This is a genomic window from Klebsiella sp. X13, assembly GCF_003323835.1.
Classification (GTDB): Bacteria; Pseudomonadota; Gammaproteobacteria; order Enterobacterales; family Enterobacteriaceae; genus Klebsiella; species Klebsiella ornithinolytica.
In genome coordinates, this window is the sequence record NZ_CP030874.1 from 797,658 (window position 1) to 853,252 (window position 55,595).

A 55,595-nucleotide genomic window follows, 5' to 3' on the forward strand; every position below is an offset into this window, starting at 1 on the left:
GATCCTCTGCGTGGGTATGAACTATGCCGAAAAGCGCAAAGAGTTCGATCAGCACAATCCGGCGCCGACTCTGTTTGTCCGCTTTGCCGATTCTCAGACGGCGCACAACGCGCCGGTGTTGAAACCGCGCCATTCCCGCGAATTTGACTACGAAGGCGAACTGGCGGTGATTATCGGCAAAGGCGGCGAAAACATCCGTCGCGAGGAGGCGCTGCGCCACGTTGCTGGCTACAGCTGCTACATGGATGGATCCGCACGCGACTGGCAGCACAGCTGGTTTACCGCGGGGAAAAACTGGCGGCAGACCGGCGCATTCGGCCCGTGGATGGCGACCGCGGATGAGATCCCGGATCCGCATCAGCTGACGATCCGCACCTGGCTGAACGGCCGGATGGTTCAGGATGACAACACCAGCAGCATGATCCACAAGGTAGCGGAGCTGATCGAGTACATCAGCACCTTCACCCGCTTAAGCCCGGGCGATGTGATCATCACCGGATCGCCGGGTGGAGTGGGGAAAAAGCGGAACCCGCCGCTGTTTATGCAGGAGGGCGATCGCATTGAGGTTGAGATTGAGCATATTGGCCATCTCAGCAATGTGATCATGGAAGCGCCAGCCAGCACGCTGACGACGGCACATTGAGTAAGGCGTGATGATGGACTCGCAACCCGCTATCGACTTTCGCTTCACGGAAGTGGCCCAACACCCGGAACGTCTGAGCCGGATTCGTTACCTGCTGACGGACAGCGGTCTGGGGATGGACAACGATATCACGCTGTTCGTTGAGGCCTGGTCCGGAGAGCAGCTGGTGGGCTGCGCGGGGCTGGCCGCCAACGTTATCAAATGCGTGGCGGTCGATGAGCAGCTGCGCGGTGTGAATCTCAGCGCGCGGCTGCTGGCGGAAGTGGAAAACGTCGCCCTCGCGCGCGGCCATTTTCATCTCTTCCTCTGCACCCGGCCCTGTAACGAGGAGCGCTTTTCCCGCAGCGGCTTCTGGCCTGTCGCCCGCAGTGGCAATAACGCGGTATTGATGGAGAACACGCCGCAGGGCATTACGCGCTACTGCCGTTCGCTGCGCGGTGAGCGCCGGCCCGGCAAGGATATCGGGGCGATTGTCATGAATGCGAATCCGTTCACGCTTGGCCACCGCCATCTGGTGGAACACGCGGCGGCACGCTGCGACTGGCTGCATCTGTTTGTGGTACGTGAAGACGCCTCATTCTTTCCGTTCGCCGCGCGTCTGGAGATGGTACGGGCCGGAGTGGCGCATCTGGCGAATGTCTCCGTGCACGAGGGCTCGCAGTACATCATCTCGCGCGCCACTTTTCCGGCCTACTTCCTGAAAGAGAGCGGAAAAGTGCAGCAGGCGTGGAGTGAAATCGACGTGCTGATCTTTCGCGACTACATCGCGCCGTCTCTCGGCATTACCCATCGTTTTATCGGCTCCGAGCCGTTTTGCGATATCACCCGTCAGTACAACCAGACGCTGCATGAACTGCTGGCGGGTCGTATCAACGTTGAGGAGATGACCCGTATTAAGGTTGGGGGAAGCGCCATTTCGGCCTCGGAAGTCCGTCGTTTACTTAAGACAGAACAGTATTCTCGTATTCGGGACATTGTCCCGGAATCCACTTTCGCGCATCTCGAAGCGCACTACAGCGCGGAAGTCGCTTAATTATCAGGAAACGATCATGAAAATTGTAAGGGAGGCGCTGGCCGGTACGCAGGAGTCCAGCGACCTGATGGTGAAAATCGCCCCCGCCGACGGCGAGCTGGAGATTGTCATCCACAGTGAAGTGATAAAGCAGTTTGGCGAGCAGATTCATCAGGTGGTTGAGGAAACGCTGCACGCGATGGCGGTGCGGCAGGGGTTGATTATCATCGAAGACAAAGGCGCGCTGGATTGCGTCATTCGCGCGCGCCTGCAAAGCGCGGTGCTGCGCGCTGCCGATGAACCGCATATCGACTGGAGGACGCTGTGATGAACAGGCTCCGTCGTAGCATGTTATTCCTGCCGGGCGCTAACGCAGCGATGCTCTCTACCGCCTTTATCTACCGTCCCGATTCGATCATGTTCGATCTTGAGGACGCGGTGGCGCTGCGCGAGAAAGACAGCGCGCGCCTGCTGGTCTGGCATGCGCTCCAGCACCCGATGTATCAGGATATCGAAACCGTGGTGCGCATTAACCCGCTGAGCACGCCGTTTGGCTTGCTGGATCTGGAAGCCGCCGTGCGAGCTGGCGTGGACGTGATCCGATTGCCGAAAACCGATACTCCGGAAGATATCGACGAACTGGAAAGCCACCTGGTGCGCATCGAGCGCGACTGCGGGCGTGAAGTGGGGTCCACCCGCATCATGGCGGCGATTGAGTCGGCCGTTGGCGTCATTAACGCCGTGGCTATTGCTCGCCGTTCCCCGCGGCTGATTGGTATTGCGCTGGCGGCCTTTGATTATGTGATGGATATGCAGACCGAGCGCAGCGATGGTACCGAACTGTTCTACGCCCGCTGTGCGGTACTGCATGCCGCGCGGGCAGCCGGCATCGATGCCTTCGACGTGGTGTGGTCAGACGTGAACGACGAAGCCGGATTCCTGCGCGAAGTCGAGTTGATTCGCAAAATGGGCTTTAACGGCAAATCGTTGATTAACCCGCGTCAGATTGACCTGCTGCACAATGCGTATGCGCCAACCCGGCAGGAGGTTGAACACGCGCAGTTAGTGATTGAGGCCGCGCAGGAGGGGGAACGCAATGGCCTGGGCGTGGTCTCGCTCAACGGCAAAATGGTCGACGCCCCGATTATTAACCACGCACAGAGAGTGCTGGAACGCGCGGCCGCCTCCGGCGTCCGCCGTTAAGGATAAAACAATGAACCAGACAGAACTTCTCCATGCGACCTTCCCCCATCTGCGGGATTTAAAACCGTTTGATTCTGCCCTCAGCGCGACGCCCTGGCTGGCCGACGTAGAGGAAAAGCATCGCCGTAAGCTGTGTGAATCCCTCGAGGAGGCGGTGGTGCGCAGCGGCCTGCAGGACGGAATGACTATCTCCTTTCACCATGCCTTCCGTGAAGGCGATCGGGTGATTAACAGCGTGGTGGCGAAGCTGGCGCAAATGGGTTTTAAAGGCCTGACGTTGGCTTCCAGCTCCTTGATGACCTGCAACGATGCTCTTATCGAACATATCCAGAGCGGGGTGATTCGTCGCATTTATACCTCAGGGATGCGCGGGAAACTGGCGGAGGCTATCTCCCACGGAGTGATGGATGAGCCGGTGCAGATCCATTCCCACGGCGGGCGAGTGAAATTATTACAGGATGGCGAGCTGAACATTGACGTCGCGTTTCTCGGTGTGCCGTGCAGCGATGAGTTCGGCAATGCCAACGGCACCCACGGGCGCTCCTGCTGCGGTTCGCTCGGCTATGCGATGGTCGATGCGCACTTTGCCCGACGGGTGGTGCTGCTGACTGAAGAACTGGTGCCTTTCCCCAATATGCCCGCGAGCCTGATGCAGGATCAGGTGGATTACATCGTGCAGGTGGATAGCGTGGGCGACCCGGCGAAGATCAGCGTCGGCGCGGCGCGCGTCACCAGTAACCCGCGTGAACTGATGATCGCCCGCTATGCGGCAGATGTGATTGAGCACTCCGGGTACTTCAGGGACGGTTTTTCGATGCAGACCGGCTCCGGTGCGGCGGCCACCGCCTGCACCCGCTTTATGGAAGAGAAGATGGAGCGTAGCGGCGTGAAAGCCCGTTTTGCGCTGGGGGGGATTACCGGCAGTCTGGTGGATCTGCATGAGAAAGGACTGATTGAAAAGCTGCTCGATACGCAGTGCTTCGACGGTCAGGCGGCCGCTTCGCTGGCGCGCAACCCTCATCATGTGGAGATCTCCACCAACGTCTATGCCAACCCGGGCAGCAAGGCGGCGAGCTGTGACCAGCTCGACGTGGCTATTCTCAGCGCGCTGGAAATCGACGTCGATTTCAACGTTAACGTGATTACCGGTTCCGACGGCGTCATGCGCGGGGCGTCCGGCGGTCACTGTGATGTGGCGGCAGCGGCAAACCTGACTATTGTCGTCGCCCCGCTGCTGCGTAGCCGCATTCCCACGGTAGTGAAGCGGGTGACGACGCGACTAACGCCGGGAGAAAGCATCGATGTCCTGGTCACTGACCACGGCATTGCGGTGAATCCGGCACGACCGGAGATCCGCGCGCGCCTGATTGCCGCCGGGATGAACATCGTCGATATCGACGCGCTGTACGCGCGGGCTATCTCGCTCTGCGGGGTCCCCAGACCCATTGAATTCACGGACAAAATCGTCGGCGTCATTCGCTACCGCGACGGGCGGGTGATTGATACCGTGCGCCAGGTTAAGGAGTAACAACATGACCACTGCGACACCCGTGGAGGCGGGTGTCAGCCTGGAGGCGTGGCTGGCGGCGAAAGAGTGCCGAGCGGCGCGCCAGGCTGACTGGCTAAGACGTTATCAACAGCCGATTATTTCGCTGACCCTGGTGACGCCGGGGACGGTAAAAAATAGTCTCCGCTACCGCAATACGATGGGCGTGGCGCTCCAGATGTGCGACCAGCTGCTGTGGGAGAACCGCTGGCCGGTGCGGGATCGCCAGGTGCTGTGGCTCCCGACGGGGCCTGAGGCGATGTGGTCCGTGGCGCATAATGCGCCGGAGATCAAGGCCCACTGCGTGGCGCTGGAGCAGAGTCATCCGCTCGGTAGGCTGTGGGATCTGGATGTGATCTGCCCGCAGGATGGCCACGTTGGCCGTCTGTCGCTGGGGCTGCACATGCGCCGCTGCCTGGTGTGCGATGAGCCGGCGCATGTCTGCTCTCGCTCGCGCAAGCATCCGGTCGGACAGGTGGTGGGAGGCGTGGAGAAGATTATCAATGACTGGTTTGCCCGCGACTAAATTTTGCGCCATTGAGGTCCCTCGTCTGGCGGAAGAGGCCCTGTGGCAGGAGCTGGAGCTGACCCCCAAGCCGGGGCTGGTGGACCGACTCAACAACGGGGCTCATCACGATATGGACCACGCTCTGTTTGTCCGCAGTATTACTGCGATTACGCCGTGGCTCTCCCGCTTTACCGAGCTGGGGAGTGACTACGCAGACCAACCGGCAGGCGAGCAGCTGCGCCTGCTACGCCCGATGGGCATTGCCTGCGAGCAGGCAATGTATGCCGCAACCGGCGGCGTGAATACTCATAAAGGGGGAATATTTTCTCTCGGGCTGCTCTGTTTTGCCGCCGGAAGAGTGCGGGAGGTGACCGCATCAAGCCTCTGTAGCGAAGTGAGGATTCTGTGCCGGGGGCTGGTGGCGCGTGAGCTGGCTGGCCGCAGTGCGGCAGTAACCGCAGGCGAACGTCAGTTTCAGCAGCTGGGTTTAACCGGCGCACGCGGTGAGGCGGAAAGTGGTTTTGCGACGGTACGTCGCGTCTTGCCCCTGTGGAACGGCCGCCAGCTGCATGATTTGCTCCTGCGCCTGATGGCGGTGAATCCGGACAGTAATCTGGTCTCGCGCGGCGGTATTCACGGGCTGCGATATGTACAGAGCTATGCGCGGGAATTACTAGCTAATGGCTGGGATCGCGAGACGTTGCTTAAGATGGATAAGGCATTGATTGAACGCAATCTGAGCCCGGGCGGCAGTGCGGATTTGCTGTCGGTGGGGTGGGTGCTCTCTGCAATAAAATAGCCGGGTGGCGCTAACGCTTACCCGGCCTACGGTTTGCGGTTTGTAGGCCCGGTAAGGCGTAGCCGCCACCGGGCACAACACATCAAGGATCAATGCGCAATCGGCTGCGCACCGTTCGGCACGCGAACGTGCTTGTACTTGAACAGCGCGATGAAGGCGATGGCCAGAACCAGCGAGTAGGCGGCAAAGATCAGCCAGACAGGCTGCCAGTCGGTGATGCCGTTGGTGGTATACATCTCCACCACTTTCCCGCTCACCACGCCGCCGAGGATACAGCCGAAGCCGTTGGTCATCATCAGGAACATCCCCTGGGCGCTGGCGCGGATTTCAGGTCTCACCTCTTTCTCAACAAACACCGAGCCGGAGATGTTGAAGAAGTCGAAGGCGCAGCCGTAAACAATCATCGACAGAACCAGCAGCACGGTGCCGAACGGGGTCGGATCGCCATAGGCGAAGAGACCGAAGCGCAGCATCCAGGCGAAGATACTGATAATCATCACGTTCTTGATGCCATAGCGGCTCAGGAAGAACGGAATGGTCAGAATGAACAGGGTTTCGGAGATCTGGGAAATCGACATCATCACCGACGCGTGCTCAACGATAAAGCTCCCGGAGAACAGCGGGTTATTATCGAAGCTGTGCAGGAAGGTATTCCCGAACATGTTGGTGATTTGCAGTTCTGCGCCTAACAGCATGGAGAAAATAAAGAAAATCGCCATCCGCTTGTTTTTAAACAGGGCAAAGGCGTCGAGGCCAAGCATGCTGCTCCAGCTCTGGTTTTTCTGCTGATTGGAGACCGGAACGTGCGGCAGCGTCAGGGTGAACAGCGCGAGGACAACGGAAAGCACCGCACCGATGTAGAGCTGCATGTGGCTCAGTTCGAAGCCCGCGAAGCTGACGCCCCACATTGCCATGATAAAGCCGATGGTGCCCCAGATACGAATCGGTGGGAAATCCGTCACAATATCCAGACCGGCGGATTTCAGTCGGTAGTAGGAAATCGTGTTGATTAAGCCCAACGTTGGCATATAGGCCAGCGAGTTAAGCAGAATCACAAAGAACATCTCCCCAGGCGTGGTGACCTGGGCCGCCATAAACAGCGTACCCGCCCCCACCAGATGGCACAGCGCGTAAACCCACTTCGCGCTGATCCACTTATCCGCCACGATACCCAGCAGCGTTGGCATCAGAACCGCCGCAATGCCGAGCGAGCTGTAAACGGCGCCGATAGACGCACCGTCGAACTTGAGCGTCACAAACATATAGGAGCCAAGTGTAGTCAGCCAACTACCCCACAGGCAGAACTGCAGAAACGACAATATTTTAAGCTGCAGCTTAAGGTTCATGTTATTTTCCTCACGAGTAAGCGGGGGATGTGTTGTGATAATTACATTCAGGGTTTCAATTTGATGAAATTCTATCAGTTAACGCCGCGATGTTTTGTTACCTTCCGCAAAAAAATGCAATCCCCATTAATTTGCAGATTAGATTGTGATGCAAATAACATTTTCCTATGGGAAAGGCGAGGTGAAGCGGGAAAAACCGCCCCTCTCACGTCAGGGAAGGGGCGGGTGAGGAGATAACCTTATTTCCGGCGGTAGGACTTCTGCGCCGTATTCACCTTATAAAGATAGCGGCGCGATTCCGCCGACGGGTGACGGTTGGTGAGGGTGGAATAGACATCCCCCGGCGTCATGCTGTTGATAATATTGGCCGCCTGGACCTTATCGCTGGAGAAGACGCGCAATACGCTGCCGGCACCGCCGTTATATGCGGTGATCACGGCATAGCGGCGCGAGGTCGGGTTATCGATACCTGACAGGTACACATTATTCAGCATCGCCAGATAGGCGGTGCCGGTATCAATGTTATTCGCCGGATCGAACAGATAGCTGCGGCTTGGCAGTCCCGATTTCCCCTGCGCCCGGAAGACATCTTTCCCGGCGCTGTGCTGCACAACCTGCATCAGACCCAGCGCATCAGCATGGCTCACGGCGTACGGGTTGAAAGAGGATTCGGTCTGCATAATCGCCAGAATCAGCGACTCATCGACGCCATACTTCCGCGCCGACTGGCGAACGTACCCGATGTACTTATGCGCACGTTTGTCGAGGTGGTTCGGCACCAGATTAATGGTGATGCTGTAGATCATCCGCAGGCCGTTGCTGCGGCTTTTCAGCCGCGATTGCAGCAGATAATCGGCATAGCGCGAGGCTCGCCACTCCCAGCGAATCGGATCGCCGTGGTTATCCACCACCTGGCCGTACAGGAACGGCTCTTTCGAGATCTGGATATCATCGGCATCGGAATAGAGGTCGATTGACCCCGGATCGTCGCCCATCAGTAGCGTCTTAATGATGGTCTGACGTAAACGGCCGGTCGGATCGGTACCGGCGATGGTCTCGACGGTGATGGTGCCCTCATCAAAGTTGATGTGGCTACGGGTCTGATACTGATCGGTGTACTTAACGTAGTCTTTCGGCCCGGCGAGCAGAACTTCGTTATAACCCCAAATATTTTCGATGTTATGGGCGAACTGACCCATCAGAATATCGAAGCCGTTGGTGTCCTTAACCCAGGCTTCGTTATACCCATCGCCCTTTTTATTTGAGCTGGAACACGAAACGAGCAAAGGCGCAATGAGCGCTAGCGCTAAATATTTTTTCATCATTCCGGGAGTGTGCGTTGTGTTTGTTGTGCTTAAGAGTCAGAGGACTCTTACTTTTTTTCAGGCGGCGTGTAGCCTTCAATGTGCACATCTTTCCCTTCAAACAGGAACTGGATCATCTCCTGTTCCAGCAGCTTGCGATGCTCCACGTTCATCATGTTGAGCTTTTGCTCGTTGATTAACATGGTTTGCTTATGCTGCCACTGGGCCCACGCCTCTTTCGAAATCTCGTTATAGATGCGTTTGCCTAACTCACCCGGATACAGCTGGAAATCTTGGCCATCCGCTTCACGCTGCAGGAAAGTACAAAAAATCGTTCTGCTCATTAGTCATCCTCTTTATTCGCCAGAAAGCTATGCAAGAGCCCCGGCCTTCAACTGTTGCAACAAGCGCTCCACGGGAGCCGCCAGTCCAACCGACGGCGGCTGCGCTAAGTTATACCAGAGTGTGCTGCCTTCATCCATGCATGCGCCAGATGAATCTATGCTAAGCCACATCGGCACAATATCCAGATGGAAATGGCTGAAAGTGTGGCGGAACGCGGTCAGCTGCGTCAGATTATCATCCTTTATCCCACGCTCAGCCAGCCATTCGCGGAGCGCGGCCTCCTCTTCAAACTGCGGAAAACAGAATAATCCGCCCCATAAGCCGACCGGCGGACGCTGGGAAAGTAACACCTCGTTGCCGTGCTGCATCAGCAGGAAATAGCCCGTCCGCTCCGGAATGGTCTGCTTCGGTTTTTTGCCAGGATATTGTGCCCATGAATGGTTTGCGTAAGCGATGCAGCCGTTACTTAACGGACAGATCTCGCATTTGGGTTTTGTACGGGTGCAGACTATCGCCCCGAGATCCATCATCGCCTGGTTAAAGCGCTCGACCCCTTTTGCCGGGGTGACCTCTTCGCTGATCTGCCATAATCGTTTCTCAACCTCTTTTTTCCCCGGCCAGCCGTTGACCGCATAGCAGCGGGCCAGCACGCGCTTCACGTTGCCATCGAGAATGGGGTAATGCTTGCCAAGGGAGAGGGATAAAATCGCGCCGGCCGTGGAGCGTCCGACGCCGGGTAGCGCCGCCACTTCGTCAAAGGTTTGCGGGAATTCGCCGCGGTGCAGGCTCGCCACCTGCTGCGCCGCCTTATGTAAATTACGCGCGCGGGCGTAATAGCCCAGGCCGGTCCACAGATGCAGCACTTCATCCAGCGGCGCCTCGGCCAGATCGATAACCGTCGGGAAGCGCGCCATAAAGCGTTCAAAATAGGGAATAACCGTGGCGACCTGCGTTTGTTGCAACATCACCTCGGAGAGCCATACTTTGTAAGGCGTTTTACCCATTTGCCATGGCAGGGTTTTACGCCCGTATTTGTCGTACCAGTCCAGCACCTGGGCTGAAAATTGCGCGGCGAGAAAAGTCAAAGCTACAGCTCCGGAATCGCGATATCAGGGTGGCAGATTGCAGCATAAGGGCGACAGGCTGTAAACCCTTGCATCCGTCGGGTAACTTTGGATAATGCCCGTTTTCCGCACACTCTCACAAGCAGACCTAACTTTTATGAAAAACGACGTCATATCTCCGGAATTCGATGAAAACGGCCGCCCGCTGCGCCGTATTCGTAGCTTCGTCCGCCGCCAGGGCCGCCTGACCAAAGGGCAGCAGCATGCGCTGGATAACATTTGGCCGGTGATGGGCGTTGAGTTCAACGATGCGCCGCTCGATTTTGCCGCGCTGTTTGGCCGCAACGCGCCGACGACGCTGGAGATCGGATTCGGCATGGGCGCTTCGCTGGTGGCGATGGCGAAAGCGAAGCCTGAGCAGAATTTCCTCGGTATCGAAGTTCACTCACCGGGCGTCGGTGCCTGCCTGGCCTCCGCCGAAGAAGAGGGTGTACACAACCTGCGCGTGATGTGTCACGATGCGGTCGAGGTGCTCCACACCATGATTCCGGATAATTCCCTCAATATGGTGCAGCTGTTTTTCCCTGACCCGTGGCATAAAGCGCGTCATAATAAACGCCGTATCGTACAGGCGCCTTTTGCTGAGCTGGTGAAAAGCAAGCTTAAACTGGGCGGCGTCTTCCACATGGCGACCGACTGGGAGCCGTATGCCGAGCATATGCTGGAAGTGATGTCATCGCTGGAAGGGTATCGTAACCTGTCAGAAAGCAACGATTATGTACCGCGCCCGGAATCGCGTCCGGTAACCAAATTTGAACAGCGTGGCCATCGTCTTGGCCACGGCGTATGGGACTTAATGTTCGAGAGGGTGAAATAATGGCAAAGAATCGTAGCCGTCGTCTGCGTAAAAAAATGCATATCGACGAGTTTCAGGAAATCGGTTTTTCCGTCGCATGGCGTTTTCCGGAAGGGAGCACCGAAGAGCATATCGATCGCACCGTGAATGACCTGATTGAGGAAGTGATCGAGCCGAACAAACTGGCGTTTGACGGCAGCGGTTACCTCTCCTGGGAAGGGCTGATCTGTCTGCAGGAAATCGGGAAATGTACCGAAGAGCATCAGGCCATTGTCCGCAAGTGGCTGGAAGAACGCGGGCTTGCCGATGTGCGCACCAGCGAACTTTTTGACGTCTGGTGGGACTAAGTTTGACAAGGGTCGGCAATTGCCGACCCGTTTTGTCTTAAGGGAGTTTTATGATGCGCAAAACGCTGCTGGCGGTGGCGCTGTCCGTTACCGCTCTGTCCGCGCACGCGGACTACCAATGTAGCGTCACGCCGCGTGACGACGTGATCCTCAGCCCGCATCAGGTGCAGGTAACAGGGGAGAACGGCGATCTGGTGATTAAACCGGACGGCAATCTGACCTATAACGGAAAACAGTATTCTCTGACTGCGGCCCAGCGTGAGCAGGCCCAGGATTATCAGGCCGGCTTGCGCAGCAGCCTGCCATGGATTGATGACGGCGCGCGTACGCGAGTCGAAAAAGGGCGTCAGGCGCTGGATAAAATCATTACCGAGCAGGTTGGCGCCAGCAGCAGTATGCATGGTCGTCTGACCAAACTTGACGCGCAGCTGAAAACCCAGATGAACCGCATTATTGAACGTCGCAGCGACGGCCTGACTTTCCATTACAAAGCGATCGATCAGGTGCGCGCCGACGGCCAGCAGCTGGTTAATCAGGCGATGGGCGGCATTCTGCAGGACAGTATCAACGAGATGGGCGCGAAGGCGGTCCTGAAAGGCGGTGGCAATCCGCTGCAGGGGATCCTCGGCAGCCTCGGCGGCCTGCAAACCGCGATTCAGGAAGAGTGGAAAAACCAGGAAGCGGATTTCCAGAAATTTGGTAAAGACGTTTGTAGCCGGGTCGTCTCCCTTGAAGACAGCCGCAAAGCGCTGGTGAGTTCCCTGAAATAACGCTCTCTGCGGTGTGCCGCGGCCTTCACCGGGGCACACCGCGTTCAACCTTCTCAGGCACGTCCGTGCGAAACGCGGGAACGGCGGGCCAGCGAGTCAATAATCACCGCAATCGCCAGCACGCAGCCGGTAATGATGTAGCGTAGCGATGACGGCAAATTCAACAGCGTCAAACCATTCGAAATCGACTGAATCACGATGATCCCCAGCAGAGCGGACCAGGCGCTTCCGCGCCCGCCGAACAGACTGGTACCGCCGATGACCGCCGCCGCAATGGCGTTCAGGTTCACGTCACCGGTCCCGGCCTGCTGGCTCGCCGAGGCCAGTCGGGAAGCGGCCAGAATGCCGCCAAAGGTGGCGAGCGTGCTGCAGAGTACAAAAGCGCTGACGTATATAGCCCGCACGTTGATCCCTGAACGACGTGCGGCTTCGCGGTTGCCGCCGACGGCAAACATAGATCGCCCCCATTGAGTCCGCTTGAGCGCATAGTTGAGCATCATCACGAAGGCGACGAACAGGCCGAAAATCCACGGTACGCCGCGCCCGAGATTAAGATAGAACACGGCGGCTTCAAAGATGACCGTAAGCAGAATCGCGCGCAACAACAGTGAGCTGACGGCTTCCGCCGACAGGTTCGCTGCCAGGCGGCGCGTACGCGTTTTGAGGCCAAATATCAGAATCGCCAGCCCGGGCAGCAGCGCCATAAGATGAGAGAACCAGCCCGGCATCACCAGCAGCTGGCCAAAGCGCACCAGCGGAGAGGCGTAGGGCAGGTTAATGCTGCCGCTGGGCCCGAGGATATACAGCTGCAGCCCGAGCAGGGCCAGCAGGCCGGCGAGCGTCGCGACGAAGCTTGGCATGCCGACGCGGTTATACAGCAGAGCGTAAAGCAGCCCGACGGCGATACCGCACAGCAGCGCAACGGCAATCGCTGCGGCAACCGGCCAGCCGGCATTAACCCACAGCACGCCAACAATCGCCGAAGAGAGTCCGCTCATTGAGCCCACCGAAAGATCGATTTCGCCGAGCATCAGTACGCAGACGATCCCCAGTGAGATAAACCCAACGGTAGCACAGTCAAAAAGCAGGTTAACCAGGTTATTGGGTGCGATATAGACCGGGTTGAGCCAGGTGAAAACCAGGGAGATCACGATCAGCCCGGCGATGACCGGCGCGGTCCCCAGATCGCCGGTTTTGATACGAGTGAACTGCGCACGTACCACGCCGAACAGGCCGTCGTTGTGCTGGACGCGCTCATCGCTGCGATCCAGAGCGGGGCGGGATGCTGTCTTGCTGTTCATAAAATTAAATCACTCCGGAAGCGCTAGACTGTGATTTTCGTTCGACGCGACGTGAAACGGCGTTCTCTGTTGCGCCGGTAATGGCCGCCACCAGATCCTGATTTGAGGCGTCGGGGGTAAAGATGCCTTTATTGCGCCCGAGCCGCAGCACCACGATGCGATCGGCCACCGCACGGACGTCTTCCATGTTGTGGCTGATGATAATGACGCCGAGGCCGCGCTCGCGAACGCGCTCAATCAAATTGAGCACTTCCGCCGTCTGGGCCACGCCGAGCGCGGCGGTGGGCTCATCAAGCATGATGATTTTGGGGTTCATCAGCAGCGAACGCGCGATCGCCACCGTCTGGCGCTGGCCGCCGGAAAGCGAGGCAATCGGCTCGCGCACCGACGGGATTCTGGCCGCCAGCTCCTGCAATAGCGTCCAGGCCCGCACCTCCATCGCCACTTCGTCCAGCTGCAGCGGCGAAATTTCGTGGCCTAAAAACAGGTTCGCGACGACGTCGAGATTTTCGCACAGCGCTAAATCCTGAAAGACCGTGGCGATACCGTACTCCAGCGCCTTGCCCGGACTGTCGAGAGTGATGGCTTTACCGTCAAACTCAATAGTGCCGGTCGTGGGCTGGTGTACGCCGGCGAGAATTTTCACCAGCGTGGATTTTCCCGCGCCGTTATCGCCCACCAGGGCGACCACTTCGCCGGCATGAACCTCCAGCTCGATATCCGTCAGAGCGGAGACCGCGCCGAAGTGTTTGGAGACATGACTCAGTTTTAAAATAGGTTGCCTGGTGTTGGCGACGATGTCTTGTTGTTGCGACATAAAAAAGACCTCAATGATGGCGAAACTACGCCCGTCGGCGACGACGGACGCAGGGGCAGCATTACTTCTCAATACCTAATTTCTGGCAGGCTGCGGTGTAATCACCGGTACACACCTGAGCGTAGGTCTGGATCTTTTTATCGAAAATTTCCGCTTTGATATTTTTGGCGGTGATGACTGCCGGGGTAAACAGCTGAGAAGGCGTGTTGTACAGCGTGGTGCTCGCCTGCGGTTTCTTACCCTGAATGAGTTCTACGGCCACTTTCGCCGCGGCCGCGGCAACGATTTCTGACGGTTTGGAGATGGTGTTGTACTGGTCGCCAGCGATGATGAGCTGCAGCGCGGCAATCGTCGCGTCGTTCCCGGTGACCGGCGGAACCGGCTGTACGCCGGCGGCTTTAAAAGCGGCAATGGCGCCGCCGCCGGTGCCGTCATTGGCCGCGACGACGCCTTTAATTTTGTCCCCGAAGCGGGTGATCTGCCCGGCGGCCCACTCCTGCGCTTTTGGCGGCGCCCATTCCGGAGTATCAAACTCCGCGAGGGTGGTGTAACCCGACGCTTTCAGCCCACGATGAATACCATCGCGGATAAGCCCTGCGGCGGCATCGGTCGGCGAGCCATTAATCTGCAGGACGCCGGCCCCTTTTGGCACGCCGCTCTCTTGCAGATGATTAACCAACGATTGTGAAATCGCATAGCCGATACCTTCGTTATCAAACGAGACGTAAAAATCGGCAGGCTTGTCGGGGATCGGGCGATCGTAAGCGATCACTTTAACATCCTGAGCCTGGGCATTTTCGACCAGGGCGGCGGCCGCGGAGGAGTCAACCGGATCGAGAACGATAATCTTCGCTCCCTGGGCAATGACCGAATTGAACTGCTGCTGTTGCAGCGTCGCGCTGGCGTTAGCGTTTTGATAAATGACCTTACACTCTGCGCACAGTTTGCTCATTTCCGCTTTGAAACCGGGGAAATCATGCTGCTCATAACGCGTGGAGGCCTGGTCGGGCATGAGAAATGCCACGGTGGCGGATTCGGCCGCTTGTGCCGACGCGGAAATACCGCCGGATATTGTTGCGAGTGCGATAAAAATATTACGGTAATTCATTATATTACCCTCTTTTTTATGTGCTTGAGCCCGCCAGCCTGAGCCGACGTCATAAAGACTTTTTTAATAAGAGTTACCAATAATTCACATGTAGGATACTTCGGTTTTACATTTGCTCAACCGATGAAGCAGGATTACCACCGCACTAAAACGGAGTCAAGAAATGGAAAAAAGTCGATGCGGATTTGTGATTGGCTGCAAAGAATTGCATAAAAAGTGATCGGGTAATTTGACCGACTCGGGAACAAAAAACGGACGGAGAAGTGAGGGAGAAAAGAACAACAACGGGCGGTCAAGGACCGCCCGGGGGGATTACTCTTCGCTGAGGAACAGCTCCAGCAGCGAGTTTAAAAACAGCTTACCGTGCTCGGTTATCTGCCAGCAGTGCTCATCTTCAGCCAGGTAGCCCTGGGCGATGGCAGCATCAATTTGCGGCCGGATCACGCGTTCTTCCAGACCGGTATAGCGGCAGAATTCACTGCGCGGTGCCGCCTCCAGCAGACGGAAGCGGTTCATAAAGAACTCGAAGGGTTTGTCGGCGGCTGCCACGTCATGCTGGCGTTCGAGGTAGCGGCCTTCCATGTAGCCCCGCGGATGGCGCGTTTTTGCCGTACGCAGAATGCGCCCGTCCGGGAAGGTGATTTTCCCGTGCGCGCCGCAGCCGATGCCAAGGTAGTCGCCAAAGCGCCAGTAGTTCAGGTTGTGCTGACACTGATAACCCGGTTTGGCATAGGCCGAGGTCTCATACTGCTGATAACCTGCCGCCGTGAGCAGACGATGTCCCTGCTCAAAGATATCCCACAGGGCGTCGTCATCCGGCAGCACCGGCGGACGGGAGCCAAACAGGGTATTTGGCTCAATGGTCAGTTGATACCAGGAGAGATGCGGCGGATTAAGGTCGATGGCCTGACGCAGATCGTCCAGCGCCTCTTCCAGCGACTGATCCGGCAGGCCGTGCATCAGGTCAAGATTGAAGCTGCGTAGCCCGAGACCGCTGGCCAGGTGCGCCGCCCGTTTCGCCTCTGCGGGGCCGTGAATACGGCCCAGGCGCTGCAGTTTAGGTTCGCTAAAGCTTTGCACGCCGATGGAGATGCGGTTCACGCCTGCACGCTGGTACTCCACGAAGCGATCGGCTTCCACGGTGCCTGGGTTGGCTTCCATGGTGATCTCCGCACCCGCGGCCAGCGGCAGGCAGTCGCGCACGCCGTCGAGCAGAGTTTGCATGGCCGGCCCGGAGAGCAGGCTCGGCGTCCCCCCGCCAATGAAAATCGTGCCGATTTCACGTCCCTGGGCATAGGCTGCATCGGCCCGCAGGTCGGTCAGCAGATGCTGCACATAATCATCGTGCGGCACCTCGCCCTTTAGCGCATGCGAGTTGAAGTCGCAGTACGGACATTTCTGCACACACCATGGGATATGAATATACAGGCTCAGAGGCGGCAAATTAGCCATTACGTAACGCTTCCAGTAACAGTTTCAACGCGCGCCCGCGATGGGAAATCGCGCTTTTTTCTTCACGGCTGAGTTCCGCCGCGGTCTTGCCCTCGGTCGGAACAAAGAAGATCGGGTCATAGCCGAAGCCACCGCTGCCCGCCGCCTGCCGGGTAATGACCCCAGGCCAGCTGCCGTGACAAACAACCGGCGTCGGGTCGGCCGCATGTCGCAGATAGACCAGCACGCAGTGGAATTGTGCCTGACGCTGGTCGTCCGGGACGTCCTTCAGGGCAGCGAGCAGTTTTTCCAGGTTCTGCTGGTCGGTAGCGTCTTCTCCGGAGTAACGCGCTGAATAGATTCCCGGCGCGCCGCCCAGCGCGTCTACCGCAATACCGGAATCGTCGGCAATCGCCGGTAAGCCGGTTATCTGTGCGGCATGGCGGGCTTTCAGAATCGCATTTTCGATAAAGGTCAGTCCGGTTTCCTCGGCGGAATCTACGCCCAGCTCGGTTTGAGCAACGATATCCAGTCCAAAATCTTCCAGCAGCGAGGCCAGCTCGCGAACCTTCCCGGCGTTACCGGTGGCGAGAACAACTTTTTGCATCATTAATCCTGTCTATTTTGTCAGTGCCGCGACCGCAGTCGGGATCTGTTGCGGGTTGATGATTTTTATCTGTTTGTGGCGACCAAGCTCCCCTTTTTCAAGCAGAACCTGGCTTTTCGCGACACGAAACTGTTTGGCGAGGAATTTAACCAGATGGGCGTTAGCCTGGCCATCTACGGGAGGAGCGGTAATGGCGACTTTCAGTTCGTCGCCATGTAAACCAACGATGCTATCACGGCTGGCCTTGGGCTGAATATACAGCCGCAACACCAGCCCGTCAGCGCAGGCTTCGACGGCACTCATAGCGCCATCCACAGCCCCGGAAGCAGAACGTTACCCGTCGCCTGCAGCAGTTCGGCGATGCCCATATTGACCACGTACAGCAGCAGCACCAGCACCATCGGCGAAAAGTCGATACCGCCCATTGACGGCAGCATTTTGCGGATAGGGCGCAGCAGCGGGTCGGCCAGCTGCATCAGAACGAACTCCACCGGACTACGGCCCTGGCTTACCCAGCTCATGATCGCCATCAGCAGCAGTACCCAGAATATCAGCAGGCCGACGGTCTTAATCAGAATCAGCAGCGCGGAGATCCAGATAATTGGCTGGAAGGTGACCACCATAAACAGCACGATGGCTTTCACAACGCAGAGAATAAAGGCGATCAGCAGCGAGGAGCTGTCGATGGGGCCCATGGCCGGGATAATGCGTCGCAGCGGCCCGACGACAGGCTGGGTGACCTTAACGACAAACTGCGAAAACGGGTTGTAAAAATCGCAGCGTGCCCACTGCATCCAGACGCGTAGCAACATGATCATGGTGTAGAGTTCAATGACCGTTGCCAGCAGGAAAGTCAACGTCTTCATGGCGTTCCTCAGATTCCTTAATTTTTGCTGTAGTCGCGCGCACCGAAAATTGCGGTACCGATGCGCACCATCGTGCTTCCCGCCGCGATTGCGGCTTCCATATCATCCGACATGCCCAAAGACAACGTATCGACCGTAGGGTATTGCGTTTTCAATCGCGCAAATGCTACCGCCATTTGTTGGGCCACGGCAAACTGCCTTACATATTCTGACTCAGGTGCCGGAATTGCCATTAACCCGCGTAGACGCAGGTTGGGCAGGGCGGCAATCTCCGCTGCCAGTCCATCCAGCGCATCAAGCAGAATGCCCGACTTGCTCTGTTCGTCACTAATGTTTATTTGAATCAAGACATTAAGCGGCGGAAGGTGCGAAGGGCGCTGCTCGCTAAGCCGCGTGGCGATTTTCAGACGATCGACGGTGTGGCACCAGTCAAAGTGTTCCGCCACCAGACGACTTTTGTTGGACTGCAGCGGCCCGATAAAGTGCCACTGCAGCGAAGAGGCGCCTGCTTCCTGGAAGTAGCGGATTTTTTCCACCCCTTCCTGGACGTAGTTTTCGCCAAAGGCCACCTGGCCTGCGGCTATCGCTTCTTCAATGGCACTCGCAGGTTTAGTTTTACTCACTGCAAGCAATGTAATTTCTTCTGGAGCGCGGCCGCAGCGTGCGGCAGCGTCTGAGATTTTGTCCCGGACCTGTGCCAGGTTATGCGCAATATCGTTCATATTCCGAGGATGTGTTATGGAGCTGGAAGAAATCGTGGCCCTTAGTGTAAAGCATAACGTCTCCGATCTACACCTGTGCAATACCTCGGCAGCGCGCTGGCGTCGGCAGGGAAAGCTTGAGCCGGCGCCATTTCACACGCCGGATATCGTGAAATGGCTTGACAGGTGGCTCGATGAGAAACAGCGTGCGCACTGGCGGGCCAACGGACAGGTGGATTTTGCTTTAGCCCCCGTCGGCGTCCCGCGCCTTCGCGCCAGCGCATTTTCTCACGCCCGGGGTATTTCATTAGCGCTACGCCTGTTGCCGGAAAGCTGCCCCCGGATTGAGGCGCTGCGTGTACCGGCGGCGCTGACGGAACTGCTGAATGAAGAAAGCGGTTTGATTCTGGTGACCGGCGCCACCGGCAGCGGTAAGTCGACCACCCTCGCGGCGATGGTCAACCATCTCAACCAGCAGCGTGAAGGGCATATTCTGACGCTGGAAGATCCGGTGGAGTTTGTCCATCACAGTGAGCGATGCCTGATTCAACAACGTGAAATCGGACGTGACTGCCCCTCTTTTTCCTCGGCGCTGAAGGGGGCGCTGCGCCAGGATCCCGATGTGATTCTGTTGGGTGAGCTGCGCGATAACGAAACGATCCGCCTGGCGCTGACCGCCGCGGAGACCGGACATCTGGTGATGGCCACGCTGCATACCCGAGGTGCGGCACAGGCGATTGAGCGTCTGGTGGATGTCTTCCCCGCGCAGGAAAAAGAACAAATACGCAGCCAGCTAGCGGGAAGTTTATGTGCGGTGCTGGCACAAAAATTATTGCCGACAGCGTCAGAGGGAAGAGTTGCGCTATATGAGCTTTTGGTGAATACCCCAGCGGTAGCGAATTTGATCCGCGAGGGGAAAACTCATCAATTGCCGGGGATTATGCAAACCGGTCAACAAGCCGGAATGCTGACTTTTACGCAAAGTTTTCAACAACGTGTGGCAGCGGGCCTGTTATAAGCGCTGTTTTAATATTCAGTTGTCATGCCAGTGTGTTGTTATCGTAATGTTTTATTAATGTTTGTGGTTATTATGGCTGAATATAATTCAGTCATAAATGACTACGTCAAATTAACGACCTCAGTGAAATAGCGAATGGCATTTTACTCGCAGAACAAAGAAAAAAATAAGATTATCTTTTGACACTTTTCGCATGTTCGACTTATGCTGTTCATGGAAATAGGATGTTTCCTGTGAAATAGTGTTTTAAAATGTAAATTTATTAATTTTTTGTAATTTTAGGTTTAATTCATTTAACCACCATGATGGTGGGTGTTTGCTAAGGAGAGTTTTAAGTGATTAATTTTTCAGATAATTTATCTTTTTCTCGTCAGGTTGTTTTTATTACTCACCCGTCAATTCAGAGTAAGGCGTTTGCCACTTACCTGACCGATACATTGTCGGTTATGGTGACACTTCATAATATTAACAAACCGCTAACTCAGCATCTGCCGAAAGAATCGGTAATATTATTCGATATCGCCGTATCGAATAAAAAGCTCAACGGGGTATGGCGAGATGTTATTCAATCTTATGCGGAAAATCCGCGGCTGCTGATTATCAACAGCGCCCAAAAATATGAGCTTTATGAAATGGCGCAGTGGCCTGCGCTGTATGGCGTTTTCCGCCATGACGATGATGAATCGCGCTTAATTGAGGGCGTTAAGGCCGTACTTAATGGCGAACAGACGGCTGAATTGAGCGTGATGCACCCGGCGATGTATGCCGCGGATCATACATCGATCCCGGCGGAGAGTTCGCCGCTCACCGAGCGTGAATGTGAAATTCTCAATGAATTACGCTGCGGCGCAACCAACATGGATATTGCTCGCGCGCTGTTTATCAGTGAAAACACGGTACGTACACATCTGTACAATGTTTTCCGTAAGCTGAGCGTAAAAAACCGCACCCAGGCAGTCAGCTGGGCGAATGAACATTTACGCCACTAGGCATTAAGACAGGCGAAAGAGCAATGGCGCCACTTTGCAGAAGAGGGCGCCATCATTATGGCTTCGGGATCAGAAGCCCTGCTCGAAGTAGCTTTCCAGAATAATCACCGCGGAGGCAGAATCAATGCTGCCTTTGTTCAGGGCGCGGAATCCACCGTGCTCAAATAGCCCGGCACGAGCTTCTACCGTGCTCAAACGCTCGTCGTGCAGAGTGATTTTCACCCCAAAGCGGCCGTGAATTTTATTGGCGAAGTTACGTGCGCGCGCGGTGAGCGGTTGCTCAGTTCCGTCCATATTCAGCGGCAGGCCGACGATGACCGCCTCTGGTTGCCACTCTTTAAGCAGTTTTTCGATAACGTTCCAGTCCGGTTTACCATCCTGTGCCTTCAGCGCAGGAAGCGGGCGTGCGGTACCGGTGATGCGTTGACCGACCGCAACGCCGATACTTTTGGTACCGAAATCAAAACCCAGCAGCGTTCCGCTCATTATGCATGCCCCGCTATGCCGGGCATCGTCACAATGTCGATACCGATCAGTTTCGCCGCCTCGCGCCAACGATCGGCAATAGGCGTTTTAAACAAAATATTCTGATCCGCCGGGGCCGTCAGCCAGGCGTTATCAAGGATTTCCTGCTCCAGCTGACCCTTTTCCCAGGAGGAATAGCCCAGCGCGACCAGGACGTTAGCCGGCTGCTTGTCCGTGCCGAGCGTTTCGAGTACGTCGCGGGAAGTGGTGATCACCGTGTTATCGGAGATGCGAATGCTGGAGGAAAAATCAGAAGGCGGTGAGTGCAGAATAAAACCGCGATCTTCCGCCAGCGGCCCGCCGAGCATCACCGGCTTATCCAGACGAATCTCCGGATTGCGCGGTTCAGCGACAATGTTTAACTTTTCCAGAATTCCGTCAATCTGCAAGTTTTCCAGCGGCTTATTGATGATAATGCCCATGGCGCCATCGTCGTTGTATTCGCAGATATAGACCACGGAGCGGCGGAATATCGGATCCTGAAGAGCAGGCATGGCAATCAGAAAGTGATGCTGTAAATTCATTGTCAGAGGTTCTGTTCCTGGTTCAAAAAGCAGCACCCAGTATGCGGGTAAAGCAAGGACCTGTCGATTCAACTTTATCTTTCAGGCGACAGGGGCGTTGATTTCCTCGCTCAACCCGGTCACATAGTGGACTATGCTCCCGGGTACTCGCTGCGTCATCGCCTGCCTGTAGCCCGAAATCTTTCGTTGAATCTCGCGGCGTATCTTTCAGGTGACAGGGGCGTTGATTTCCTCGCTCAACCCGGTCACATAGTGGATTATGCTCCCGGGTACTCGCTGCGTCATCGCCTGCCTGTAGCCCGAAATCTTTCGTTGAATCTCGCGGCGTATCTTTCAGGCGACAGGGGCGTTGATTTCCTCGCTCAACCCGGTCACAGAGTGGACTATGCTCCCGGGCACTCGCTGCGTCATCGCCTGCCTGTAGCCCGAAACCTTTCGTTGAATCTCGCGGCGTATCTTTCAGGTGACAGGGGCGTTGATTTCCTCGCTCAACCCGGTCACAGAGTGGACTATGCTCCCGGGCACTCGCTGCGTCATCGCCTGCCTGTAGCCCGAAATATTTCGTTGCATCAGTAGATCTTGCAGACTAACAATACGGGGCTGTTAGCCTGAGAGATCCTATTTTCCGAGGCGCTTCTCGATAGCATCCATCAGCATACCGGTGATGGAGATCGGGAACGCGGCTTCAATTTCACGCACGCAAGTTGGGCTGGTGACGTTAATTTCCGTCAGACGATCGCCGATGATATCCAGACCGACAAAGATCAGCCCTTTGGCTTTCAGCGTTGGCCCGACGCGGCGCGCAATGGCCCAGTCGCTATCGCTCAGCGGACGGGCTTCGCCGCGGCCACCGGCAGCAAGATTACCGCGGGTTTCGCCACCCTGTGGGATACGCGCCAGGCAATAAGGCACCGGCTCACCGTCGACAACCAGCACGCGCTTATCGCCATCTTTAATGGCCGGCAGGTAGTTCTGCGCCATGCAGTAACGGCTGCCCAGCTCGGTCAGGGTTTCCGCAATTACCGGCAGGTTCGGATCGCCCTCTTTCACGCGAAAAATAGAGGTACCGCCCATGCCGTCCAGCGGTTTCAGAATAATGTCGCCGTGTTTTTCCCAGAAGGCTTTCAGCTGGGCCTTATTGCGGGTCACCAGCGTTTCCGGAGTCAGGTCGGCAAACCAGGCGGTAAACAGCTTCTCGTTACAGTCGCGCAGGCTCTGCGGCTTATTGACGATCAGCGTGCCTTTATCTTCAGCACGTTCAAGAATATAGGTCGCGTAAATAAACTCGGTATCGAACGGCGGATCTTTACGCATCAGAATGACGTCGAGATCCGCCAGCGGCAGATCCTGCTCAGCGGTAAACTCATACCACTTATCGTAATTCTGCTCCACGCTGAGCTTGCGCGTGCGGGCGCGGGCTTCCCCGTTGATTAAGTACAGGTCGTTCATCTCCATATAATGGAGTTCATAGCCGCGACGCTGCGCTTCCAGCAACATAGCGAAGCTGGTGTCTTTCTTGATGTTGATGGTTGCGATGGGGTCCATCACGATGCCGAGCTTGATCATTGTTATTCTCCGTTAACGCTTCAACCTAAGTCGCCAAAACGCACCTGCAGCGCGGTAATGGCAGTGAGCGCAGTTGTCTCTGTACGCAGAACGCGCGGTCCCAACAGAATATCAGTAAACTGGTAGCGAGCGGTCATCGCTATCTCTTCCGCTGACAGGCCGCCTTCCGGGCCAATCAGCAAACGAACGCGTTCAACCGGCAACGGCAGCGTGTTGATACTGGCGCTGGCGCGCGGGTGCAGATTGAGCTTCAGGCCATTATCCTGCTCAGCGCACCAGGCCTCCAGCTGCATCGCCGGGCGAATCTCCGGCACCACGTTGCGGCCGCTCTGCTCGCAGGCAGCGATGGCGATTTTTTGCCACTGCTGGATCTTTTTCTGCAAACGTTCGGCATCCAGTTTAACGCCGCAGCGCTCGGAAAACAGTGGCGTTATGAGGCTTACACCAAGTTCAATCGATTTCTGGATGGTGAATTCCATCTTTTCGCCGCGCGACATCACCTGGCCCAGGTGAATATGCAGAGGGGATTCGCGATCGTCTGTTTCGCTGCCAATCACGTCAACTAACACGTTTTTCTTTCCGGCTTCGGCGATCACCGCCTCGAAAACCTGATTACTGCCGTCAAAAAGCTGGATTGCCTGGCCTTTGCCCATACGTAATACGCGGCCAACGTGATTGGCGGCATCGTCAGAGAGGGCGATTTGACTGCCCACGGTAACAGGTTCCGGGTGGTGGATGCGAGGGATGCGCATGCTGGGTATTCCGTTCTTCGCGCAGGTGCCGTTTTTCCCTGGCGGGGAAGCGGCGCCTGCAAATTAACAATTGCCGCTAGTGTAGGTTAGCTCTTTTGCGCCTGGCAAGCTTGCTGGACGTACGGATTGTGGTTGCCCTGTACTTTAGCGATGCGCTCGTCGCGTTCGCACTCCCAGGAGGTGACCGGATACATCTTATCCCAGGCAGTAAAAAGCTGGGTTTGCTGGCGAGAGAGGGTCAGCTGATAAGTATCGCGCATATAGAAGTAGGTACGGGCGATAGAACCGCGGGCGCGGGCGGGCGGCTCGGCAACCTTATCCTTAAAATCGACCTTCATGGCGCATTGGCCGTACTGGCCTTCGCCGCCGTTCCACTGGCTATACATAAAGTTGGCGCGGTCGCCGTTAACTTCGCCCACGGCCGGCTGCAGGTTGTGCATATCGCTTTCCATCTTGCGATAGACCGGATCTTTGGCGCAGTTTTTCCGCCCGCCGTCCTGCCAGCACTGGCGCTGGTGGCCAAACTGCCAGGCAGGAACGACGTGCTCCCACTCGACCCGACTGGCGCGGTTTTCATTTTTACGCACTTTATAACCGCAGGACTCCAGATCGATAACCCCTTTTTTCCCCTGCCAGTCAATTTTACAGCCGCAGTAGAAATCGCCGGGGACATCGGCATTGACCTTAACCCCGGCGGCTTTCGCCTGGGAGAAACTGTTGATTCCTTCGGCCGCGACCTGGCCGCTACAGGCGGCAGTCAGAAACGCCGCGGCAAAAACATAAATACGGGACATCGTGAACTCCGTGTCAAAACGAGCCCGCAACGTAGCGAATGCGATTGTCAGATGCAATCAGTCAGATCAGAAAATTTCCAGTTGTAGCCGATATTTACTCTTCAGCGACCAGCAGATCGCCGCAGCGAATGCAGCGGTAGGTGGCTTCTCCCCGAACCACGCGGTTGTGGCGACGGACGGTAAGCTGATGTTGCTGGCACTGGCAGCGGTAGGGGAAGGTGTTCTGGCGAACGGAGTCGAGTTCAAAACGATGGGTGCGGCGGGCGGCGACACCGAGCACGCTTTCCATCATCCATTTCCACTCTTTGCCGTGCGGCGCCACGCGGCCGAAGTGTTTCCAGACCAGCAGATGCGCCAGTTCATGCGGGACGACCTCATCGATAAAGGCCTGCTGGTTTTCCAGCAGCAGTACCGGGTTGAGGCGAATTTCGTTTTTTTCCAGCCAGGCGGTACCGGCAGAGGTGCCGCGCTGCTGATAGACCAGACTTGGTTCCGGGTACTGACGGCCAAGCTTGAGGTTTGCCTGGGCGAGCTTTTCCCGCAGGCTGCGCATAACGGCCTGCTGAATGGCGATGGGAATTCGGGGCGTTTTCATAGCGCCAGAGGATAGTGCGCCGTGAAGGGGAGAGCAAGAGGCAGACGCTTCCTCCCGCCGGGGGAGGAAGCGTTAACGGTCAGTCGCGAGCGCCGATTTCGCGCAGCGGGCGGCCTTTCATCAGGTTACGTTCGATGTGTTCCAGAGAAACGTTTTTGGTTTCCGGGATAAGCCACAGCGTCAGCAGAATGAACAGGACGTTCAGACCGCCGTAGACCCAGAAGGTGTTCGCGCTGCCCAGCGAGTTAAGCATGGTCAGGAAGGTGGCGCCGACGATCATATTGGCAATCCAGTTGGTTGCCGTAGAGCAGGTGATGCCGAAATCGCGGCCTTTGAGCGGCTGAATTTCGGAGCACAGGACCCAGATCAGCGGGCCGGCGCTCATGGCGAAGCCAACGATAAACATCAGCAGCATCAGCACAGCGAAGTACTGGGCGGCGGCTGAGTGAATACCCATGTGCATCATGGCGCCCAGCACGCCCATACCGGCGGCCATGACGATAAAGCCGAGGATTAGCGTCGGTTTACGGCCCCAACGGTCAACCAGGCCGATAGCGATGAAGGTCGCCAGCACGTTGGTCAGACCGACGATGACGGTCCCCCACATCTGTTCGGTGGTGTTGGTATAACCCGCCAGTTCAAAAATCTTCGGCGCGTAATACATGATGACGTTCATCCCGGTGAACTGTTGCATCACCTGCAGCAGGATGCCGAGGAATACGGCACGGCGGAAGTTGCTGTTCTCTTTAAACAGTTCCCAGCCAGACTGCTTGATCTTCAGGCTTTCACGGATTTCATCCAGCTCGCGTTTGGCTTCGGCGCTGGTATCACGCAGGCGCATCAGCACGCGTTCCGCATCAACAAAGCGGCGTTTGGCTGCAAACCAGCGCGGGCTGTCCGGCAGAAAGATAACGCCAATCAACAGCAGAATCGCCGGGATGATAATCACGCCCAGCATCCAGCGCCATGCGCCGCTGTAGCTGAAGGCGGTGTCCGACAGATAGGCGCCGAGGATCCCGATGGTGATCATCAGCTGGTACATGGAGATCATACTGCCGCGGATTTTTTCTGGCGCAATTTCCGACAGGTACAGCGGGGCAGTGTACGAGGCGACGCCAACGGCCAGGCCGAGCAGCACGCGGGAGACGAGCAGCACTTCAACGTTCGGGGCGGCAGCGGAGAACAGCGAACCGGCGACGAACAGGATCGCGCCGATCATCAGGCTCTTTTTCCGCCCGAGACGGAAGGAGAGCCAGCCGCTGCCGACGGCGCCGACCGCAGCGCCGAACATCATGGAGCTTACCACCCACTCCTGAGTGTGAGCGCTAATCTGGAACTCGTTGGCAATAAAGGGTAAGGCACCCGCAATAACACCGATATCAAGGCCGAAAAGCAGGCCTGCCAGCGCGGCGAGGAAACAGACAAAGAACGTCATCGTTTTGTTCGAGCGCCCTTGTTTTTTGTTGTCAGGCATAACGCCCTCCAGTTGAGTTATTGATTCTGTCGATGCTTAGGGTAGGGGAGTCTATCGCAAAAAAACGTGATATCAGTCACGGCTGTGTAATCGGTTACACCAAGGTAAAGAAACGTAATCTATTAAAATTCATTAATTTCAAATAGATAAATGATTATAAATTTACCTGAGGAAAGCGATAATCAGATAAGCCTGAAACATAATGCAACATGGTGAAAAACTGTTTCACTAACGCATCATCATGCATGATTTGTGGCTATGGCTCTAATGTAATCGCTTTCATTAATTGTTGAAAAGGCTCGGCGGCAATGCGGCAGTGCGGGGGCGTCAGGGGAGAAGTGTCGAAGGGGGGAAAACAAAAAGGCCAGCGCGAAGCTGGCCTTTGAAACGGTAAAGCGCGCGCTTATTTCAGGCCGGCAGCTTCACGCAGCAGAGCGGCTTTGTCGGTTTTTTCCCACGGGAAATGTTCACGACCAAAGTGACCGTATGCCGCCGTCTCTTTGTAGATCGGGTGCAGCAGATCCAGCATCTGAATCAGGCCGTACGGACGCAGGTCGAAGAATTCACGCACCAGCAGAGTCAGCTGCTCGGACGGCACTTTTTCGGTACCGAAGGTTTCCACCATAATAGAGGTCGGTTCTGCCACGCCGATAGCGTAGGAGACCTGAATCTCACAACGGTCAGCCAGGCCAGCCGCCACGATGTTTTTCGCGACATAGCGTGCGGCATAGGCCGCAGAACGGTCAACTTTAGACGGATCTTTACCGGAGAACGCGCCGCCGCCGTGGCGAGCCATGCCGCCGTAGGTATCCACGATGATTTTACGGCCGGTCAGACCGCAGTCGCCCATCGGGCCGCCGATAACAAAACGACCGGTCGGGTTGATGAAGAATTTGGTCGCGCTGTTCAGCCATTCAGTCGGCAGAACCGGCTTGATGATCTCTTCCATCACTGCTTCCTGCAGGGATTTCTGATCGATGTCTTCCGCGTGCTGAGTGGACAGAACCACGGCATCGATACCGACGATTTTGCCGTCGTCATACTGGAAGGTCACCTGGCTTTTCGCATCCGGACGCAGCCACGGCAGCGTGCCGTTTTTGCGCACTTCAGCCTGACGCTGCACCAGACGGTGAGCATAGGTGATCGGCGCCGGCATCAGAACGTCGGTTTCGTTGGTAGCATAGCCAAACATCAGGCCCTGGTCGCCCGCCCCTTGTTCCAGCGGATCGGCGCGGTCAACGCCCTGATTGATATCCGGGGACTGTTTGCCGATGGCGCTCAGTACGGCACAGGAGTTGGCATCAAAGCCCATATCGGAATGCACGTAGCCAATTTCACGAACCGTGTTACGGGTAATCTCTTCGATATCAACCCATGCGCTGGTGGTGATTTCACCGCCGACCAGCACCATGCCAGTTTTGACATAAGTTTCACACGCGACACGCGCTTTCGGATCCTGTTCAAGGATCGCATCCAGCACGGCGTCGGAGATTTGGTCAGCAATTTTGTCTGGATGCCCTTCTGATACGGACTCGGACGTAAAGAGGTGTTTTGCCATGTTTTATTTTACCTGTGGAGTATTCGTGTAGCTCATACTGTTGTGTGGATTAGCTGTGGTAGATGATTCTACCAAAACTTGCAGGTAGTGACACGAGCAGTCTGAGTGTTAATCAGTATAGACGGATTAACTTCTGGATGGCTATTTTAGGTCAAATCTTAATCCCATTTCCAGCCTTTTTTGATGCAGGTCGCATTGATGAAAAAAAGAGGGTGGCAATTTTTCCTGCCATTCGCGGCAACTCGCCCATTTTTATTTTGCATTTTAGCCGGCTTATCGGTATAAAACGCCGCGCGCGGCTCATTAAAAAAGCGCACGAAGCACATCTCGTGACGCCACTTCCAGCCGGGTTAAGCAGTCTGTTTTTACAGAAATCCGCCGCGGTGTTTTGGCACCTGCTGTGGTATGTCTAGCTTTGGCTTATCGCTGGCCCGTATCGGGGCAGTGTGGAGGTGATATCAGATAATGAACCCACGTTTTTCATCCGACTCGTCGCGTCGTTCCGTCGCGCGTCGCTATCCCGCAATCTGCATCTCTTTCATGCAAATCAGCCGATGTTCTACCCGTCTCGGCGCTTCTCAGGATTCCAGGGCCGGCAGGCTATCTGAAAACTGAACAAGGGCGCTCTTGCTGTCGCAAGGGTTTTCTCGTGGTTTCTCCGGACTGTCATACTACGTTCGGGTATGTGTTTTACTATGATATGAATAAGAAACCGGTCGCGCAGTCGCAAAGCCAGCACTATCTGCTGGGGTTTAGGACTGTTCATGGGTTGTTATCGCGTCTTCGGACTGCGATAGTAGTCAATATTACAATTTGAGGTTCGCTATGTCTGACGACATTTCTTCAGTTTCGCCTTCGTCAGCAGGCGAACACGGCGTACTACGTTCCATGCAGGAGGTTGCGATGAGCTCCCAGGAAGCCAGCAAAATGCTACGTACTTACAATATTGCCTGGTGGGGTAATAACTACTACGACGTTAACGAACTGGGCCATATCAGCGTTTGCCCGGATCCTGACGTCCCGGAAGCGCGCGTTGACCTTGCAGAATTAGTGAAAGCACGCGAAGCGCAGGGGCAGCGCCTGCCGGCACTGTTCTGCTTCCCGCAGATCCTGCAACACCGACTGCGTTCGATTAACGCCGCGTTTAAACGCGCGCGTGAGTCCTACGGCTATAACGGCGACTACTTCCTGGTTTACCCGATCAAGGTTAACCAGCATCGCCGCGTGATTGAGTCGTTGATCCATTCCGGTGAACCGCTGGGTCTGGAAGCTGGCTCCAAGGCGGAGCTGATGGCGGTACTGGCGCACGCCGGTATGACCCGCAGCGTGATCGTCTGTAACGGCTACAAAGACCGCGAGTATATCCGTCTGGCGCTGGTCGGCGAAAAGATGGGCCACAAGGTCTATCTGGTCATCGAAAAGATGTCGGAAATCGCCATCGTGCTGGAAGAAGCCGAGCGCCTGAATGTCGTTCCGCGCCTTGGCGTGCGTGCGCGTCTGGCCTCGCAGGGCTCCGGTAAATGGCAGTCCTCCGGCGGTGAAAAATCGAAGTTCGGCCTGGCGGCAACACAGGTTCTGCAGCTGGTTGAGATTCTGCGCGCGGCAGGGCATCTGGAAAGCCTGCAGCTGCTGCACTTCCACCTCGGCTCGCAGATGGCCAACATTCGCGATATCGCCACCGGCGTGCGTGAATCGTCACGCTTCTATGTTGAGCTGCATAAGCTCGGCGTTAATATTCAGTGCTTCGATGTTGGCGGCGGTCTGGGCGTGGACTATGAAGGTACCCGTTCACAGTCCGACTGTTCGGTGAACTACGGCCTGAATGAGTACGCCAACAACATTATCTGGGCGATTGGCGATGCCTGTGAAGAGAACGGCCTGCCGCACCCGACGGTGATTACCGAATCCGGGCGCGCGGTTACCGCACACCACACCGTGCTGGTCTCCAACATCATCGGCGTTGAGCGCAACGAATACACCGAAGCGACCCCGCCTGCGCAAGACGCAGCGCGTCCGCTGCAGAGCATGTGGGAAACCTGGCAGGAGATGCACGAGACCGGTAATCGCCGCTCGCTGCGCGAATGGCTGCACGACAGCCAGATGGATCTCCACGATATTCATATCGGCTACTCGTCCGGTACCTTCAATCTTCAGGAGCGCGCCTGGGCAGAACAGCTGTATCTGAACATGTGCCATGAAGTCCAGAAGCAGCTCGACCCGAGCAACCGCGCGCATCGTCCGATTATCGACGAACTGCAGGAGCGGATGGCGGATAAGATTTACGTCAACTTCTCGCTGTTCCAGTCGATGCCGGACGCGTGGGGTATCGATCAGCTGTTCCCGGTGATGCCGCTGGAAGGGCTGAACATGGTACCTGAACGCCGCGCGGTGCTGCTGGATATTACCTGCGACTCCGATGGCGCGATTGACCACTACGTGGATGGCGACGGGATTGCCACCACCATGCCGATGCCGGAATACGATCCTGAAAACCCGCCGATGCTGGGCTTCTTTATGGTTGGCGCCTATCAGGAGATCCTCGGGAACATGCACAACCTGTTCGGCGATACTGAAGCGGTGGACGTCTTCGTCTTCCCTGACGGCAGCGTTGAGGTTGAGCTCTCCGACGAAGGGGATACCGTGGCGGATATGCTGCAATATGTGCAGCTCGATCCGAACACGCTGCTGACCCAGTTCCGCGATCAGGTGAAAAACTCCGGCCTCGACGAAGCGCTGCAGCAGCAGTTCCTCGAAGAGTTCGAAGCGGGGCTGTACGGATACACTTATCTGGAAGACGAGTAACCGTTGTTGCCCGGTGGCGCTGTGCTTACCGGGCCTACGGACGCTGGGCGGATAAGACCAAGCCGGCGGCAACAAGCTACGGGGCGGTATTTGCTATACTCTCTTGAACCCGTACGTATTAACGGCGATAATTCGCCCAACAAGCAGTCACCCTATTCAAACCCTTCCTCGTCGGGCCTAACGACGCGGAGGGGTTTTTTTATGTGCATTTTTAACTATATCGCCTGTAAAAAGAGGTCACACCCATGAGCACTTTAGGTCATCAATACGATAATTCCCTGGTCTCTAACGCGTTTGGTTTTTTGCGTCTGCCGCTGAACTTCCAGCCGTATGACAGCGACGCCGACTGGGTGATCACCGGCGTTCCTTTTGATGCGGCAACCTCCGGTCGCGCGGGCGGGCGTCACGGCCCGGCGGCGATTCGTCAGGTTTCCACCAACCTGGCCTGGGAAGGCAACCGCTTCCCGTGGAACTTCGATATGCGCGAGCGCCTGAACGTTGTCGACTGCGGCGACCTGGTTTACGCCTTTGGCGACGCGCGCGAAATGAGCGAAAAACTGCAGGCGCATGCGGAAAGACTGCTGGCGGCCGGGAAGCGTATGCTCTCCTTCGGCGGCGACCACTTCGTCACTCTGCCGCTGCTGCGCGCTCATGCGAAGCACTTTGGCAAAATGGCGCTGGTGCACTTTGATGCCCATACCGATACCTACGCCAACGGCTGCGAATTTGACCACGGCACCATGTTCTTCACTGCGCCGAAAGAAGGTCTGATCGATCCGAATCACTCTGTGCAGATCGGTATTCGTACGGAGTTCGACAAAGACAACGGGTTTACCGTACTGGATGCCTGCCAGGTGAACGATCGTTCCGTGGATGACATCATCGCTCAGGTGAAACAGATCGTCGGCGATATGCCGGTGTATCTGACCTTCGATATCGATGCGCTGGATCCGGCGTTTGCACCGGGAACCGGTACGCCGGTGATCGGCGGACTGACCTCCGATCGCGCGATCAAGCTGGTGCGCGGCCTGAAGGATCTGAACATCGTCGGCATGGACGTGGTGGAAGTGGCGCCGGCCTACGATCAGTCCGAGATCACCGCCCTGGCGGCGGCGACCCTGGCGCTGGAAATGCTCTACATCCAGGCGGCGAAAAAAGGCGAATAAACCTTACGCGCTCACTGCTGCTGCGCGACGCATGCGCAGCAGCAGCATTCCTCCGGCCAGCAGCGTGATCGCCTGCGAGGCCACCAGTACTGAAAATCCTGAACTCACCGATCCCGCCGACTTCATCACCATTCCCATCAGCAGCGGAATAAATGCCGCACAGATGTTACCCACGCCGTTAATAATGCCGTAGGCGCTGCCCACCGCCTGGCGCGGCGCATGATGCTGCACCACCGCCGGTATCGCCGCGCCCTGCAGTCCCCAGAAGATATTGGCCGACAGCATAAACAGCGCCAGCAGGGCCGGCTGCTGGCTAAGCATCAGCGCTATAACCGAACAGGCGGTCAGCAATCCGCCGACGATAAACAGCAGCGGCGCCTGCTCCGGGCGCAGCTTATCGAGCAGCACGCCGCCGAGAAATTTCGAACCGAGGCTGAGCAGGAAAGGGATCGCAGCCAGCAAACCGGTGGCCTGCAGCGAAAAGTGGTGCTCATCACGTAGCCAGGCCGGCAGCCAGGCGCTGCTGCCCCACAGATAGCTGAGAGTGGCAATCTCAACCAGCAGGATCCAGCCGAGAAGCGGCGTATGCCAGGCCAGCAGAAAGGTCTGGCGGAAGCCGGGACGGGCGCTGTTCATCGGGGCTGCCGGCGCCGGTAAGAAGCGCCAGATCGCTCCGCCGCCGAGGACCAGGTTGAGCCCCGCCAGGCTGTAAAACGATCCCATCCACCCCTGGTGCTCGACTAAAAAAGTGACCAGCGGAAAGCCCACCGCCAGCCCCAAAGAGACCCCCAGGGCGGTGACGGCATTGGGCTTGCCGATCTCTTCGGCAGAGAAGTTATCGCTAATAAAGCGCGTTTTAAGGGAAAACAGCGGACCTTCCGCGATCCCGAGGATAATCCGCGCCAGCAGCATCCCCATCAGCGAGCCCAGCAGCGGCGAGATGGCGCAGATCAGCGCCCATATCACCACGCTGCTTAACAATCCCTGTCGATAATGCAGCTTACTTTCTATAACTGGTGTTAATAATAATGCCGAGAATCCATAACCCAGAAGAAAACAGGTCATCAGCATTCCCTGTAACATTCTGTTTTCATTTAAATGAAAGTGGCTGGCAAAATCGGGGTTAAGAATCATCACCGAAATATTCACCCGGTCAATGTAAGAAATAATTATAAGTAGCAATAATGCGATTGTTCCCTGCCATTTTGCGGTCATCGTTATTCTTCTTCCTCGCTCATTGATGGATCGTTATTATTATTTTTAAATAGCAGTGATAATCACGCATGTAAAATGGTTCATCAGTGAAACTCATTGTTTTAAATGATTAATTTAAACTTGTGTTTCATGGGTGAAACTTGATGACGCACTGCTTTTATCATTTTTAATGACTATTTAGAAAGAAAGTCAATAGCTATTCACGAGGTTTTTAGCGAGCGCTTAATTTAATTCCATATCACTCTTTAAATATCACAATTTCATATTGCCACTTTTTTTCGTGATCAATTGCACACTTAGATAATTAAACCGCGCTTGGTTAACAAATTCTTCACATTGCCGCTTGACGAAAGATTGAACGCTTTTATATTGACCGTATTAAATAAGAAACAGAGTTTCATATATGAAACAAAAGCCTGGAGGATCGTGATGAGCTGGATAGGCGTATGTGACGCAGAGCAAGTACAGGAAGATTTCCCTTATAGCGGCAACATCGACGGTAAAGAAATCGGTATTTATCTGATTGATGGCGAGTACTACGCGCTGGAAGACGTGTGTCCACATGCCTATGCGCTGTTAAGCCAGGGATTTGTCGAAGACGGCAAAGTGGAATGCCCGCTGCACGAAGCGGTATTCGACGTTAAAACCGGCCAGTGTCTGCATGGCCCCGGCGGGCGCAACCTTAATCGTTATCCGGTGCGGGTATACGACAATCAGATCCAGATTACCTTTATCGAGGAGAACGTGGCATGAGTGAATCCCTGGATTTTAACCCGGCGCTGCCGGAAAGCCGCCAGTTTACGCCGCCTGCGGAAGGCGGGAACGGCAACATCCATAAGCCTGGCGATTATCACAACCTTATCTGGCAAACCCGCAGTCGCGTTGCGGAAAGCTGGGAGCTGGAACTTATCGCGACCCTTGAAACGCTTTTCGAACAGGGGGCGGAGAGCCTGACGCAGCTGGTGGACGGGCTGAATGCCCTGAAGATGCACGATCGGCAAGGCGATGCCTGGAGCGAAGAGAGCTTTCGGGTGTTTTTGCAGGTAAACGGATACTGAGGGCACGGCGATGACGACAACGGTACAAAACTATCTCGATAAAGGTTTACGTGGCCTGTGGTATCCGGTTCTGGCGAGCTGGGAAGTGCAGTCCGCTCCGGTGGGTATTACCCGTCTCGGCGAACAAATTGTGGTGTGGCGTAACAAAGACGGAGAGCTGCAGGCGCTGGAAGACCGCTGCCCGCACCGCGGTGCCCGTCTGTCGATGGGCTGGAATCTCGGCGATCGTATCGCCTGCTGGTATCACGGCGTGGAAGTGGCCGGGAATGGCGAAGTTAAAGATGTTCCGGCGGTCGACAAATGTCCGCTGGTGGGCCAGCAGTGCGTGCGCAGCTACCACGTCCAGGAAGCGCATGGCGCGATATTCCTGTGGTTTGCGGCCACCCCCGACCAGCAGCCCGAGCCGCTCACCTTCCCGGAAGAGCTGGCCGATAGCGACAAATACAGCAACTTCCTCTGCACCGCCGCGTGGAAATGCAACTATCAGTACGCGCTGGAAAACGTGATGGACCCGATGCACGGCACCTACCTGCACTCCTCTTCGCACTCAATGGCGGAAGGCGACCGTAAAGCTGACATGGTGCTGCAGCCAACGAAAACCGGCTTTATCTTTGAGAAGAAAGGCCAGAGCGGCGTCAACTTCGACTGGGTCGAACTGGGCAACAGCGGCGCTTACTGGATGCGCCTGTCAATCCCGTACAAAAAGCGTTTTGGGCCGGGCGGCCACTTCTGGATCGTCGGCATGGTGGTGCCGGAAGATAACGACAACTGCCGGGTCTTCTTCTGGCGTATTCGCGGCGTGCAGGGCTGGCAGCGCGATCTGTGGCGCTTTATGTATCGCAACCGTCTGGAAAAACTGCACTGGGAAGTGCTGGAGCAAGATCGCGTGGTGCTCGAAAGCCTGGCGCCGAACGCCCGCGATCACGAATACCTGTATCAGCATGACGTCGGCCTTTCCCGTCTGCGGCGGATGATGCAAAAAGCGGCGAAAGAGCAGCTGGCCGCGCGCGAAGAGCAGCAGGGAGCGGCCTGATGAACGGGCTGTTAACCGGCAAACGTATCGTGATTACCGGCGCGGCGCGCGGTCTGGGCTTTCATTTTGCCAAAGCCTGCGCGGAGCAGGGCGCTGACGTCGTGATGTGCGACATCCTGCAGGGCGAACTGGCGGAGAGCGCTCATCGTCTATGCGAGCAGGGTTATCGCATTGAATCACAGGCGATCGATCTGGCCGATGCTTCATCCATCGAGGGGGCGTTCCTCGCGATCGGCGAACGAGGAAAGATCGACGGCCTGGTCAATAACGCGGCGATGGCCACCGGCGTCGGCGGTAAAGACATGATCGACTACGATCCGGATCTGTGGGATCGGGTGATGTCGGTAAACGTCAAAGGCACCTGGCTGGTGACCCGGGCGGCGGTACCGCTGCTGCGCGAAGGGGCCGGGATCGTCAACGTCGCCTCCGACACCGCGCTGTGGGGCGCCCCCCGGCTGATGGCCTACGTTGCCAGCAAAGGGGCGGTGATCGCCATGACGCGCTCGATGGCCCGCGAACTGGGCGAGAAGCGCATACGTATTAACGCCATCGCGCCGGGGCTAACCCGCGTGGAGGCAACGGAATATGTCCCTGCCGAGCGCCATCAGCTGTACGAAAACGGGCGCGCGCTGAGCGGCGCCCAGCAGCCGGAAGATGTGACCGGCAGCGTGGTGTGGCTGTTAAGCGACCTGTCGCGGTTTATCACCGGACAGCTGATCCCGGTCAACGGCGGATTTGTTTTTAACTAAAGAGGCGAGGCGGTATGGCAAACGTTCAGGAAGTGAAATACCTGGTGCCGGGGCTGGAGCGGGGACTGCAGCTGCTGCTGGCATTTGGCGAGCAGCATCGCGATCTGACCTTTGCCGAGCTGCATCGGCTGGTGGATATGCCGAAAGCGACCGCCTATCGCGTGGTGCAAACGCTGGAGTATATGGGGTTTCTCGAGCGCAACGCGCGTACTAATACCTTCTCGCTGGGGATGAATGTCCTGCGTCTGGGTTTTGAATATATTGCTTCACTGGATGTGGCGCAGGTCGGCCAGCCGGTGATAGAGCAGCTGCGTGATACCAGTCAGTGCAGCAGTCATCTGGCGATCCGCGACGGTCGGGACATTATTTACATCGCCCGCGTCAGCGCCGCCGGCTCACGGATCAATCAGGTCAGCATCGGTACCCGCCTGCCGGTTCACTGCACCTCGCTGGGCCGCATGTTGCTGACCGATGTCTCGCGCGGCGAGTTTGAGCAGCTGTTTCCCGATGAGCGGCTGCCGGGCAATACGCCGGGGCAACTTCACGATCGCGAAGCGCTATGGCAGATGGTGCAGCAGGATAAAGCGCGTGGCTATGTGATTGGCGAATCTTTCTACCGCCACGGCATCTCCTCTATTGTTTACCCGGTCTACGATCGCAGCGGTCGGGTAGCGGCGGTGGTCAGTATTCTGGTGCCGTCGGATGAGATCCCGCAAAGCGATCGGGAACGGCTGCAAAGCGACGTCAGCCTGGCGGCGGACAAAATTTCTGGCTTTTTAGGCTACCTGTCACAAGCCAGTTAAATCAATAAGTTAACATCAGGCGCTTGAGTGCGTCGGGGATGTTTTACGCCCAAATCAGGGCGACAGAACGGTAAAGAGGCTACGAACGATGAGTGTAACCGGAATTGAAAAGCTGGAATTTGGCGTCGACGACCTGACTCATTGCGCCAGGTTTATGCGTGATTTTGGCCTGGCGGGCGACGCCAGCGGCCAGCGTTTTACTACCTTAAGCGGCGCGCGGGTGGAACTGAACCCGATCCATAGCCCGGATCTGCCGCCGGCCTTTGAAGCGGGTAACACCCTCCGCCGTATGACCTGGGGCGTGGCGGATCGGGCGGCGCTGGATGCTCTGCGGCCCAAACTGTCCCGGCAGCCCGCTTTTCGTGAGATTGATGGTGCCCTGGAGTGCCAGGATCCGAACGGCATGACGCTGCGCGTACAGGTCACTCAGCAAGTCGCGGTGACGCTGAACGTTGAGCCGATTAACCAATGGGGCGATGTGCGCCGGATTGATACGCCCAGCCCGGTATATGACGGCGCGCAGCCGATCAACGTAGGCCACGTGGTGTTCTTCGTCGAAGAGCTGGCGGCGGTCGAGGCCTTCTATCGTGACGTGCTCGGTTTCCAGGTTTCCGATCGCTACATCAATCGTGCGGTATTCCTGCGCTGCGGCGTACGCGGCGGCCACCACAACCTCTTTTTATTGCAGCTCCCCAACCGCAAGCGCGGCCTGAACCACGTGGCCTTTACCGTCCGCGATATCCATGAAGTGATTGGCGGCGGCATCGCGATGAATAAGAACGCGTGGAGCACCTTTATTGGCCCCGGCCGTCACCCGGTCTCTTCCGCCTATTTCTGGTACGTCAACAGCCCGACCGGCGGCGCTTTTGAGTACTACACCAACGATGATTTCCTGACCGAGAACTGGCGCCCGCGCGAGCTGGAACACTCGCTGGTCTCCTTTACCGAGTGGGCGGTGGAAGGTGGGATCGACCACGATACCCGCCGCCAGCAGAAAAAGCCGGAGGCGGTATGACGGCGCGGATAGTCATTATCGGCGGCGGCCAGGCGGGGGGCTGGGCGGCAAAAACCCTGCGTGACGAAGGCTACGACGGTGAGATTTGCGTGGTGGCGGAAGAAGAGTGGGATTTTTACGAGCGTCCGCCGCTGTCAAAAGCGACGCTGCTGGAAGCCGATGCGCCGCTGCCGCGTCTGTTCAGCGAAGAGGTTCAGCAGGCGTTAAACCTTCGCTGGTTCCGCCCGCTGCGCGCTGAGGCCATCGATCGCCAGAGCAAAAGCGTTCATCTGAGCAACGGCGAACAGCTCGGCTATGACCAGCTGCTGATCGCCACCGGCGGTCGTGCCCGCCTGCCCGGCGAAGCCTGGGCGAAACAGCCTCAGGTTTACACGCTTCGCCACTGGCAGGATGCGCAGCGCCTGAAGCAACGGCTGGCGACCACCGCGCGGCTGGCGATTGTCGGCGGCGGCTGGATTGGTCTTGAGATTGCCGCCTCGGCGCGAAAAAGCGGCGTCGCGGTCACCTTATTTGAACAGCAACCGCTGCTGTGTATGCGTTCGGTAAGCGCGGAAGTGTCGCAGGAACTTGAACGGATCCATCGCGATCGGGGCGTCGATATTCGTTGCGGCTGCGGCGCGCTGGAGCTGGAGGATGATGGCGGTCTGCCGGTAATTCACTGCGATGGTCAGCGGGAAATCTTTGATGCGGTGGTGGTAGGGATCGGCGTCGATCTCAATCTCGAACTGGCGCGGGACGCGGGACTGGCGGTCGAGCGCGGGATCGTTGTCAACGCCCTGGGGCAGACCAGCGATTCGGCGATCTTCGCGGTCGGAGATGTGGCGCAGCATCACCAGTATGGTCTGTGCATCCAGTCCTGGGCCTTTGCCCAGAATCAGGCGGTGGCGACGGCGAAAGCGATGCGGAACCCGCAGGCGGCCGGCTACGCCGACGCGCCGTGGCTGTGGTCGGATCAATATGCCGACAATATTCAGATCCTCGGCATTCCGCAGCCGGGAACCCGGACGGTGGTTCGCCGCGATCCCAAAGGGCCGCTGTTTTTCTCGATCGATGCTGACGGTCGCCTGACTCAGCTGGTGGCGTTTAACGACGCCCGCACCGTCAAGCTGGCGAAACGCTGGATGGCTACGGGGAGAGATCTTTCCGCCGTACCGCTCGATGACCTGGCCTTTTCGCTGATGTCATTGCGATAAGACCCGCGCACCCTTAAGGGGGAGAGATGACCACATTAGAGACAAACACCGCGCCGCTTGAGGCAGGCGGTGAGGGCGTCCACACGCCTGAAAAAGCGGTCCGCTGGGCGATTCCACTGTCGCTGCTGGCCTGCGTACTGCTGGCGTTCTTCGACAAAATCAGTATTGCCGCGCTGTTTTCCGATAGCCATTTCCAGCAGGCGATGGGGATGGATTTTGACACCACGCGGCTGGGGATTCTGATGAGCGCCTTCCTGCTGAGCTACGGGTTTTCCTCGGTGCTGCTCAGCGGGCTGGGCGACCGTATCGCGCCGCTGCGCCTGCTCACCGGGATGATGGTGGTGTGGTGCATTTTAATGGTGATGATGGGCTTCACCCATAACTACACCGTGATGGTCACCCTGCGCATTCTGCTCGGCATTGCCGAAGGACCGCTGTTTCCGCTGGCGTTCGCCATCGTCCGCCACACCTTTCCGCAGCGGCTTCAGGCGCGGGCCACCATGCTGTGGCTGCTCGGGACACCGGTCGGCGCGGCGATTGGTTTTCCGCTGTCGATTTGGTTGCTCAATACCTTTGGCTGGCAGAGCACCTTCTTTGTGATGGCGATGCTGACGGTGCCGGTGCTGATTTTCGTGCGCATCGGCCTGAGCGGGGTGCAGCTGGAGAGCAAAGCGTCCGGCGAAAAGGTCTCCCAGGAGGCGCGCCGCGCGGCGCGGCGGGAGCTGTTCGTCAGCCCGCATTTCTGGATGATTTGCGTGTTTAACATCGCCTTTCTGGCCTATCTGTGGGGCATCAACGGCTGGCTGCCGGGCTATCTGATTAAAGGCAAAGGTATCCATCTGGAGCATGCCGGTTGGCTGTCGTCAATGCCGTTTATCGCCATGCTGCTGGGAGAAGTGATCGGCGCCTGGCTCTCCGATCGTCTTGATAAACGCGCGGCTGCCTGCTTTATCTCGCTGGCCGGGGCGGCGGTTGGCCTGGCGGCGGTGATGCACTTCGCCACCCCGCTGACGGTCATTGCGGCGATGAGTTTCAGCACCTTTATGTGGGGCACCGGCGCACCCAATATTTTCGCTCTGCTGGCCAAGGCGACCCATCCCCGGGTCAGCGCCACGGCGGGGGGCATTTTCAACGGGCTAGGGAACTTTGCGGGCGCCCTGTCGCCGGCGGTGATGGGGGCGCTGATCGCCTTCACCCACAGCATGGATTCCGGGCTGATTTTTCTGGCGGTGATGGCGGCGGTGGGCTGCGTCCTGTTACTGCCGCTGCTGAGACGTTACTGAGGATAAAACGATGACTGATTCAACCGTAACTGCAAAACAGGGTATCAAACCGGAACATCTGACGATGGAAGAGTGGGTAGAGTCGCGTATCGCGCGCTTTGAGGGACGGAAATATGACTGGAACGCGCTGAAATTCCAGGCCGATTTCGACCCGAAATATCGTCGCGCCCAGATGCGCTATATCGGCACCGGCGCCACCGGCGTGGCGAGCGATACCAATACCGTCGCGGCGGAAAACTTCACCTTCTCCACCATGGTGCTGCCGGCGAAATGTGAAGGGCCGCTGCACCTGCATGATGATGTGGAGGAGGTGTTCTTCATGCTCAAAGGGCAGATAACGCTGATGATTCAGGATGGCGACAGCTATACCGAAACCGTGCTGCGCGAGCGCGATCTGATCTCCGTCCCGGCGGGTATCTACCGCGGGCTGTTTAACCACGGTGAGGAAGAGGCGCTGATGTGCGTGATGCTGGGCACCCGCAAGCCGAATATCCCGACCTATCCGGAAGATCACCCCCTGTCGAAAGTAAAACGGAATTAAGGAGGCGGTATGACGGGTTTTCGTGAACAAGGGCACGGCACGCCGCTGGTGCTGTTACACGGCATCAGCTCCGGCGCGGCTTCCTGGCATAAACAGATGGCGCTGTCCGGCTATCGCGTGCTGGCCTGGGATATGCCCGGTTATGGCGAAAGCCCGATGCTGCCGGTTGAGCAGGCGAATGCGGGCGATTATGCCGATGCGCTGGCGCGCCTGCTGGACCACGCCGGCGTTGAGCGGGCGGTAGTGGTGGGGCATTCGCTCGGTGCGCTGGTGGCCAGCGCCTTTGCGGCGAAGTATCCCCGCCGCGTGCGCTATCTGGTGTTAGCCGATGTCGCACAGGGGTACGGCCAGGCGGAGCCGGAACAGCGGGAAAAAGTCTGGCAGAGTCGCCAGCAGCTGATTGCGTCAGGCGCAGAACGGCTGGCGCAAAACCGGGCGGCGAAGCTGTTGCATCCCTGTGCGGCGGAGGCCGATGTCGCCACCGTTGCCGCCGGAATGCGCAAGCTGCGTCGTGAGGGCTATCTGGCCGCGGCGTGGATGCTGGCGCACGACGATATTCACCGCTGGCTTGGCGATTATCACGGCCGGTTTGAGGTGTGGTGCGGTGAGCAGGACGCTATCACGCAGCCGGAGCTGGTGCGTGGTCTGGCGCTACGCTACGGCATGGGTTACACGGCGATTCCGCACGCGGGGCACGCCAGCTATCTCGATAATGAAACCTTTTTTAATCAACAGCTTTTACGGGTAGGGGAAGAGGTGCGCGATGAATGCACAAATTGAAGGCCGTGTAGCGGTAGTCACCGGAGGATCGTCAGGGATCGGCTTTGAAACGCTGCGTCTGCTGCTGGGCGAAGGGGCGAAAGTCGCCTTTTGCGGCCGCAATCCCGACCGGCTCGCCAGCGCGCATGCCGCGTTGCAGAACGAGTATCCCGGAGCGGAGGTTTTCTCTTACCGCTGCGACGTCCTGAAAGAAGACGAGGTGCAGGCCTTTGCCGATGCGGTAGCGGATCGTTTTGGCGGCGCGGACATGTTGATCAACAACGCCGGGCAGGGCTACGTGGCGCATTTTGCCGATACCCCGCGCGAGGCGTGGTTGCATGAGGCAGAGCTGAAGCTGTTCGGGGTGATTAACCCGGTAAAAGCCTTTCAGGCGCAGCTGGAGCGCTCGGATATCGCCTCGATTACCTGCGTGAACTCGCTGCTGGCGCTGCAGCCGGAAGAACACATGATCGCCACCTCCGCCGCCCGCGCGGCGCTGCTTAACATGACGCTGACGCTGTCGAAGGAGCTGATTAGCAAAGGCATTCGCGTGAACTCCATTCTGCTCGGCATGGTGGAGTCCGGGCAGTGGCAGCGACGCTTTGAAAACCGCGCGGACAAGCGCCAGAGCTGGCCCGAGTGGACGGCGGATATCGCCCGTAAACGCGGGATCCCAATGGCGCGGCTCGGTAAGCCGCAGGAGCCTGCGCAGGCGCTGCTGTTTTTGGCCTCGCCGCTGGCATCGTTTACCACCGGCGCCGCGCTGGATGTCTCCGGCGGTTTTTGCCGTCACCTGTAAGGAGCCATCATGAAAAAAATTATGCTTATCGGCTATGGCGCCATGGCGCAAGCGGTGATTGAACGGCTGCCCCCGCAGGTCACGTTAGGCTGGATTGTCGCCCGGGAGGCTCACCATGCGGCGATTCGCGCCCGCTTTGGCGATGCGGTGACGGTACTTGACGATCCGCAATCCTGTACGGAAGCCCCGGATCTGGTACTGGAGTGCGCCAGCCAACAGGCGGTCGCGCAATATGGCGAAGCGATTCTCGCGCGCGGCTGGCATCTGGCGGTGATCTCCACCGGCGCGCTGGCCGATAGCGCGCTCGAACAGCGTTTATATCAGGCGGGCGGCAGGCTGACGCTGCTCGCTGGCGCGGTGGCCGGCATTGACGGACTGGCGGCGGCAAAAGAGGGCGGTATTGAGCGCGTGACCTATCAGTCGCGCAAAAGCCCGGCCAGCTGGCGCGGAAGCTACGCGGAAATGCTCATCGACCTCAATGCGGTCAGCGAAGCGAAAATCTTTTTTGAGGGCAGCGCCCGCGAAGCGGCACGCCTGTTTCCGGCGAATGCCAACGTGGCGGCAACCGTGGCGCTGGGCGGTATCGGCATGGACGACACGCGGGTGCAGCTGATGGTCGATCCGGCCACGCGGCGTAACACCCACACGTTACATGTTGAAGGCGCGTTCGGGGAGTTTCGCCTCGAGCTGAGCGGTCTGCCGCTGGCCGACAATCCTAAAACATCGACCCTGGCGGCACTGAGCGCGGTACGCGCCTGCCGTGAACTGGCGCAACGCTAAGAGGCGGCAATGGACGAATTAACGATTTTTATCGGCGGTCGCTGGCGCCACGGCGGCGGCAATCTGATGCACAGTTACTTTCCGGCGGACGGTTCGGTGAACGCGACGCTGCGGGCGGCCAGTCTCGACGATCTGCAGGACGCGATGACCTGCGCCGAGCGTGCCTGGCGGGAACCAACGTGGCGCAACATGCTGCCCCATCTGCGGGCAAAGATCCTGCATAAAGTGGCGGATATTATCGAATCCCGTCTTGATGAGTTGGCGCGGATGCAAAGCCGCGACAACGGCAAGCCGCTGGCGGAAGCGCGAGGCCTGGTGATGAGCGCGGCGGGCAGCGCCCGCTACTTCGCCGCCGCCTGCGAGCTGCTGGAAGGAGAGCTGCCGACGCCGCGTCAGGCAGACCTGCTGACCCTGAGCCGCTACGAGCCGCTGGGCGTGGTGGCGGCGATCACCCCGTGGAACTCGCCGATCGCCAGCGAAATGCAAAAAGTGGCGCCGGCGATCGCCGCCGGCAATGCGGTGATCCTCAAACCCGCGGAAGCGACGCCGCTGATGGCGCTGGAGCTGGCGCGGATCTTCGAGCAAGCCGGTTTGCCTGCGGGGCTGCTGAGCGTGCTGCCGGGGAAAGGATCGGTGATTGGCGATGCGCTGGCGCGTCATCCGCTGGTGCGCAAAATTTCGTTTACCGGCGGCACCAGCACCGGACGTCATCTGGCGCACGTCGCGGCGGAAAAGCTGATCCCGGCGTCGCTGGAGCTCGGCGGAAAATCGCCGACCATCGTGCTGGAAGATGCCGATATCGAACAGGCGGCGCGGGGGATCTGCTACGGCATTTTCAGCTCAGGCGGCCAGGCGTGCATCGCCGGTTCGCGGCTGTTTGTGCATGAAAAAGTTTACCCGCAGCTGATGGCGCGGCTGCTGGAGCTGACGCGCGGACTGCGTATTGGCCATCCGTTCAGCGACGATACCCACATCGGGCCGCTGATTAATGAACAGCACCGTGACGGCGTGCTCGCCTACGTCGAACTGGCGAAACGCGAAGGCGGGCGGGTGCTGTGCGGAGGGGAGATTCCGGCCGATCCGGCGCTGGCGGCAGGCAGCTACTTCCAGCCGACGATCGTCGAAGGGCTGACGAATCAGGCGCGGGTCTGTCAGGAAGAGATCTTCGGCCCGGTGCTGGTGGCGATACCCTTCAGCGATGAGGAGACGCTGATCCGCGAAGCCAATGACTCGGTCTATGGTCTGGCGGCGGGGATCTGGACGCGGGATAGCGGGCGCGCCCTGCGCTTAAGCGAACGTCTGGAAGCCGGGACGGTGTGGATCAACACCTATAAGGTTTTCTCTATTTCGACCCCGTTCGGGGGCTTTAAAGAGAGCGGTCTGGGCCGCGAAAAAGGGATTCAGGGGCTGAAAGCCTGGATGCAACAAAAGAGCATTTATCTGGCGACGGGTAATAGCGTGAATCACTGGTGCGATTGAGAGAAGGGTGAGCAATGAGCGAAATGATAACCGTCGGCGAAGCCATCGCCAGAACGCTGGAGCAGTACAACGTTGAGGCTATTTACGGCGTCATCTCTATTCATAACCTGCCGGTTGCCGATGCCATTGGCCAGCGCGGCAATATCCGCTTTGTTCCGGCGCGTGGCGAGGCCGGTTCGGTGACCATGGCCGATGCCCACGGTCGCTTTTCCGGCCTTGGCGTCGCGCTAACCAGCACCGGCGCCGGGGCGGGGAACGCAGTCGGGGCGCTGGTGGAGGCGATGAATGCCGGTACGCCGCTGCTGCATCTGACCGGTCAGGTAGAGAAAACCTGGCTGGATGCGGATACCGGGTTTATTCACGAAACCCGCGATCAGCTGACCTTCCTGAAAGCCAGTTCGAAACGCGCGTATCGCATCAGCAACGCCAACCAGGCGATCGCCATTTTGCACAAGGCGATTCAGGAAGCGCGGACGCCGCCGTGCGGGCCGGTATCGGTGGAGATCCCGATTGATATTCAGGGAGCCAGTATTCCCCTGGCGCTGGTCACAGCCCCGCTGCACATCGCGCCGGCGCCGCCGGTTGCTCAGACAACGGTGGATACCCTGTGGGCGCAGCTCAGGCAGGCGAAACAGCCGCTGCTGTGGCTGGGCGGCGGAGCTATCGGTAGCGAAGCGGCGGTGAAAAAACTGGCGGATGCGGGGATCACCGTGATCTCCAGTACTCACGGGCGCGGCGTGCTGCCGGACAGCCATCGCGCCAGCCTGCGCGCCTTCCATAATTCGCCTTCCGTTGAGGCGCTGATGGCGCAATGTGATTTCACCCTGGTCGCGGGCTCGCGTTTGCGCAGTAACGAAACACGTTCCTGGACGCTGGAACTGCCGTCACCCCGCGTACAGATTGATATCGATCCGGCGGCGGCCAGCCGTAACTATCTGATGGACAATACGCTGATCGCCGATTGTCCGGCTTTACTGGCGGCGCTGGCGGCAAAAGCGCAGGGGCGTGAATGGGGCAATGGTCACTGGGACGCACAGGTAAAAGAGGCGGTGACGCTGGCTGAGCACGGGCTACGTGAACAGTGCGGCGCCTATGCCCGGCTGAATGATGCTATCGAACAGGCGCTGCCTGATGACGGCATTCTGGTCCGCGATATCACCGTCTCCGGCAGCCTGTGGGGCAGTCGCTTGTTCCGTGCAAATGGCCCGCTGATGAACGTGCATTCGCTGGCGGGGGCGATTGGAATGGGGCTGCCGATGGCGATCGGCACGGCGATTGCCAACCCGCAGCGTAAGATAGTCGGCCTGGTCGGCGACGGCGGTCTGAGCCTGAACCTCGGAGAGCTGGCGACGCTGGCGCAGGAAAAAGCTAACGTCACGCTGATTATCATGAACGATGGCGGCTATGGCGTTATGCGCGGTATTCAGGATAAGTATTTCGGCGGTCGCCAGTATTACAACGAACTGCACACGCCGGATTTCACGCTGCTGGCACAGGCTATCGGTCTGCAGGCGTGGAGCGTGGAGCGAGCGGAGGATTTCACCTCGGTGATGACCGAAGCGCTGGCGACGCCGGGGCCGTCGGTGGTAGAGGTCAGGATGGGGCAGATTGGCGCGCTGCGTTTTGCCGGACCGCCGCAGAAGACGCTGTACTAAGCTCTCTTCCCCTCTCTGCGGCGCAGAGAGGGGAAGGGGAGATTATTTAATACCGTCTGCCTTCATGCGATCGCGGATATGCTGAGCACGTTCTTCGGAGGCCGGGTGATCGTCAAACATTGAACTTTGACGCCCGGCTTCCAGTTTAGCCAGCTTCTCGAAGCTGGTGGCCAGTCCGCCCGGATTAATCCCGCGTTTACGCAGCAGGTCGTAGGAGTAGTCGTCCGCTTCGGACTCCTGGCGCTGGGAGAACTGCGAGTTCACCAGCTTTTCGCCCAGATCGCCAAGTTGAGATTGCGACAAGCTGCCGACGATACCGCCCGCCGAGGCGGCGGCGGCGCGAACGGCGTTGGTGCCGAGCGCAACCTGCATACCTTTCTTCACGTGGCCGAGGGCGACGTGGCCCATCTCATGGCCGATTACCGCTTCAACTTCGTTATCGTTCATGATGTCCATCAGGCCGCTATAGACGCGGATGCAGCCATTAGCCATCGCGAATGCGTTGACGTCCTTGGTTTCATACACTTTGTAATTCACCGGCTGACCGTTGATATTGTCGCCAAGCGCGGCGGCGATTTTATTCAGACGCTTGCTGTATTCGCTGCTGGCCGGCGACAGGGTGGCTTTGCTATCCATCTCTTTGCAAGCCTGGTCACTTAAGCTTTTAACCTGAGCATCGCTCAGGGAATAGGCCTGAAAAGCTTCGGCGCCCGAACTGAGAAGGGCGTTAGAGTCCATGTTCTGACATCCGGTGAGGGTTGCTGCGATCCCAAGGGCAAGAATAGTTGAGCGAATTTTCATTTTTATCTTCCACACTCGTTCGATGATCTGACTGAAAAAGGCAACAATAAGGCTGTCGCATCCTGTACAAATTATAAAGACTATTGCGCGGCGCGGGCGAGAGGATTCCGGGGCAGCACAACGTGTTCCGGAGATTTCTTAAACCACAAAAGGATGCTCCATGTACATGCTTTCGCGCTTGGGTTACATTGTTGACACTTTTTTCTGGCGTAGCCCAAAACGCGCTCTCGTCAAGTCGTTAAGGGTATGGCCTTCAACAGTCCGAACTGGAGTCAAAATGTCCTCACGTAAAGAGCTTGCTAACGCTATTCGTGCGCTGAGCATGGATGCTGTACAGAAAGCCAAATCCGGCCACCCGGGTGCCCCGATGGGTATGGCTGACATTGCCGAAGTCCTGTGGCGTGATTTCATGAACCATAACCCGCAGAACCCGGCCTGGGCCGACCGCGACCGCTTTGTGCTGTCCAACGGCCACGGCTCCATGCTGATTTACAGCCTGCTGCACCTCACCGGTTATGATCTGCCGATCGAAGAGCTGAAAAACTTCCGTCAGCTGCACTCTAAGACGCCGGGCCACCCGGAAGTGGGCTACACCGCTGGCGTAGAAACCACCACCGGCCCGCTGGGTCAGGGTATTGCTAACGCCGTGGGCATGGCTATCGCGGAAAAAACGCTGGCCGCGCAGTTCAACCGTCCGGGCCACGATATCGTTGACCACTTCACCTACGCCTTCATGGGCGACGGCTGCATGATGGAAGGGATCTCTCACGAGGTCTGCTCCCTGGCCGGTACCCTGAAACTGGGTAAACTGGTGGCGTTCTATGATGACAACGGTATCTCCATCGACGGTCATGTGGAAGGCTGGTTCACCGACGACACCGCTAAACGTTTCGAAGCCTACGGCTGGCACGTGGTGCGCGGCGTTGACGGTCACGACGCAGACGCCATCAAACGTGCGGTAGAAGAAGCGCGTGCGGTCACCGACAAACCGTCCCTGCTGATGTGCAAAACCATCATTGGCTTCGGTTCCCCGAACAAAGCGGGCACCCACGATTCTCACGGCGCGCCGCTGGGCGATGCAGAGATTGCGCTGACCCGCGAACAGCTGGGCTGGAAATACGCGCCGTTCGAAATCCCGTCTGAAATCTACGCACAGTGGGATGCGAAAGAAGCAGGCCAGGCGAAAGAAGCGGCCTGGAACGAGAAGTTCGCTGCTTATGCGAAAGCCTTCCCTCAGGAAGCCGCTGAATTCACCCGTCGTATGAAGGGCGAAATGCCGGCTGACTTCGACGCCAAAGCCAGTGAATTTATCGCTAAGCTGCAGGCTAACCCGGCGAAAATCGCCAGCCGTAAAGCGTCGCAGAATGCGATTGAAGCGTTTGGCCCGCTGCTGCCGGAATTCCTCGGCGGCTCTGCTGACCTCGCGCCGTCCAACCTGACTCTGTGGTCTGGTTCGAAAGCGATTAACGAAGACACCGCCGGTAACTATATCCATTACGGCGTGCGTGAATTCGGCATGACCGCGATCGCCAACGGGATCTCCCTGCACGGTGGCTTCCTGCCGTACACCTCCACCTTCCTGATGTTCGTGGAATATGCCCGTAACGCGGTGCGTATGGCGGCGCTGATGAAACAGCGTCAGGTGATGGTCTACACCCACGACTCCATCGGTCTGGGCGAAGATGGCCCGACGCACCAGCCGGTAGAGCAGGTGGCGTCCCTGCGCGTGACCCCAAACATGTCCACATGGCGTCCGTGTGACCAGGTGGAATCGGCGGTGGCGTGGAAATATGGCGTTGAGCGTCACGACGGCCCGACCGCGCTGATCCTCTCCCGTCAGAACCTGGCGCAGCAGGATCGTACTGCAGAGCAGCTGGCGAACATCGCTCGCGGTGGCTACGTGCTGAAAGAGTGCGCCGGTCAGCCGGAGCTGATCTTCATTGCCACCGGCTCTGAAGTGGAGCTGGCGGTTGCCGCGTGGGATAAACTGACTGCCGAAGGGGTGAAGGCGCGCGTGGTCTCCATGCCGTCTACCGACGCGTTCGACAAGCAGGATGCGGCGTACCGTGAATCAGTGCTGCCGAAAGCGGTCTCTGCTCGCGTGGCCATTGAAGCCGGCATCGCCGACTACTGGTTCAAATATGTCGGCCTGAATGGCGCTATCGTTGGCATGACCACCTTCGGTGAGTCTGCGCCGGCAGAGCAGCTGTTCGAAGAGTTCGGCTTCACCGTCGACAACGTGGTCGCGAAAGCGAAAGCGCTGCTGTAGTCGTTATCTGCCCGCTTATCCGGGCGATAACAGCAGAAAAAGCCGGGCTAAACGCCCGGCTTTTTTTTGACGCCGTTATTCCCGATAGCCGCCGACAGATTGCGTATTATTCCATCCAAAATGTGATGTACGTCAGATAACTCACTTCTTCCGCTGGACAGACATTCCTTTTATTCCTCGTTTCGCTTATTCTAGCTGAAGCGTTTCAGTCGTTTAAATGTTCGACAATTAATCAATCAGTCGCAGTTTGCGACGGGTAAGGTTTCCCTTCGGGCGTTGCTGGATTACTCTGTCAGCCATCTCAAATCAGGGACAACCTTGCAGGAGACCTATGACCATACGCATCGCGATTAATGGCTTCGGTCGCATAGGACGCAACGTGGTTCGCGCTTTATATGAATCCGGGCGTCGTGCGGAAATTACCGTGGTGGCCATCAACGAGCTGGCGGATGCCGCGGGCATCGCGCATTTGTTGAAATATGACACCAGCCATGGGCGCTTTGCCTGGGATGTTCGCCAGGAGAGAGAGCAGCTGTATGTCGGCGATGATGCCATACGTCTGCTGCATGAACCTTCGATTGAGGCGCTGCCCTGGCAGGAGCTGGCGGTTGATATTGTTCTCGATTGTACCGGTGTTTACGGCAGCCGTGAGCATGGCGAAGCCCATATTCGGGCAGGGGCAAAGAAAGTGCTCTTTTCCCATCCCGGCAGCAGCGATCTTGACGCGACCATTGTATTTGGCGTGAACCATGATGAGTTGCGTACGGAGCATCGTATTGTTTCCAACGCCTCCTGCACGACCAACTGCATTATCCCGGTCATAAAACTGTTAGATGATGCCTACGGCATTGAGTCAGGAACGGTAACGACAATCCACTCCGCCATGCACGATCAACAGGTGATCGACGCTTATCATCCGGATCTGCGCCGTACGCGCGCGGCCAGCCAGTCGATTATTCCGGTCGATACCAAACTCTCTGCGGGGATCACGCGAATTTTCCCGCAGTTTAACGACCGTTTCGAGGCAATTGCGGTCCGCGTACCGACGATTAATGTGACGGCGATTGACCTTAGCGTGACGGTGAAAAAACCTGTAAAGGCTAATGAAGTCAACCAGTTGCTGCAAAAAGCAGCACAAGGTGCATTTCATGGTATAGTTGACTATACGGAATTGCCGTTGGTCTCGATAGATTTCAACCACGACCCACACAGCGCCATCGTTGATGGCACCCAAACCCGGGTCAGTGGTGCTCATCTGATCAAAACATTGGTCTGGTGTGATAATGAATGGGGCTTTGCTAACCGGATGCTCGACACGACGTTAGCGATGGCCGTTATTGGTTTCAGGTGAGACATCCCTGCGCAACATTGTTCGTGATGGAGCGTATGGCGTCTGCAAAACTTTAAGAATCATTGAGAGGATTCACCATGTCTGTAATTAAGATGACCGATCTGGATCTGGCTGGTAAACGCGTTTTTATCCGTGCCGATCTGAACGTACCAGTCAAAGACGGGAAAGTAACCAGCGACGCGCGTATCCGTGCTTCTCTGCCGACCATTGAGCTGGCGCTGAAACAGGGTGCTAAAGTGATGGTCACTTCTCACCTGGGTCGTCCGACCGAAGGCGAGTACAACGAAGAATTCTCTCTGCTGCCGGTTGTTAATTACCTGAAAGACAAACTGTCTAACCCGGTTCGCCTGGTTAAAGATTACCTGGATGGCGTTGAAGTTGCCGCCGGTGAACTGGTCGTTCTGGAAAACGTTCGCTTTAACAAAGGCGAGAAGAAAGACGACGAAGCGCTGTCCAAAAAATACGCGGCGCTGTGCGACGTGTTCGTTATGGACGCCTTCGGTACTGCACACCGTGCGCAGGCTTCTACCCACGGTATCGGTAAATTCGCCGATGTTGCATGTGCTGGCCCGCTGCTGGCCGCTGAACTGGACGCGCTGGGTAAAGCGCTGAAAGAGCCGGCTCGCCCGATGGTTGCCATCGTGGGTGGTTCTAAAGTTTCCACCAAACTGACCGTTCTGGATTCCCTGTCTAAAATCGCTGACCAGCTGATCGTCGGTGGCGGCATCGCCAACACCTTCGTTGCCGCTCAGGGCCACAACGTGGGTAAATCCCTGTACGAAGCTGACCTGGTTGACGAAGCGAAACGCCTGCTGACCACCTGCGATATCCCGGTTCCGACCGACGTTCGCGTGGCAACTGAGTTCTCCGAAACGGCGACCGCGACGCTGAAATCTGTTAACGACATCAAAGATGACGAGCAGATCCTGGACCTGGGCGATGTTTCTGCACAGAAACTGGCTGATATCCTGAAAAACGCTAAAACTATTCTGTGGAATGGTCCGGTTGGCGTATTCGAATTCCCGAACTTCCGTAAAGGGACTGAAATCGTGGCTAACGCCATCGCTGACAGCGAAGGTTTCTCCATCGCCGGCGGTGGTGACACCCTGGCAGCGATTGACCTGTTCGGCATTTCGGACAAAATTTCCTACATCTCCACTGGCGGCGGCGCATTCCTCGAATTCGTGGAAGGTAAAGTCCTGCCAGCAGTAGCTATGCTTGAAGAGCGCGCTAAGAAGTAAGTTTGATCAGGCGGGGAAATCCCGCCTGTTTTGCAAATAAAATTCAATTTGTTGCTCTAAATAATTCGTGTTGCCGGAAGGTGGCGACAGCGCGAACGCCAGGTTCTTACGTAACCGGGGTAAGCGAGGTAAGCCAGAGGACTGCCGCACGAATGATGGCGAGCATAAACGGCCGAAGATACAGGACTACGTAACATGTCTAAAATTTTTGATTTCGTAAAACCTGGCGTGATCACTGGTGATGACGTTCAGAAAGTGTTCCAGGTAGCTAAAGAAAATAACTTTGCTCTGCCAGCGGTTAACTGTGTGGGTACTGACTCCATCAACGCCGTTCTGGAAGCTGCTGCAAAAGTTCGTTCTCCGGTTATCGTTCAGTTCTCCAACGGCGGCGCTGCGTTTATCGCGGGCAAAGGCGTGAAAACTGACGTTCCTCAGGGCGCAGCAATCCTGGGTGCTATCTCTGGCGCACATCACGTTCACCAGATGGCTGCACACTACGGCGTGCCGGTTATTCTGCACACCGACCACTGCGCGAAGAAACTGCTGCCGTGGATCGACGGCCTGCTGGACGCGGGTGAGAAACACTTCGCTGCTACCGGCAAACCGCTGTTCTCTTCTCACATGATCGACCTGTCTGAAGAGTCTCTGCACGAAAACATCGAAATCTGCTCTAAATATCTGGCGCGCATGGCCAAAATGGACATGACTCTGGAAATCGAACTGGGTTGCACCGGTGGCGAAGAAGACGGCGTGGACAACAGCCACATGGACGCTTCTGCCCTGTACACTCAGCCGGAAGACGTTGATTACGCGTACACTGAACTGAGCAAAATCAGCCCGCGTTTCACCATCGCCGCTTCCTTCGGTAACGTACACGGCGTGTACAAGCCGGGTAACGTCGTGCTGACTCCGACCATCCTGCGCGATTCTCAGGAATATGTTTCTAAGAAACACAACCTGCCGCACAACAGCCTGAACTTCGTCTTCCACGGCGGTTCCGGTTCTTCCGCTCAGGAAATCAAAGACTCCGTAAGCTACGGCGTTATCAAAATGAACATCGATACCGATACCCAATGGGCAACCTGGGACGGTATCCTGCAGTACTACAAAACCAACGAAGCTTACCTGCAGGGCCAGCTGGGCAACCCGAAAGGCGAAGACCAGCCGAACAAGAAATACTACGATCCGCGCGTATGGCTGCGTGCTGCACAGACGTCCATGGTGACTCGTCTGGAGCAGGCATTTAAAGAGCTGAACGCGATCGACGTTCTGTAAGAAAAATCTGTTTCTTGCGCGAAAGCCCGCTGAATAGCGGGCTTTTTTTATGGCTGAACAATACGATATTTCGCCGAGAATTGTGATCAACTTGGCAAAACATGTGCATATTGTTTAACCTTAGTTAACCTGTCGCTGTACAGGTTTGGTTTTTTATTCCCCCTACGGGTATTCATAAGGAAGATTAAATGGAAGAGTTGAACGTTGGCGATAGCCTACACAACGCCAGTTCCTGGCTGGTGCGCAATCAAGAATTACTGCTGAGCTATGCCGTCAATATCGTTGCCGCTATCGCGATTATTATCATCGGTATGATTGTGGCACGGGTCATCTCTAATACGGTGAACCGACTGATGCTGGCGCGTAAGATTGATGCGACCGTTGCCGATTTTCTGTCCGCCCTGGTGCGCTATGCCGTTGTCGCGTTCACCCTGATTGCGGCATTAGGTCGCGTAGGCGTGCAGACGGCATCGGTGATCGCCGTCCTCGGTGCTGCCGGTTTAGCCGTAGGTCTGGCGCTGCAAGGATCGCTGTCTAACCTGGCCGCTGGCGTACTGCTGGTGATGTTCCGCCCGTTCCGCGCAGGTGAGTATGTCGATCTCGGTGGCGTCGCCGGTACGGTACTGAGCGTGCAGATTTTCTCTACGACCATGCGTACGGCCGACGGTAAAATTGTGGTGGTTCCGAACGGTAAAATTATCGCCGGCAATATCATTAACTTTTCCCGTGAGCCGGCGCGACGCAACGAATTTATTATCGGCGTCTCCTACGATGCCGATATCGATAAGGTCAAGCAGCTGCTCACCCGTATTATCGAATCGGAAGATCGTATCCTCAAAGATCGCGAAATGACCGTACGTCTGCATGAACTGGGGGCGTCGTCGGTGAACTATGTGGTGCGCGTCTGGAGTCTGAGCAGCGATCTGCAAAGCGTATACTGGGATGTGCTGGAGCGTATTAAACGCGAGTTTGACGCCAACGGCATCAGCTTCCCGTACCCGCAGATGGATGTTCATATGGTTCGTCCGCAGGAGAAAGTGGAGTAAGACAGCCGCCGATCCGGAGGCCAGCGATGCTGGCCTTTATTGCCACTTCTGTATTAGCTACTCTTATTAATGATTAAAATTATCAATTTCCTCTAATGATTTTATCGCGCTATATTCCTCTGCATTAACGACCTACCGGAAAAAACACCATGTTATCGTATTACTTTCAGGGGCTTGCCCTGGGAGCGGCTATGATTTTGCCGCTCGGGCCGCAAAATGCGTTTGTGATGAATCAGGGGATTCGCCGACAGTATCATTTGATGATCGCGTTCCTGTGCGCGTTGAGCGATCTGTTGCTGATTTGCGCCGGTATTTTTGGCGGTAGCGCATTGCTGATGCAGTCGCCGTGGCTGCTGGCGCTGGTCACCTGGGGGGGCGTGGCCTTTCTGCTCTGGTACGGTTTCGGCGCCTTGAGAACGGCGCTGAGCAGCAATCTGGAACTGGCCAGTGCGGAAGTCATGAAGCAGGGGCGCTGGAAAATTATCGTCACCATGCTGGCGGTCACCTGGCTTAACCCGCATGTCTATCTCGACACTTTCGTCGTGCTGGGCAGCCTGGGAGGTCAGCTGGCCGTGGAGCCTAAGCGCTGGTTTGCTTTAGGCACCATTAGCGCATCATTCCTGTGGTTCTTTGGCCTGGCCCTGCTGGCGGCGTGGCTGGCACCACGCTTACGTACCGCGCGAGCGCAGCGGATGATTAACGTGCTGGTTGGCCTGGTGATGTGGTTTATTGCGCTGCAACTGGCGAAAGACGGTTTCCAGCATGTCCAGGCTCTGTTTTACCAGGCTTAGTCCGATGGACTTTCTCCGCGGACGCGTTAAGCTTGCAGACATGCGTCCGTAGACGGGCGACCCAATGTAAGATGGAGAAACGACAGTGAAGTTAAAACTCATGGCCCTGGCGGCAGCAATTG

General features: G+C 57.1%; 60 protein-coding genes (2 of these 60 cut by a window edge). 38 read left to right on the plus strand and 22 right to left on the minus strand.

The annotated features are described in order from the left end of the window. The 7 genes in view from DSD31_RS03915 to citG are tightly spaced (at most 16 nt apart) and all read left to right on the plus strand, a layout consistent with a single transcriptional unit that may run on beyond the window. Positions 1-643 carry the 3' portion of a fumarylacetoacetate hydrolase family protein gene (locus DSD31_RS03915; RefSeq protein WP_004867566.1) on the plus strand. It extends 221 nt beyond the left edge of the window, so only the last 643 of its 864 coding nucleotides appear in the window; its start codon lies beyond the left edge, outside the window; the stop codon is at positions 641-643. A 13-nt stretch (positions 644-656) separates the two neighbouring features. After that, positions 657-1,676, plus strand: a complete 1,020-nt coding sequence (gene citC, locus DSD31_RS03920) for a [citrate (pro-3S)-lyase] ligase (protein ID WP_032718242.1) — start codon at positions 657-659, stop codon at positions 1,674-1,676. A gap of 16 nt (positions 1,677-1,692) precedes the next feature. Further along, complete coding sequence (gene citD, locus DSD31_RS03925) at positions 1,693-1,983, plus strand: citrate lyase acyl carrier protein (RefSeq protein WP_113990841.1); 291 nt, start codon at positions 1,693-1,695, stop codon at positions 1,981-1,983. Then, complete coding sequence (gene citE / locus DSD31_RS03930; RefSeq protein WP_004867558.1) at positions 1,983-2,858, plus strand: citrate (pro-3S)-lyase subunit beta; 876 nt, start codon at positions 1,983-1,985, stop codon at positions 2,856-2,858. The genes citD and citE overlap by 1 nt, the downstream gene beginning before the upstream one ends. Before the next feature lie 10 nt (positions 2,859-2,868). After that, complete coding sequence (gene citF / locus DSD31_RS03935; RefSeq protein WP_032718241.1) at positions 2,869-4,386, plus strand: citrate lyase subunit alpha; 1,518 nt, start codon at positions 2,869-2,871, stop codon at positions 4,384-4,386. Between the two features lie 4 nt (positions 4,387-4,390). Beyond that, the gene (gene citX, locus DSD31_RS03940) at positions 4,391-4,930 is read left to right on the plus strand and encodes a citrate lyase holo-[acyl-carrier protein] synthase (protein ID WP_004867550.1); all 540 of its coding nucleotides are present in this window, start codon (positions 4,391-4,393) and stop codon (positions 4,928-4,930) included. Next, positions 4,908-5,711, plus strand: coding sequence for a triphosphoribosyl-dephospho-CoA synthase CitG (gene citG / locus DSD31_RS03945; RefSeq protein ID WP_113990842.1), 804 nt, complete (start codon positions 4,908-4,910; stop codon positions 5,709-5,711). The genes citX and citG overlap by 23 nt, the downstream gene beginning before the upstream one ends. Before the next feature lie 89 nt (positions 5,712-5,800). Here the strand turns inward: citG and DSD31_RS03950 are convergent, their stop codons facing one another. The 4 genes from DSD31_RS03950 to mutY form a co-directional block, all read right to left on the minus strand. Beyond that, the gene (locus DSD31_RS03950) at positions 5,801-7,057 is read right to left on the minus strand and encodes a nucleoside permease (protein ID WP_065907057.1); all 1,257 of its coding nucleotides are present in this window, start codon (positions 7,055-7,057) and stop codon (positions 5,801-5,803) included. A gap of 239 nt (positions 7,058-7,296) precedes the next feature. Further along, positions 7,297-8,379 carry a membrane-bound lytic murein transglycosylase MltC gene (gene mltC, locus DSD31_RS03955; protein ID WP_113990843.1) on the minus strand — a complete coding sequence of 361 codons (1,083 nt, stop codon included), beginning with the start codon at positions 8,377-8,379 and terminating at the stop codon, positions 7,297-7,299. A 50-nt stretch (positions 8,380-8,429) separates the two neighbouring features. Beyond that, on the minus strand, positions 8,430-8,705 hold the full coding sequence (locus tag DSD31_RS03960; RefSeq protein WP_004867532.1) for an oxidative damage protection protein: 276 nt from the start codon (positions 8,703-8,705) through the stop codon (positions 8,430-8,432). A gap of 27 nt (positions 8,706-8,732) precedes the next feature. Further along, complete coding sequence (gene mutY, locus DSD31_RS03965; protein WP_088883669.1) at positions 8,733-9,791, minus strand: A/G-specific adenine glycosylase; 1,059 nt, start codon at positions 9,789-9,791, stop codon at positions 8,733-8,735. A 136-nt stretch (positions 9,792-9,927) separates the two neighbouring features. On the opposite strand from mutY, the gene trmB reads away from it, so the two are divergent. Genes trmB through DSD31_RS03980 form a run of 3 tightly spaced genes read left to right on the plus strand, consistent with a single transcriptional unit; the run spans position 9,928 to position 11,743 of the window. Beyond that, complete coding sequence (gene trmB, locus DSD31_RS03970; protein ID WP_004867525.1) at positions 9,928-10,647, plus strand: tRNA (guanosine(46)-N7)-methyltransferase TrmB; 720 nt, start codon at positions 9,928-9,930, stop codon at positions 10,645-10,647. Then, positions 10,647-10,973 carry a YggL family protein gene (locus tag DSD31_RS03975; RefSeq protein WP_004867521.1) on the plus strand — a complete coding sequence of 109 codons (327 nt, stop codon included), beginning with the start codon at positions 10,647-10,649 and terminating at the stop codon, positions 10,971-10,973. Before trmB ends, DSD31_RS03975 begins: the two co-directional genes overlap by 1 nt. A 50-nt stretch (positions 10,974-11,023) precedes the next feature. Then, positions 11,024-11,743 (plus strand): YggN family protein, encoded by a 720-nt coding sequence (locus DSD31_RS03980; protein ID WP_015585744.1) that lies wholly within the window; start codon positions 11,024-11,026, stop codon positions 11,741-11,743. Between the two features lie 53 nt (positions 11,744-11,796). On the opposite strand, the gene DSD31_RS03985 is transcribed toward DSD31_RS03980, so the two are convergent. The 8 genes from DSD31_RS03985 to DSD31_RS04020 all read right to left on the minus strand — a co-directional run bounded on the left by DSD31_RS03985 (position 11,797) and on the right by DSD31_RS04020 (position 18,595). Next, positions 11,797-13,044, minus strand: a complete 1,248-nt coding sequence (locus DSD31_RS03985; protein ID WP_103072910.1) for a sugar ABC transporter permease — start codon at positions 13,042-13,044, stop codon at positions 11,797-11,799. Positions 13,045-13,048: 4 nt separating this feature from the next. Then, the gene (locus DSD31_RS03990) at positions 13,049-13,861 is read right to left on the minus strand and encodes an ATP-binding cassette domain-containing protein (RefSeq protein ID WP_004867514.1); all 813 of its coding nucleotides are present in this window, start codon (positions 13,859-13,861) and stop codon (positions 13,049-13,051) included. A gap of 61 nt (positions 13,862-13,922) precedes the next feature. After that, the gene (locus DSD31_RS03995) at positions 13,923-14,969 is read right to left on the minus strand and encodes an ABC transporter substrate-binding protein (protein ID WP_004867511.1); all 1,047 of its coding nucleotides are present in this window, start codon (positions 14,967-14,969) and stop codon (positions 13,923-13,925) included. 312 nt (positions 14,970-15,281) lie between these two features. Continuing rightward, positions 15,282-16,421 (minus strand): radical SAM family heme chaperone HemW, encoded by a 1,140-nt coding sequence (hemW, locus tag DSD31_RS04000; RefSeq protein WP_015585745.1) that lies wholly within the window; start codon positions 16,419-16,421, stop codon positions 15,282-15,284. Continuing rightward, positions 16,414-17,007 carry an XTP/dITP diphosphatase gene (locus DSD31_RS04005; RefSeq protein ID WP_048023395.1) on the minus strand — a complete coding sequence of 198 codons (594 nt, stop codon included), beginning with the start codon at positions 17,005-17,007 and terminating at the stop codon, positions 16,414-16,416. Before DSD31_RS04005 ends, hemW begins: the two co-directional genes overlap by 8 nt. Positions 17,008-17,019: 12 nt before the next feature. Next, complete coding sequence (yggU, locus tag DSD31_RS04010) at positions 17,020-17,310, minus strand: DUF167 family protein YggU (protein ID WP_032690761.1); 291 nt, start codon at positions 17,308-17,310, stop codon at positions 17,020-17,022. Further along, the gene (locus DSD31_RS04015) at positions 17,307-17,873 is read right to left on the minus strand and encodes a YggT family protein (RefSeq protein ID WP_015585747.1); all 567 of its coding nucleotides are present in this window, start codon (positions 17,871-17,873) and stop codon (positions 17,307-17,309) included. Before DSD31_RS04015 ends, yggU begins: the two co-directional genes overlap by 4 nt. A gap of 17 nt (positions 17,874-17,890) precedes the next feature. Continuing rightward, positions 17,891-18,595 carry a YggS family pyridoxal phosphate-dependent enzyme gene (locus DSD31_RS04020; protein ID WP_015585748.1) on the minus strand — a complete coding sequence of 235 codons (705 nt, stop codon included), beginning with the start codon at positions 18,593-18,595 and terminating at the stop codon, positions 17,891-17,893. Positions 18,596-18,611: 16 nt separating this feature from the next. On the opposite strand from DSD31_RS04020, the gene DSD31_RS04025 reads away from it, so the two are divergent. Both DSD31_RS04025 and DSD31_RS04030 read left to right on the plus strand, forming a co-directional pair. After that, positions 18,612-19,592, plus strand: a complete 981-nt coding sequence (locus DSD31_RS04025; RefSeq protein WP_048023397.1) for a type IV pilus twitching motility protein PilT — start codon at positions 18,612-18,614, stop codon at positions 19,590-19,592. Positions 19,593-19,927: 335 nt separating this feature from the next. After that, the gene (locus DSD31_RS04030; RefSeq protein WP_015585750.1) at positions 19,928-20,581 is read left to right on the plus strand and encodes a LuxR C-terminal-related transcriptional regulator; all 654 of its coding nucleotides are present in this window, start codon (positions 19,928-19,930) and stop codon (positions 20,579-20,581) included. Positions 20,582-20,650: 69 nt separating this feature from the next. Here DSD31_RS04030 and ruvX read toward each other — a convergent pair whose 3' ends face one another. The 8 genes from ruvX to metK all read right to left on the minus strand — a co-directional run bounded on the left by ruvX (position 20,651) and on the right by metK (position 28,369). Next, a complete protein-coding gene (gene ruvX, locus DSD31_RS04035) occupies positions 20,651-21,067 on the minus strand; it encodes a Holliday junction resolvase RuvX (protein WP_004867490.1) in 417 nt (138 codons plus the stop codon). After that, positions 21,067-21,630 (minus strand): YqgE/AlgH family protein, encoded by a 564-nt coding sequence (locus DSD31_RS04040; RefSeq protein ID WP_015585751.1) that lies wholly within the window; start codon positions 21,628-21,630, stop codon positions 21,067-21,069. Before DSD31_RS04040 ends, ruvX begins: the two co-directional genes overlap by 1 nt. A gap of 618 nt (positions 21,631-22,248) precedes the next feature. Continuing rightward, positions 22,249-23,196: a glutathione synthase gene (gene gshB, locus DSD31_RS04045; RefSeq protein WP_004867487.1), complete on the minus strand. Its 948-nt coding sequence runs from the start codon at positions 23,194-23,196 to the stop codon at positions 22,249-22,251. Positions 23,197-23,216: 20 nt separating this feature from the next. Further along, the gene (rsmE, locus tag DSD31_RS04050) at positions 23,217-23,948 is read right to left on the minus strand and encodes a 16S rRNA (uracil(1498)-N(3))-methyltransferase (protein WP_004867484.1); all 732 of its coding nucleotides are present in this window, start codon (positions 23,946-23,948) and stop codon (positions 23,217-23,219) included. Between the two features lie 86 nt (positions 23,949-24,034). Continuing rightward, entirely contained in the window at positions 24,035-24,742 is a 708-nt protein-coding gene (endA, locus tag DSD31_RS04055) for a deoxyribonuclease I (RefSeq protein WP_004867482.1), read from the minus strand. Between the two features lie 94 nt (positions 24,743-24,836). Continuing rightward, entirely contained in the window at positions 24,837-25,337 is a 501-nt protein-coding gene (locus DSD31_RS04060; protein WP_015585754.1) for a SprT family zinc-dependent metalloprotease, read from the minus strand. 79 nt (positions 25,338-25,416) lie between these two features. Next, the gene (locus DSD31_RS04065) at positions 25,417-26,811 is read right to left on the minus strand and encodes a sugar porter family MFS transporter (RefSeq protein ID WP_004867478.1); all 1,395 of its coding nucleotides are present in this window, start codon (positions 26,809-26,811) and stop codon (positions 25,417-25,419) included. A gap of 403 nt (positions 26,812-27,214) precedes the next feature. Continuing rightward, the gene (gene metK, locus DSD31_RS04070; RefSeq protein ID WP_004867476.1) at positions 27,215-28,369 is read right to left on the minus strand and encodes a methionine adenosyltransferase; all 1,155 of its coding nucleotides are present in this window, start codon (positions 28,367-28,369) and stop codon (positions 27,215-27,217) included. A 137-nt stretch (positions 28,370-28,506) separates the two neighbouring features. Between metK and DSD31_RS04075 the strand changes: the two genes are divergently transcribed. From DSD31_RS04075 to speB, 5 genes are all read left to right on the plus strand, one after another. Next, positions 28,507-28,782, plus strand: a complete 276-nt coding sequence (locus tag DSD31_RS04075) for a hypothetical protein (RefSeq protein WP_015585755.1) — start codon at positions 28,507-28,509, stop codon at positions 28,780-28,782. Between the two features lie 127 nt (positions 28,783-28,909). Further along, a complete protein-coding gene (locus DSD31_RS26680; RefSeq protein ID WP_418343590.1) occupies positions 28,910-28,984 on the plus strand; it encodes a hypothetical protein in 75 nt (24 codons plus the stop codon). An 85-nt stretch (positions 28,985-29,069) separates the two neighbouring features. Beyond that, entirely contained in the window at positions 29,070-29,186 is a 117-nt protein-coding gene (gene yqgB, locus DSD31_RS04080; protein WP_015585756.1) for an acid stress response protein YqgB, read from the plus strand. An 8-nt stretch (positions 29,187-29,194) separates the two neighbouring features. After that, entirely contained in the window at positions 29,195-31,171 is a 1,977-nt protein-coding gene (gene speA, locus DSD31_RS04085) for a biosynthetic arginine decarboxylase (RefSeq protein WP_004867474.1), read from the plus strand. Positions 31,172-31,416: 245 nt separating this feature from the next. Then, entirely contained in the window at positions 31,417-32,337 is a 921-nt protein-coding gene (gene speB / locus DSD31_RS04090) for an agmatinase (protein ID WP_004867471.1), read from the plus strand. Positions 32,338-32,340: 3 nt separating this feature from the next. Here the strand turns inward: speB and DSD31_RS04095 are convergent, their stop codons facing one another. Beyond that, positions 32,341-33,552, minus strand: coding sequence for an MFS transporter (locus tag DSD31_RS04095; protein ID WP_054829379.1), 1,212 nt, complete (start codon positions 33,550-33,552; stop codon positions 32,341-32,343). 429 nt (positions 33,553-33,981) lie between these two features. On the opposite strand from DSD31_RS04095, the gene DSD31_RS04100 reads away from it, so the two are divergent. From DSD31_RS04100 to DSD31_RS04165, 14 genes are all read left to right on the plus strand, one after another. Further along, positions 33,982-34,305, plus strand: a complete 324-nt coding sequence (locus tag DSD31_RS04100; protein ID WP_004151769.1) for a Rieske (2Fe-2S) protein — start codon at positions 33,982-33,984, stop codon at positions 34,303-34,305. Continuing rightward, positions 34,302-34,610, plus strand: a complete 309-nt coding sequence (locus DSD31_RS04105; RefSeq protein ID WP_004867467.1) for a recombinase-like helix-turn-helix domain-containing protein — start codon at positions 34,302-34,304, stop codon at positions 34,608-34,610. Before DSD31_RS04100 ends, DSD31_RS04105 begins: the two co-directional genes overlap by 4 nt. Before the next feature lie 10 nt (positions 34,611-34,620). Next, entirely contained in the window at positions 34,621-35,643 is a 1,023-nt protein-coding gene (locus DSD31_RS04110; protein ID WP_004867464.1) for an aromatic ring-hydroxylating oxygenase subunit alpha, read from the plus strand. Further along, positions 35,643-36,392, plus strand: a complete 750-nt coding sequence (locus DSD31_RS04115; RefSeq protein ID WP_015585758.1) for an SDR family oxidoreductase — start codon at positions 35,643-35,645, stop codon at positions 36,390-36,392. The genes DSD31_RS04110 and DSD31_RS04115 overlap by 1 nt, the downstream gene beginning before the upstream one ends. Positions 36,393-36,406: 14 nt before the next feature. Further along, on the plus strand, positions 36,407-37,195 hold the full coding sequence (locus DSD31_RS04120; protein WP_004867460.1) for an IclR family transcriptional regulator: 789 nt from the start codon (positions 36,407-36,409) through the stop codon (positions 37,193-37,195). Positions 37,196-37,283: 88 nt separating this feature from the next. After that, on the plus strand, positions 37,284-38,210 hold the full coding sequence (locus tag DSD31_RS04125) for a VOC family protein (RefSeq protein WP_004867458.1): 927 nt from the start codon (positions 37,284-37,286) through the stop codon (positions 38,208-38,210). After that, positions 38,207-39,403 (plus strand): NAD(P)/FAD-dependent oxidoreductase, encoded by a 1,197-nt coding sequence (locus tag DSD31_RS04130; protein WP_032718236.1) that lies wholly within the window; start codon positions 38,207-38,209, stop codon positions 39,401-39,403. The genes DSD31_RS04125 and DSD31_RS04130 overlap by 4 nt, the downstream gene beginning before the upstream one ends. A gap of 26 nt (positions 39,404-39,429) precedes the next feature. Further along, the gene (locus DSD31_RS04135) at positions 39,430-40,686 is read left to right on the plus strand and encodes an MFS transporter (protein ID WP_015585761.1); all 1,257 of its coding nucleotides are present in this window, start codon (positions 39,430-39,432) and stop codon (positions 40,684-40,686) included. A gap of 10 nt (positions 40,687-40,696) precedes the next feature. Further along, positions 40,697-41,227: a cupin domain-containing protein gene (locus tag DSD31_RS04140; RefSeq protein WP_004867451.1), complete on the plus strand. Its 531-nt coding sequence runs from the start codon at positions 40,697-40,699 to the stop codon at positions 41,225-41,227. 9 nt (positions 41,228-41,236) lie between these two features. Beyond that, complete coding sequence (locus DSD31_RS04145) at positions 41,237-42,007, plus strand: alpha/beta fold hydrolase (protein WP_048023408.1); 771 nt, start codon at positions 41,237-41,239, stop codon at positions 42,005-42,007. Beyond that, positions 41,991-42,785 carry an SDR family oxidoreductase gene (locus DSD31_RS04150; protein WP_015585763.1) on the plus strand — a complete coding sequence of 265 codons (795 nt, stop codon included), beginning with the start codon at positions 41,991-41,993 and terminating at the stop codon, positions 42,783-42,785. The genes DSD31_RS04145 and DSD31_RS04150 overlap by 17 nt, the downstream gene beginning before the upstream one ends. A gap of 9 nt (positions 42,786-42,794) precedes the next feature. Continuing rightward, on the plus strand, positions 42,795-43,565 hold the full coding sequence (locus tag DSD31_RS04155; protein ID WP_113990844.1) for an aspartate dehydrogenase: 771 nt from the start codon (positions 42,795-42,797) through the stop codon (positions 43,563-43,565). 9 nt (positions 43,566-43,574) lie between these two features. After that, on the plus strand, positions 43,575-45,044 hold the full coding sequence (locus DSD31_RS04160; protein WP_032718234.1) for an aldehyde dehydrogenase: 1,470 nt from the start codon (positions 43,575-43,577) through the stop codon (positions 45,042-45,044). A 14-nt stretch (positions 45,045-45,058) separates the two neighbouring features. After that, positions 45,059-46,699, plus strand: a complete 1,641-nt coding sequence (locus DSD31_RS04165) for a thiamine pyrophosphate-binding protein (protein WP_032718233.1) — start codon at positions 45,059-45,061, stop codon at positions 46,697-46,699. Between the two features lie 42 nt (positions 46,700-46,741). Here DSD31_RS04165 and loiP read toward each other — a convergent pair whose 3' ends face one another. Continuing rightward, positions 46,742-47,500 carry a metalloprotease LoiP gene (gene loiP, locus DSD31_RS04170; RefSeq protein ID WP_004867438.1) on the minus strand — a complete coding sequence of 253 codons (759 nt, stop codon included), beginning with the start codon at positions 47,498-47,500 and terminating at the stop codon, positions 46,742-46,744. 277 nt (positions 47,501-47,777) lie between these two features. Between loiP and tkt the strand changes: the two genes are divergently transcribed. The 7 genes from tkt to DSD31_RS04205 all read left to right on the plus strand — a co-directional run. Continuing rightward, a complete protein-coding gene (gene tkt, locus DSD31_RS04175) occupies positions 47,778-49,769 on the plus strand; it encodes a transketolase (protein ID WP_004867436.1) in 1,992 nt (663 codons plus the stop codon). Between the two features lie 331 nt (positions 49,770-50,100). Then, on the plus strand, positions 50,101-51,120 hold the full coding sequence (epd, locus tag DSD31_RS04180; protein ID WP_113990845.1) for an erythrose-4-phosphate dehydrogenase: 1,020 nt from the start codon (positions 50,101-50,103) through the stop codon (positions 51,118-51,120). A gap of 77 nt (positions 51,121-51,197) precedes the next feature. Beyond that, complete coding sequence (gene pgk / locus DSD31_RS04185) at positions 51,198-52,361, plus strand: phosphoglycerate kinase (protein ID WP_004867431.1); 1,164 nt, start codon at positions 51,198-51,200, stop codon at positions 52,359-52,361. Between the two features lie 195 nt (positions 52,362-52,556). Further along, complete coding sequence (gene fbaA, locus DSD31_RS04190) at positions 52,557-53,636, plus strand: class II fructose-bisphosphate aldolase (protein ID WP_004867428.1); 1,080 nt, start codon at positions 52,557-52,559, stop codon at positions 53,634-53,636. A 188-nt stretch (positions 53,637-53,824) separates the two neighbouring features. Further along, complete coding sequence (gene mscS, locus DSD31_RS04195) at positions 53,825-54,682, plus strand: small-conductance mechanosensitive channel MscS (protein WP_004867425.1); 858 nt, start codon at positions 53,825-53,827, stop codon at positions 54,680-54,682. 149 nt (positions 54,683-54,831) lie between these two features. Next, positions 54,832-55,473, plus strand: coding sequence for an arginine exporter ArgO (gene argO, locus DSD31_RS04200; RefSeq protein ID WP_015585768.1), 642 nt, complete (start codon positions 54,832-54,834; stop codon positions 55,471-55,473). Between the two features lie 85 nt (positions 55,474-55,558). After that, positions 55,559-55,595, plus strand: partial view of an oxidative stress defense protein gene (locus DSD31_RS04205; RefSeq protein ID WP_015585769.1) — the beginning only. It continues 725 nt past the right edge of the window; 37 of the gene's 762 nt are visible here — the first part of the coding sequence; it begins with the start codon at positions 55,559-55,561; its stop codon lies beyond the right edge, outside the window.

Excerpts from the sequence above, each read along its gene's own strand:
- citC (WP_032718242.1), top strand. The coding sequence starts at position 657 with ATGGACTCGCAACCCGCTATCGACTTTCGCTTCACGGAAGTGGCCCAA.
- citD (WP_113990841.1), top strand. The coding sequence starts at position 1,693 with ATGAAAATTGTAAGGGAGGCGCTGGCCGGTACGCAGGAGTCCAGCGAC.
- citE (WP_004867558.1), top strand. The coding sequence starts at position 1,983 with ATGAACAGGCTCCGTCGTAGCATGTTATTCCTGCCGGGCGCTAACGCA.
- citF (WP_032718241.1), top strand. The coding sequence starts at position 2,869 with ATGAACCAGACAGAACTTCTCCATGCGACCTTCCCCCATCTGCGGGAT.
- citX (WP_004867550.1), top strand. The coding sequence starts at position 4,391 with ATGACCACTGCGACACCCGTGGAGGCGGGTGTCAGCCTGGAGGCGTGG.
- citG (WP_113990842.1), top strand. The coding sequence starts at position 4,908 with ATGACTGGTTTGCCCGCGACTAAATTTTGCGCCATTGAGGTCCCTCGT.
- DSD31_RS03950 (WP_065907057.1), bottom strand. The coding sequence starts at position 7,057 with ATGAACCTTAAGCTGCAGCTTAAAATATTGTCGTTTCTGCAGTTCTGC.
- mltC (WP_113990843.1), bottom strand. The coding sequence starts at position 8,379 with ATGAAAAAATATTTAGCGCTAGCGCTCATTGCGCCTTTGCTCGTTTCG.
- DSD31_RS03960 (WP_004867532.1), bottom strand. The coding sequence starts at position 8,705 with ATGAGCAGAACGATTTTTTGTACTTTCCTGCAGCGTGAAGCGGATGGC.
- trmB (WP_004867525.1), top strand. The coding sequence starts at position 9,928 with ATGAAAAACGACGTCATATCTCCGGAATTCGATGAAAACGGCCGCCCG.
- DSD31_RS03975 (WP_004867521.1), top strand. The coding sequence starts at position 10,647 with ATGGCAAAGAATCGTAGCCGTCGTCTGCGTAAAAAAATGCATATCGAC.
- DSD31_RS03980 (WP_015585744.1), top strand. The coding sequence starts at position 11,024 with ATGATGCGCAAAACGCTGCTGGCGGTGGCGCTGTCCGTTACCGCTCTG.
- DSD31_RS03985 (WP_103072910.1), bottom strand. The coding sequence starts at position 13,044 with ATGAACAGCAAGACAGCATCCCGCCCCGCTCTGGATCGCAGCGATGAG.
- DSD31_RS03990 (WP_004867514.1), bottom strand. The coding sequence starts at position 13,861 with ATGTCGCAACAACAAGACATCGTCGCCAACACCAGGCAACCTATTTTA.
- DSD31_RS03995 (WP_004867511.1), bottom strand. The coding sequence starts at position 14,969 with ATGAATTACCGTAATATTTTTATCGCACTCGCAACAATATCCGGCGGT.
- hemW (WP_015585745.1), bottom strand. The coding sequence starts at position 16,421 with ATGGCTAATTTGCCGCCTCTGAGCCTGTATATTCATATCCCATGGTGT.
- DSD31_RS04005 (WP_048023395.1), bottom strand. The coding sequence starts at position 17,007 with ATGCAAAAAGTTGTTCTCGCCACCGGTAACGCCGGGAAGGTTCGCGAG.
- yggU (WP_032690761.1), bottom strand. The coding sequence starts at position 17,310 with ATGAGTGCCGTCGAAGCCTGCGCTGACGGGCTGGTGTTGCGGCTGTAT.
- DSD31_RS04015 (WP_015585747.1), bottom strand. The coding sequence starts at position 17,873 with ATGAAGACGTTGACTTTCCTGCTGGCAACGGTCATTGAACTCTACACC.
- DSD31_RS04020 (WP_015585748.1), bottom strand. The coding sequence starts at position 18,595 with ATGAACGATATTGCGCATAACCTGGCACAGGTCCGGGACAAAATCTCA.
- DSD31_RS04025 (WP_048023397.1), top strand. The coding sequence starts at position 18,612 with ATGGAGCTGGAAGAAATCGTGGCCCTTAGTGTAAAGCATAACGTCTCC.
- ruvX (WP_004867490.1), bottom strand. The coding sequence starts at position 21,067 with ATGAGCGGAACGCTGCTGGGTTTTGATTTCGGTACCAAAAGTATCGGC.
- DSD31_RS04040 (WP_015585751.1), bottom strand. The coding sequence starts at position 21,630 with ATGAATTTACAGCATCACTTTCTGATTGCCATGCCTGCTCTTCAGGAT.
- gshB (WP_004867487.1), bottom strand. The coding sequence starts at position 23,196 with ATGATCAAGCTCGGCATCGTGATGGACCCCATCGCAACCATCAACATC.
- rsmE (WP_004867484.1), bottom strand. The coding sequence starts at position 23,948 with ATGCGCATCCCTCGCATCCACCACCCGGAACCTGTTACCGTGGGCAGT.
- endA (WP_004867482.1), bottom strand. The coding sequence starts at position 24,742 with ATGTCCCGTATTTATGTTTTTGCCGCGGCGTTTCTGACTGCCGCCTGT.
- DSD31_RS04060 (WP_015585754.1), bottom strand. The coding sequence starts at position 25,337 with ATGAAAACGCCCCGAATTCCCATCGCCATTCAGCAGGCCGTTATGCGC.
- DSD31_RS04065 (WP_004867478.1), bottom strand. The coding sequence starts at position 26,811 with ATGCCTGACAACAAAAAACAAGGGCGCTCGAACAAAACGATGACGTTC.
- metK (WP_004867476.1), bottom strand. The coding sequence starts at position 28,369 with ATGGCAAAACACCTCTTTACGTCCGAGTCCGTATCAGAAGGGCATCCA.
- DSD31_RS04075 (WP_015585755.1), top strand. The coding sequence starts at position 28,507 with ATGGCTATTTTAGGTCAAATCTTAATCCCATTTCCAGCCTTTTTTGAT.
- yqgB (WP_015585756.1), top strand. The coding sequence starts at position 29,070 with ATGAATAAGAAACCGGTCGCGCAGTCGCAAAGCCAGCACTATCTGCTG.
- speA (WP_004867474.1), top strand. The coding sequence starts at position 29,195 with ATGTCTGACGACATTTCTTCAGTTTCGCCTTCGTCAGCAGGCGAACAC.
- speB (WP_004867471.1), top strand. The coding sequence starts at position 31,417 with ATGAGCACTTTAGGTCATCAATACGATAATTCCCTGGTCTCTAACGCG.
- DSD31_RS04095 (WP_054829379.1), bottom strand. The coding sequence starts at position 33,552 with ATGACCGCAAAATGGCAGGGAACAATCGCATTATTGCTACTTATAATT.
- DSD31_RS04100 (WP_004151769.1), top strand. The coding sequence starts at position 33,982 with ATGAGCTGGATAGGCGTATGTGACGCAGAGCAAGTACAGGAAGATTTC.
- DSD31_RS04105 (WP_004867467.1), top strand. The coding sequence starts at position 34,302 with ATGAGTGAATCCCTGGATTTTAACCCGGCGCTGCCGGAAAGCCGCCAG.
- DSD31_RS04110 (WP_004867464.1), top strand. The coding sequence starts at position 34,621 with ATGACGACAACGGTACAAAACTATCTCGATAAAGGTTTACGTGGCCTG.
- DSD31_RS04115 (WP_015585758.1), top strand. The coding sequence starts at position 35,643 with ATGAACGGGCTGTTAACCGGCAAACGTATCGTGATTACCGGCGCGGCG.
- DSD31_RS04120 (WP_004867460.1), top strand. The coding sequence starts at position 36,407 with ATGGCAAACGTTCAGGAAGTGAAATACCTGGTGCCGGGGCTGGAGCGG.
- DSD31_RS04125 (WP_004867458.1), top strand. The coding sequence starts at position 37,284 with ATGAGTGTAACCGGAATTGAAAAGCTGGAATTTGGCGTCGACGACCTG.
- DSD31_RS04130 (WP_032718236.1), top strand. The coding sequence starts at position 38,207 with ATGACGGCGCGGATAGTCATTATCGGCGGCGGCCAGGCGGGGGGCTGG.
- DSD31_RS04135 (WP_015585761.1), top strand. The coding sequence starts at position 39,430 with ATGACCACATTAGAGACAAACACCGCGCCGCTTGAGGCAGGCGGTGAG.
- DSD31_RS04140 (WP_004867451.1), top strand. The coding sequence starts at position 40,697 with ATGACTGATTCAACCGTAACTGCAAAACAGGGTATCAAACCGGAACAT.
- DSD31_RS04145 (WP_048023408.1), top strand. The coding sequence starts at position 41,237 with ATGACGGGTTTTCGTGAACAAGGGCACGGCACGCCGCTGGTGCTGTTA.
- DSD31_RS04150 (WP_015585763.1), top strand. The coding sequence starts at position 41,991 with ATGAATGCACAAATTGAAGGCCGTGTAGCGGTAGTCACCGGAGGATCG.
- DSD31_RS04155 (WP_113990844.1), top strand. The coding sequence starts at position 42,795 with ATGAAAAAAATTATGCTTATCGGCTATGGCGCCATGGCGCAAGCGGTG.
- DSD31_RS04160 (WP_032718234.1), top strand. The coding sequence starts at position 43,575 with ATGGACGAATTAACGATTTTTATCGGCGGTCGCTGGCGCCACGGCGGC.
- DSD31_RS04165 (WP_032718233.1), top strand. The coding sequence starts at position 45,059 with ATGAGCGAAATGATAACCGTCGGCGAAGCCATCGCCAGAACGCTGGAG.
- loiP (WP_004867438.1), bottom strand. The coding sequence starts at position 47,500 with ATGAAAATTCGCTCAACTATTCTTGCCCTTGGGATCGCAGCAACCCTC.
- tkt (WP_004867436.1), top strand. The coding sequence starts at position 47,778 with ATGTCCTCACGTAAAGAGCTTGCTAACGCTATTCGTGCGCTGAGCATG.
- epd (WP_113990845.1), top strand. The coding sequence starts at position 50,101 with ATGACCATACGCATCGCGATTAATGGCTTCGGTCGCATAGGACGCAAC.
- pgk (WP_004867431.1), top strand. The coding sequence starts at position 51,198 with ATGTCTGTAATTAAGATGACCGATCTGGATCTGGCTGGTAAACGCGTT.
- fbaA (WP_004867428.1), top strand. The coding sequence starts at position 52,557 with ATGTCTAAAATTTTTGATTTCGTAAAACCTGGCGTGATCACTGGTGAT.
- mscS (WP_004867425.1), top strand. The coding sequence starts at position 53,825 with ATGGAAGAGTTGAACGTTGGCGATAGCCTACACAACGCCAGTTCCTGG.
- argO (WP_015585768.1), top strand. The coding sequence starts at position 54,832 with ATGTTATCGTATTACTTTCAGGGGCTTGCCCTGGGAGCGGCTATGATT.